The sequence below is a fragment of the Pseudomonas sp. Leaf59 genome (assembly GCF_920984685.1).
In the GTDB taxonomy this organism is placed as follows: Bacteria; Pseudomonadota; Gammaproteobacteria; order Pseudomonadales; family Pseudomonadaceae; genus Aquipseudomonas.
On the sequence record NZ_CAKLBR010000016.1, the window covers coordinates 1 to 56737 of the forward strand.

At 58.8% G+C, this 56737-nt stretch carries 56 protein-coding genes and 1 pseudogene (1 of these 57 cut by a window edge); 23 read left to right on the plus strand and 34 right to left on the minus strand.

What is annotated here, in order from left to right:
- Window positions 1-142: 142 nt before the first annotated feature.
- Together LUB09_RS16885 and earP are read right to left on the minus strand one after the other, a co-directional pair.
- On the minus strand, window positions 143-715 hold the full coding sequence (locus LUB09_RS16885) for an elongation factor P (protein WP_209980494.1): 573 nt from the start codon (window positions 713-715) through the stop codon (window positions 143-145).
- Between the two features lie 49 nt (window positions 716-764).
- A complete protein-coding gene (gene earP, locus LUB09_RS16890) occupies window positions 765-1898 on the minus strand; it encodes an elongation factor P maturation arginine rhamnosyltransferase EarP (protein ID WP_231423103.1) in 1134 nt (377 codons plus the stop codon).
- 132 nt (window positions 1899-2030) lie between these two features.
- Here earP and LUB09_RS16895 point away from each other — a divergent pair, with 132 nt between their 5' ends.
- Together LUB09_RS16895 and LUB09_RS16900 are read left to right on the plus strand one after the other, a co-directional pair.
- A complete protein-coding gene (locus LUB09_RS16895) occupies window positions 2031-2399 on the plus strand; it encodes a hypothetical protein (RefSeq protein ID WP_231423104.1) in 369 nt (122 codons plus the stop codon).
- 5 nt (window positions 2400-2404) lie between these two features.
- Window positions 2405-2887, plus strand: a complete 483-nt coding sequence (locus tag LUB09_RS16900) for a GreA/GreB family elongation factor (protein WP_209980487.1) — start codon at window positions 2405-2407, stop codon at window positions 2885-2887.
- A gap of 5 nt (window positions 2888-2892) precedes the next feature.
- On the opposite strand, the gene cysB is transcribed toward LUB09_RS16900, so the two are convergent.
- From cysB to LUB09_RS16925, 5 genes are all read right to left on the minus strand, one after another.
- Window positions 2893-3867, minus strand: a complete 975-nt coding sequence (gene cysB / locus LUB09_RS16905) for an HTH-type transcriptional regulator CysB (protein ID WP_209980485.1) — start codon at window positions 3865-3867, stop codon at window positions 2893-2895.
- 103 nt (window positions 3868-3970) lie between these two features.
- Window positions 3971-4471, minus strand: a complete 501-nt coding sequence (locus LUB09_RS16910; RefSeq protein ID WP_209980483.1) for a universal stress protein — start codon at window positions 4469-4471, stop codon at window positions 3971-3973.
- Between the two features lie 70 nt (window positions 4472-4541).
- The gene (locus tag LUB09_RS16915) at window positions 4542-5447 is read right to left on the minus strand and encodes a 5'-nucleotidase (protein ID WP_209980481.1); all 906 of its coding nucleotides are present in this window, start codon (window positions 5445-5447) and stop codon (window positions 4542-4544) included.
- A gap of 17 nt (window positions 5448-5464) precedes the next feature.
- Window positions 5465-6418: a putative 2-dehydropantoate 2-reductase gene (locus LUB09_RS16920; protein ID WP_231423105.1), complete on the minus strand. Its 954-nt coding sequence runs from the start codon at window positions 6416-6418 to the stop codon at window positions 5465-5467.
- A complete protein-coding gene (locus LUB09_RS16925) occupies window positions 6415-6750 on the minus strand; it encodes a thioredoxin (RefSeq protein WP_231423106.1) in 336 nt (111 codons plus the stop codon). Before LUB09_RS16925 ends, LUB09_RS16920 begins: the two co-directional genes overlap by 4 nt.
- 188 nt (window positions 6751-6938) lie before the next feature.
- Here LUB09_RS16925 and LUB09_RS16930 point away from each other — a divergent pair, with 188 nt between their 5' ends.
- Entirely contained in the window at window positions 6939-8015 is a 1077-nt protein-coding gene (locus LUB09_RS16930) for a 3-deoxy-7-phosphoheptulonate synthase (protein WP_231423107.1), read from the plus strand.
- 59 nt (window positions 8016-8074) lie between these two features.
- Here LUB09_RS16930 and LUB09_RS16935 read toward each other — a convergent pair whose 3' ends face one another.
- Window positions 8075-8356 (minus strand): GNAT family N-acetyltransferase, encoded by a 282-nt coding sequence (locus LUB09_RS16935; RefSeq protein ID WP_003233387.1) that lies wholly within the window; start codon window positions 8354-8356, stop codon window positions 8075-8077.
- A 609-nt stretch (window positions 8357-8965) separates the two neighbouring features.
- Between LUB09_RS16935 and oprI the strand changes: the two genes are divergently transcribed.
- Window positions 8966-9217, plus strand: coding sequence for an outer membrane lipoprotei OprI (oprI, locus tag LUB09_RS16940; RefSeq protein WP_003172710.1), 252 nt, complete (start codon window positions 8966-8968; stop codon window positions 9215-9217).
- 111 nt (window positions 9218-9328) lie between these two features.
- Here oprI and LUB09_RS16945 read toward each other — a convergent pair whose 3' ends face one another.
- The 3 genes from LUB09_RS16945 to LUB09_RS16955 form a co-directional block, all read right to left on the minus strand.
- Window positions 9329-10297 carry a L,D-transpeptidase family protein gene (locus tag LUB09_RS16945; protein WP_231423108.1) on the minus strand — a complete coding sequence of 323 codons (969 nt, stop codon included), beginning with the start codon at window positions 10295-10297 and terminating at the stop codon, window positions 9329-9331.
- Between the two features lie 86 nt (window positions 10298-10383).
- The gene (locus LUB09_RS16950; RefSeq protein WP_209980471.1) at window positions 10384-10677 is read right to left on the minus strand and encodes a hypothetical protein; all 294 of its coding nucleotides are present in this window, start codon (window positions 10675-10677) and stop codon (window positions 10384-10386) included.
- A gap of 58 nt (window positions 10678-10735) precedes the next feature.
- Window positions 10736-11341, minus strand: a complete 606-nt coding sequence (locus LUB09_RS16955; protein ID WP_209980468.1) for an arylesterase — start codon at window positions 11339-11341, stop codon at window positions 10736-10738.
- A gap of 10 nt (window positions 11342-11351) precedes the next feature.
- Here LUB09_RS16955 and LUB09_RS16960 point away from each other — a divergent pair, with 10 nt between their 5' ends.
- Both LUB09_RS16960 and LUB09_RS16965 read left to right on the plus strand, forming a co-directional pair.
- Window positions 11352-12035: an ABC transporter ATP-binding protein gene (locus LUB09_RS16960; RefSeq protein ID WP_003233397.1), complete on the plus strand. Its 684-nt coding sequence runs from the start codon at window positions 11352-11354 to the stop codon at window positions 12033-12035.
- On the plus strand, window positions 12035-14545 hold the full coding sequence (locus LUB09_RS16965) for an ABC transporter permease (protein ID WP_231423109.1): 2511 nt from the start codon (window positions 12035-12037) through the stop codon (window positions 14543-14545). Before LUB09_RS16960 ends, LUB09_RS16965 begins: the two co-directional genes overlap by 1 nt.
- 44 nt (window positions 14546-14589) lie before the next feature.
- Here LUB09_RS16965 and greB read toward each other — a convergent pair whose 3' ends face one another.
- The gene (gene greB / locus LUB09_RS16970; RefSeq protein WP_209980463.1) at window positions 14590-15063 is read right to left on the minus strand and encodes a transcription elongation factor GreB; all 474 of its coding nucleotides are present in this window, start codon (window positions 15061-15063) and stop codon (window positions 14590-14592) included.
- 127 nt (window positions 15064-15190) lie between these two features.
- Window positions 15191-16183 carry a hypothetical protein gene (locus LUB09_RS16975; RefSeq protein ID WP_209980461.1) on the minus strand — a complete coding sequence of 331 codons (993 nt, stop codon included), beginning with the start codon at window positions 16181-16183 and terminating at the stop codon, window positions 15191-15193.
- Between the two features lie 246 nt (window positions 16184-16429).
- Between LUB09_RS16975 and LUB09_RS16980 the strand changes: the two genes are divergently transcribed.
- Genes LUB09_RS16980 through LUB09_RS16990 form a run of 3 tightly spaced genes read left to right on the plus strand, consistent with a single transcriptional unit; the run spans window position 16430 to window position 19836 of the window.
- Complete coding sequence (locus tag LUB09_RS16980; RefSeq protein ID WP_209980459.1) at window positions 16430-17356, plus strand: ABC transporter ATP-binding protein; 927 nt, start codon at window positions 16430-16432, stop codon at window positions 17354-17356.
- The gene (locus tag LUB09_RS16985) at window positions 17353-18078 is read left to right on the plus strand and encodes an ABC transporter permease (protein WP_231423110.1); all 726 of its coding nucleotides are present in this window, start codon (window positions 17353-17355) and stop codon (window positions 18076-18078) included. The genes LUB09_RS16980 and LUB09_RS16985 overlap by 4 nt, the downstream gene beginning before the upstream one ends.
- 15 nt (window positions 18079-18093) lie before the next feature.
- Window positions 18094-19836, plus strand: a complete 1743-nt coding sequence (locus LUB09_RS16990) for a GldG family protein (RefSeq protein ID WP_231423111.1) — start codon at window positions 18094-18096, stop codon at window positions 19834-19836.
- Between the two features lie 4 nt (window positions 19837-19840).
- On the opposite strand, the gene LUB09_RS16995 is transcribed toward LUB09_RS16990, so the two are convergent.
- From LUB09_RS16995 to LUB09_RS17005, 3 genes are all read right to left on the minus strand, one after another.
- Window positions 19841-20149 carry a class I SAM-dependent methyltransferase gene (locus LUB09_RS16995; protein ID WP_209980452.1) on the minus strand — a complete coding sequence of 103 codons (309 nt, stop codon included), beginning with the start codon at window positions 20147-20149 and terminating at the stop codon, window positions 19841-19843.
- Window positions 20150-20408: 259 nt separating this feature from the next.
- The gene (locus LUB09_RS17000; protein ID WP_209980450.1) at window positions 20409-20843 is read right to left on the minus strand and encodes a DoxX family protein; all 435 of its coding nucleotides are present in this window, start codon (window positions 20841-20843) and stop codon (window positions 20409-20411) included.
- Window positions 20844-20947: 104 nt separating this feature from the next.
- Window positions 20948-22369 (minus strand): transglycosylase SLT domain-containing protein, encoded by a 1422-nt coding sequence (locus tag LUB09_RS17005; RefSeq protein WP_231423112.1) that lies wholly within the window; start codon window positions 22367-22369, stop codon window positions 20948-20950.
- A gap of 236 nt (window positions 22370-22605) precedes the next feature.
- On the opposite strand from LUB09_RS17005, the gene LUB09_RS17010 reads away from it, so the two are divergent.
- The 3 genes and pseudogenes from LUB09_RS17010 to LUB09_RS17020 form a co-directional block, all read left to right on the plus strand.
- Window positions 22606-23412: a TatD family hydrolase gene (locus LUB09_RS17010; RefSeq protein ID WP_209980446.1), complete on the plus strand. Its 807-nt coding sequence runs from the start codon at window positions 22606-22608 to the stop codon at window positions 23410-23412.
- Window positions 23413-23509: 97 nt separating this feature from the next.
- Window positions 23510-24979: a methyl-accepting chemotaxis protein gene (locus LUB09_RS17015; RefSeq protein WP_231423113.1), complete on the plus strand. Its 1470-nt coding sequence runs from the start codon at window positions 23510-23512 to the stop codon at window positions 24977-24979.
- A gap of 320 nt (window positions 24980-25299) precedes the next feature.
- Window positions 25300-25509: pseudogene (locus LUB09_RS17020) on the plus strand (terminase); the annotation flags it as partial.
- Window positions 25510-25518: 9 nt separating this feature from the next.
- Here the strand turns inward: LUB09_RS17020 and LUB09_RS17025 are convergent.
- The 3 genes from LUB09_RS17025 to LUB09_RS17035 all read right to left on the minus strand — a co-directional run bounded on the left by LUB09_RS17025 (window position 25519) and on the right by LUB09_RS17035 (window position 27505).
- Entirely contained in the window at window positions 25519-26316 is a 798-nt protein-coding gene (locus LUB09_RS17025) for an acyl-CoA thioesterase (protein ID WP_231423114.1), read from the minus strand.
- 110 nt (window positions 26317-26426) lie between these two features.
- Window positions 26427-27188 (minus strand): CHAD domain-containing protein, encoded by a 762-nt coding sequence (locus LUB09_RS17030; RefSeq protein ID WP_231423115.1) that lies wholly within the window; start codon window positions 27186-27188, stop codon window positions 26427-26429.
- Between the two features lie 38 nt (window positions 27189-27226).
- Entirely contained in the window at window positions 27227-27505 is a 279-nt protein-coding gene (locus LUB09_RS17035) for a hypothetical protein (RefSeq protein WP_003238638.1), read from the minus strand.
- Between the two features lie 218 nt (window positions 27506-27723).
- Here LUB09_RS17035 and LUB09_RS17040 point away from each other — a divergent pair, with 218 nt between their 5' ends.
- Window positions 27724-28761, plus strand: coding sequence for a patatin-like phospholipase family protein (locus tag LUB09_RS17040; RefSeq protein ID WP_057009638.1), 1038 nt, complete (start codon window positions 27724-27726; stop codon window positions 28759-28761).
- A gap of 46 nt (window positions 28762-28807) precedes the next feature.
- Here LUB09_RS17040 and LUB09_RS17045 read toward each other — a convergent pair whose 3' ends face one another.
- The 6 genes from LUB09_RS17045 to kdpF form a co-directional block, all read right to left on the minus strand.
- Window positions 28808-29497: a response regulator gene (locus tag LUB09_RS17045; protein WP_231423116.1), complete on the minus strand. Its 690-nt coding sequence runs from the start codon at window positions 29495-29497 to the stop codon at window positions 28808-28810.
- Between the two features lie 37 nt (window positions 29498-29534).
- On the minus strand, window positions 29535-32186 hold the full coding sequence (locus LUB09_RS17050; RefSeq protein WP_231423118.1) for a sensor histidine kinase: 2652 nt from the start codon (window positions 32184-32186) through the stop codon (window positions 29535-29537).
- A gap of 289 nt (window positions 32187-32475) precedes the next feature.
- Window positions 32476-33021, minus strand: a complete 546-nt coding sequence (gene kdpC, locus LUB09_RS17055; RefSeq protein WP_057009635.1) for a potassium-transporting ATPase subunit KdpC — start codon at window positions 33019-33021, stop codon at window positions 32476-32478.
- A 33-nt stretch (window positions 33022-33054) separates the two neighbouring features.
- Complete coding sequence (gene kdpB / locus LUB09_RS17060; RefSeq protein ID WP_209980427.1) at window positions 33055-35112, minus strand: potassium-transporting ATPase subunit KdpB; 2058 nt, start codon at window positions 35110-35112, stop codon at window positions 33055-33057.
- A gap of 11 nt (window positions 35113-35123) precedes the next feature.
- Window positions 35124-36818 (minus strand): potassium-transporting ATPase subunit KdpA, encoded by a 1695-nt coding sequence (gene kdpA / locus LUB09_RS17065; protein ID WP_231423120.1) that lies wholly within the window; start codon window positions 36816-36818, stop codon window positions 35124-35126.
- Between the two features lie 9 nt (window positions 36819-36827).
- Window positions 36828-36917, minus strand: coding sequence for a K(+)-transporting ATPase subunit F (gene kdpF / locus LUB09_RS17070; protein ID WP_003218754.1), 90 nt, complete (start codon window positions 36915-36917; stop codon window positions 36828-36830).
- Window positions 36918-37313: 396 nt separating this feature from the next.
- Between kdpF and eat the strand changes: the two genes are divergently transcribed.
- Entirely contained in the window at window positions 37314-38678 is a 1365-nt protein-coding gene (gene eat / locus LUB09_RS17075; protein ID WP_209980423.1) for an ethanolamine permease, read from the plus strand.
- A 111-nt stretch (window positions 38679-38789) separates the two neighbouring features.
- A complete protein-coding gene (locus tag LUB09_RS17080) occupies window positions 38790-38957 on the plus strand; it encodes a DUF2897 family protein (RefSeq protein WP_069665401.1) in 168 nt (55 codons plus the stop codon).
- A gap of 7 nt (window positions 38958-38964) precedes the next feature.
- Here the strand turns inward: LUB09_RS17080 and LUB09_RS17085 are convergent, their stop codons facing one another.
- The gene (locus tag LUB09_RS17085) at window positions 38965-39813 is read right to left on the minus strand and encodes an urea carboxylase-associated family protein (protein WP_231423123.1); all 849 of its coding nucleotides are present in this window, start codon (window positions 39811-39813) and stop codon (window positions 38965-38967) included.
- Between the two features lie 443 nt (window positions 39814-40256).
- Here LUB09_RS17085 and LUB09_RS17090 point away from each other — a divergent pair, with 443 nt between their 5' ends.
- Genes LUB09_RS17090 through LUB09_RS17125 form a run of 8 tightly spaced genes read left to right on the plus strand, consistent with a single transcriptional unit; the run spans window position 40257 to window position 47638 of the window.
- On the plus strand, window positions 40257-40673 hold the full coding sequence (locus LUB09_RS17090) for a sugar 3,4-ketoisomerase (RefSeq protein ID WP_209980418.1): 417 nt from the start codon (window positions 40257-40259) through the stop codon (window positions 40671-40673).
- On the plus strand, window positions 40658-41326 hold the full coding sequence (locus LUB09_RS17095; protein ID WP_231423126.1) for an acetyltransferase: 669 nt from the start codon (window positions 40658-40660) through the stop codon (window positions 41324-41326). Before LUB09_RS17090 ends, LUB09_RS17095 begins: the two co-directional genes overlap by 16 nt.
- 9 nt (window positions 41327-41335) lie before the next feature.
- Window positions 41336-42256 carry a hypothetical protein gene (locus LUB09_RS17100; RefSeq protein ID WP_231423128.1) on the plus strand — a complete coding sequence of 307 codons (921 nt, stop codon included), beginning with the start codon at window positions 41336-41338 and terminating at the stop codon, window positions 42254-42256.
- A complete protein-coding gene (locus LUB09_RS17105) occupies window positions 42250-43191 on the plus strand; it encodes a GNAT family N-acetyltransferase (protein WP_209980412.1) in 942 nt (313 codons plus the stop codon). Before LUB09_RS17100 ends, LUB09_RS17105 begins: the two co-directional genes overlap by 7 nt.
- Window positions 43184-44290, plus strand: coding sequence for a DegT/DnrJ/EryC1/StrS family aminotransferase (locus LUB09_RS17110; RefSeq protein ID WP_209980411.1), 1107 nt, complete (start codon window positions 43184-43186; stop codon window positions 44288-44290). The genes LUB09_RS17105 and LUB09_RS17110 overlap by 8 nt, the downstream gene beginning before the upstream one ends.
- Window positions 44287-45531, plus strand: a complete 1245-nt coding sequence (locus LUB09_RS17115; RefSeq protein ID WP_231423129.1) for an O-antigen translocase — start codon at window positions 44287-44289, stop codon at window positions 45529-45531. The genes LUB09_RS17110 and LUB09_RS17115 overlap by 4 nt, the downstream gene beginning before the upstream one ends.
- Complete coding sequence (locus LUB09_RS17120) at window positions 45528-46454, plus strand: glycosyltransferase family 2 protein (protein ID WP_231423131.1); 927 nt, start codon at window positions 45528-45530, stop codon at window positions 46452-46454. Before LUB09_RS17115 ends, LUB09_RS17120 begins: the two co-directional genes overlap by 4 nt.
- On the plus strand, window positions 46451-47638 hold the full coding sequence (locus LUB09_RS17125) for a hypothetical protein (RefSeq protein ID WP_231423132.1): 1188 nt from the start codon (window positions 46451-46453) through the stop codon (window positions 47636-47638). Before LUB09_RS17120 ends, LUB09_RS17125 begins: the two co-directional genes overlap by 4 nt.
- A 40-nt stretch (window positions 47639-47678) precedes the next feature.
- Here the strand turns inward: LUB09_RS17125 and LUB09_RS17130 are convergent, their stop codons facing one another.
- The 8 genes from LUB09_RS17130 to asnB (LUB09_RS17165) all read right to left on the minus strand — a co-directional run.
- A complete protein-coding gene (locus LUB09_RS17130) occupies window positions 47679-48017 on the minus strand; it encodes a ComEA family DNA-binding protein (protein WP_231423133.1) in 339 nt (112 codons plus the stop codon).
- A gap of 110 nt (window positions 48018-48127) precedes the next feature.
- Entirely contained in the window at window positions 48128-50122 is a 1995-nt protein-coding gene (locus LUB09_RS17135) for a polysaccharide biosynthesis protein (RefSeq protein ID WP_231423134.1), read from the minus strand.
- Between the two features lie 86 nt (window positions 50123-50208).
- Window positions 50209-51243, minus strand: coding sequence for an MraY family glycosyltransferase (locus LUB09_RS17140; protein WP_209980398.1), 1035 nt, complete (start codon window positions 51241-51243; stop codon window positions 50209-50211).
- Between the two features lie 45 nt (window positions 51244-51288).
- The gene (locus tag LUB09_RS17145) at window positions 51289-52251 is read right to left on the minus strand and encodes a UDP-glucose 4-epimerase family protein (RefSeq protein WP_231423135.1); all 963 of its coding nucleotides are present in this window, start codon (window positions 52249-52251) and stop codon (window positions 51289-51291) included.
- The gene (locus LUB09_RS17150; RefSeq protein WP_209980394.1) at window positions 52248-53378 is read right to left on the minus strand and encodes a glycosyltransferase family 4 protein; all 1131 of its coding nucleotides are present in this window, start codon (window positions 53376-53378) and stop codon (window positions 52248-52250) included. Before LUB09_RS17150 ends, LUB09_RS17145 begins: the two co-directional genes overlap by 4 nt.
- Complete coding sequence (asnB, locus tag LUB09_RS17155) at window positions 53378-55333, minus strand: asparagine synthase (glutamine-hydrolyzing) (RefSeq protein WP_209980392.1); 1956 nt, start codon at window positions 55331-55333, stop codon at window positions 53378-53380. Before asnB (LUB09_RS17155) ends, LUB09_RS17150 begins: the two co-directional genes overlap by 1 nt.
- A complete protein-coding gene (locus LUB09_RS17160; protein ID WP_209980389.1) occupies window positions 55334-56476 on the minus strand; it encodes a glycosyltransferase family 4 protein in 1143 nt (380 codons plus the stop codon). It abuts the gene before it with no gap.
- On the minus strand, window positions 56473-56737 hold the final stretch of the coding sequence (gene asnB / locus LUB09_RS17165) for an asparagine synthase (glutamine-hydrolyzing) (protein ID WP_231423138.1). Its footprint extends 1622 nt past the window's final position; 265 of the gene's 1887 nt are visible here — the last part of the coding sequence; its start codon lies beyond the right edge, outside the window; the stop codon is at window positions 56473-56475. Before asnB (LUB09_RS17165) ends, LUB09_RS17160 begins: the two co-directional genes overlap by 4 nt.

Consider the following 56737-nt stretch of genomic DNA (forward strand, 5'->3'; position numbering starts at 1 on the left):
GTGGATGAGTCGGTGCTGATCTACAACGGGGAGCGGCCGCACTTATCCCTGAAATACAAAACGCCCGATGCGGTGCATCAGGCGTTTTGAGACTGAAACAGGTGTAAACCTATTTCAGGACTAGACATCGGCAGGGCCAGAATTACTTCTTGGCGCGACCTTTGTACGAACCACCTTCACGGGTGTCGATCTCGATCAGGTCGTCGATTTCGATGAAATCGGCCACTTGCAGCTCGGTACCGTTAGCCAGTTTGGCAGGCTTCATCACCTTGCCGGAAGTGTCGCCGCGAGCGGAACCTTCGGTGTAGGCAACTTTACGCACGATGGTGGTCGGCAGCTCTACGGAAACCAGGCGCTCTTCGAAGAAGATCGCTTCGCAGACGTCTTCCATGCCTTCTTCGATGAACGGCAGAACGGCTTCGATATCTTCAGCGTTCAGCTCGTACATGGTGTAGTCGGTGGTGTCCATGAACGTGTAGGTGTCGCCGCTGATGAAGGACAGGGTCGCTTCTTTGCGGTCGAGGATCACGTCGTCCAGTTTGTCATCGGCGCTGTAGACGATCTCGGTCTTGTAGCCGGTCAGCAGGTTCTTCAGCTTGGTCTTCATGATTGCGCTGTTACGACCAGACTTGGTGAACTCAGCTTTCTGAACCAACCAAGGGTCGTTTTCGAGCTTGATGACGGTACCGGGTTTCAGCTCTTTACCAGTTTTCATTGCGTATATCCGAAATTTGGATGGGATTTACAAAAATCAAGGTGGCGTATCATATCCAACTTTCATAAAACTGTACCAGCGCCGTCGCAAGATCGGCCTGCAAGCCTTGTTCCAGACACCAGGATTCAGCGTGTCGACTGACTTCAGGCCAGTGTTCCAGCAGTTTTTTCCACGCCTGGGCCATATCGCCCCCGGCGTTCCAGACTTGCCACATCTCGATCAGCGCAGTCCTTGCGGCCGGTGACAACGCGGCGGTGTACAGCGCCAGGAAGGCATCGAGCTTGTCGAGGTGAATGTCTTCATCCTGGCGGTAGATGTGCCACAACAATGGCCGCCCGGCCCATTGGGCACGCACGAACGAGTCTTCGCCGCGCACCGCATTGAAGTCGCAGCACCACAGCAGTCGGTCGTAGTGCGCCTGGGGCACGAACGGCAGCACTTGCACGGTCAGCGCGCCGCGCTGATGCACAGCCCCCGCCGCCAGCCCCTGCACGCCGAGCCAGCGCTGCACGTCGCCGAGGATGCGCCCTTCAGGCACCAACAGATGGGTGGCACGCCCGTCCGTCGACAACACGTCGAGCCAAGCGGCCAGCCCGGCGTTTTCGTAGGCGAACAGCGAGATCAGTTGCGCATCGGTGGCGGGAAATACGCCCATATCCCGCAGGAAAGTTTCCCGTGCCACGGCATCCCGCTGAAACGCCTGACGCTGGTCCAGCAATCCAGCCTCACGCAACAGGCCCCCGGTGCCCGGACGAAAGCCCGGGAAAAAGAAATACTTCTGCACGCCCTTGAACTTCACCGATGGCAGCCGATGACACCCCACCACCCAGTCTTCGGCGCTCAGGTAATCCAGGTTCATCCACAACGGCGTGCGTGCGCAGGCAGCCATGGCTTCCATATAGTCCGGTGGCAACTGGCAGGCGAACGCGGCAATCACCACATCGGCTGCCGACGTTGCCGGCCACTCGGCCGGCCAGTGGCGCACGTCAACGCCCGCTTGCCATTGCTGACTCAACTGCACATCGATCTCGGGGCACATGCGCTCGAACGCGCGCAAGTCGTCGACCCACAGGCGCACATCACACGCGTGTTCGGCCACCAATTGCCGGGCCAGGCGCCAGGTCACGCCGATGTCGCCGTAGTTGTCGACGACACTGCAAAATATATCCCAGCGGGCTTTCATTCCGGGCTCCAACGCTCAAAGGCTCGATTGTCCGCATAAATGCCCGGATGCAGAAGGCTTGATCGCGATTATTCTGCACAGTGGCTGTGCGACAATCGCCGCTACGCCGTCAATGCCCGCCGGGAGGCCACCATGACTGATCGTCCGTTGTCGCTGCTCAAGCTCTGCATCGCCATCGCCCTGGGCATGTGGCTGGGGTTCATCGCCATTGCGCTGACCACCTGGCTGGCGTCCCGCTACCTCTTCGCGCAGAGCCTCGCGCCTGTGACCCAGGCGGTCCAACAGTTGGGCAAACCGGCGGCCGCTGCGCCGGAGCCGCCCAACCGCATGTTCGAGCAGTACCAGCAGAACCTGCAGAGACAGGAACAGCAACAGACCCTGGAGCAGGCGCGCAGCAACCCGCGCAACCTGTCCAACCCCAAATGCCAGTTCTGGCTGCAACAGGACCAGAATGCACCGACTGAAAAGACCCGCGCCAATGTGCTGCAACTCTGCGACTGATCACCATGAATAAACACGCCGTGCTCCAGCTGATTCTGGACAAGCTCGCCGTCGACCTGGACATCGCCCAGCGCGCCGCGCAGACCGCCTACGAAACCGCAACCCACGAAGAAAACATCGCCGAGAACAAGTACGACACCCTGGGCCTGGAGGCGTCCTACCTGGCGGCCGGGCAGGCCCGGCGGGTCGAGGAAATCAAACAATCGCTGGCGCTGTGCCAGAACCTGCCACTGCGAGCCTACGATGATCGACGTGGGGTGGAGGTCGGCGCGCTGCTGGGCCTGGAAGACGAGAACGGACGCCAGCAATGGCTGTTCCTCGCACCGGATGCGGCGGGCCTGAAGGTGGATGTGGTCGGGCAACCGGTGACCGTCATCACCCCGCGCTCGCCCTTGGGCAAAAGCCTGCTGGGCAAATTCGAAGGGGATGAGGTGGAGATTCTGGTGGCAGGCGCCCGGCAACACTTTACGGTTACCGAGGCCAGATAAACGCTTTAATGAACGGGCAATTCAACGCCGGCGAACAGCTCTTCCAGTTCCTGCTTGTTGTGGCACTGAATGGCCTTGGCCATGACTTCGCGGGTCAGGTGCGGCGCAAACTTCTCGATGAAGTCGCACATGAAACCGCGCAGGAAGGTGCCACGGCGGAAACCGATCTTGGTCACGCTGGACTCGAACAACTCGCTGGCATCAAGCACCACAAGGTCTTTGTCGAGCTGGGTGTCGACCGCCATTTTTGCCACGATCCCCACGCCCAGGCCAAGGCGCACGTAAGTTTTGATCACGTCGGCATCGGCGGCGGTGAAGACCACTTTCGGCGTCAGGCCGCGATGGCTGAACGCCTCGTCGAGCTTGGAGCGGCCGGTGAAGCCGAACACGTAAGTCACGATCGGGTATTCGGCCAGGGCCTCAAGGGTCAATTTCGGCAGCTTGGCCAACGGATGGCCCTGAGGCACTACCACGCAGCGGTTCCAGCGGTAGCACGGCATCATCACCAGGTCGCCGAACAGTTCCAGCGCCTCAGTGGCAATCGCGAAATCAACGGTCCCGTCCGCGGCCATCTCGGCGATCTGCATCGGCGAGCCCTGGTGCATGTGCAGCGCGACGTCCGGGTACTGCTTGATGAAGTCGCGGATCACCGGCGGCAAGGCATAGCGTGCCTGGGTATGGGTGGTGGCGATGGACAGCGTGCCCTTCTTCTCGTTGGAGAACTCCTGGGCGATCTGCTTGATGCTTTCGACTTTGCGCAGGATCTCGCCGGCAGTGGTGATAATGCGCTCACCGGCGGGAGTGACGCGGGTCAGGTGCTTGCCACTGCGTGCGAACACTTCCACGCCCAGCTCGTCTTCGAGCAGGCGGATCTGCTTGCTGATACCCGGTTGCGAGGTGTAAAGGCTTTGAGCGGTAGCGGAAACGTTGAGGTCGTGGTGCGCCACTTCCCAGATGTAGCGCAGTTGTTGGAGCTTCATATGTGTCCCTCAAAGCAGATAGACGCCACGGGTATCAGCGACGGTATATAACTATATTAAAGGTCAGACAGATAAATCTAGAACTTTTTATGTATTCCAGCGATCATATTTCTTCACTGCGTCGACGCCGCAGCGACGGCACCATGTAAACGGGAACCGTCGACAGCTGCAATACCCGCGTGGCGGTGCGACCCAAAGGCGTCGCCGCCGTCGTTGCATGGCTGTGACTGCCGAGGATAAGCAGGTCGACGGACAGTTTGCGCAACTGGTCGAGTATCACGTCGCAAGGATCGCCCTGGATCACCTTTACCGAGCGGATCACCTTCAGGTCCTGTTCCCCATCCCCCAACTCCTCGCGAAAACTGTCCTGCACGCGCTGTTCGATGGTCGCTATCACAGTGGTCAGCCCCTGGTTCTGCCATTCACTTAAAGCCTGCTCGTCAAGGTAGCTTTGCAGCACCGACTCGGCGAACAGCCCGATGGGCTCGACCACATGAATCACATACAAGTCAGCCTTGAACGTGCGCGCCAGTGCCAACGCATGTTGCATCACGTAAGGCGCATACAGGCCGAGGTCCGTGGCGTACAGCATCGAACGAATCATAGAACCCCCTGGGCTGCCAGGATGGCGAAGATTGACTCAGCTTAGCAGCGCCGCACAGAGTTCGGCCGACTCACACCTTGACCTCGTTGCTGATGCCGTGGGGCACGTGCCCGGTGGCCACCACCTCCCTGGCCTTCTCGCAATGACCGGCCTGGTCATCGAAAAACACATCGGCGGCAAACGCTTCGAGAAACGCGGCTTTTTCCAGGCCGCCGAGGAACAGCGACTCGTCCAGGCGGATGTCCCATTCACGCAGGGTGCGAATCACCCGCTCATGGGACGGCGCCGAACGCGCGGTGACCAGCGCAGTGCGGATCGGACAGGCTTCGTCAGGAAACTCGCGTTGCAATAAATTGAGTGCCGCCAGAAAGCCCTTGAACGGCCCGCCATGCAACGGCTGGCGCGCCGACTCGCGCTCATTGGCCTGGAACGCCGCCAACCCACCGCTCTGGTAAACCCGCTCGGACTCATCGGAAAACAGCACCGCGTCGCCGTCGAACGCGATGCGCAGCTCCTCGCTCATGGCCCGACGCGGGCCGCCGGACAGGATCGTCGCCGCAGCGAACCCGGCATCGAGGGCACTGCGCACATCTTCAGCATGGGTGGAAAGAAACAGATGGCAACCAAAGGCGGCCAGATAAGGATAGGGGCTACGCCCGCCTGCGAAAGCGGCGCGGGAAATATCCAGACCGTAATGCTGGATCGAGTTGAACACGCGCAGGCCGGTGTCGGCGCTGTTGCGCGACACCAGCACCACTTCAACCCGAGCCCGGCCCAAGCGGGCATTGAGGCTGAGCAACTTGTTCACCAGCGGGAAGGCATCGCCGGGTTCGAGGATTTCCTCCTCGTGCTCGATCTGGTACTTGCGGTACGGCTCGACCCCTTCGGCGAGGTAGACCTTGTGGCTCTCGCTCAGGTCGAACAGTGCCCGCGATGAAATCGCCAGCACCAGTTTGTCGCCCAATCCCTTCGCCATCTGCTCTCCCCCCCCAATCAGCGGTTATGCCGATCAATAAAACTCAAGGCCTGGTACAGCGCCTGCATGCGCGGCAGCTCGCAGCCGGCTGCCTTGGCGGCCGCCAGTGGCCGGGCGTAGATCGCCGCCAGTTCCAGCGGGCGCTTGTGCAGGTGGTCGTGATACATGCTGGGCAGGTAATCGTCCATGGTTTCGGTCATGGCGAACATCTGCCCGGCATAGCTGGCCGGGATATCGTGGCCGCAGGCATGCGCGCCCTTGATCACTTCGACCATCAGGGCCTGAATCAACTCGCGGCTGGACTCATCCGCCATCAGCGCCGTGGTCCCCGTGCCCAGCAACACCGAAAGACCATTGAACGGCACGTTCCACACCAGCTTGTGCCAACGCGCCAGGTGCACACTGGCCATGGCCTGGGACTCGATGCCTGCCTGATGGAACAGCGCCGCGCCCTCTTCCACGATCATTTGCTGAAGGGCCTCGTCGTTGGCGGCCGTACCGCTGTGATAGCCCAGATTGACCCGGCCCAATGCCTGATGCTCGATCACCCCGGGCGCGGAGCGGTACACGCCGATATAACACAGGCCGCCGAGCAGATGCAGTGAGGCCGGCAAATGTTCGCGCAGGCTGTCTTCCACATCCAGGCCGTTTTGCAGCAGCACCACCTTGGCACCCGGCGCGGCCACCTGGGCCAGCGTGGGCGCCAGTTCGACATTGCCGGTGGACTTGGTGCCCACCAGCAGCCAGTCGCACGGCGGCATGTCGGCGGCATTGGCGTAGGCCTGCACCGGATGCAGTTTCAATGCTCCATGGATGCTGCTGTTGACGTGCAGGCCACGGTCTCTGACGGCGGCGTATTCACTGCGCAACAGGAAGTGCACGTCGAATCCGGCGCGGGCCAGCATCAGGCCATAAAAACCGCCGATGGCACCGGTGCCGATAATGCCTATACGTGGCGACTGTGCTGTCATGGCAAATCCTCCGGAGTGCGACTGAGCGCTGTCGTGATGGCTTCGCTGATGTCGACGGGCGCAAGACGTGTATGAATCTGCCCAAGGAACTGACCCTCGCACACCACGAACAGCGCGGGCAAATGAAAGATCTGGTAGCGCTCGACCGCGCCGCCATTGTGCCCGGCATCGACCCAGCACAACCGCGCCACCGGCAGATTCCAGCCTGGCAACTGCTGGCGCGCCCAGCGACAACTGGAGCAGCCGTCGCCAGTGAATATCAGCAGCGATGCCCCCGGCAGCGCCAGCAATTGACGATCAATATCAAAATCGGACAGCTGCAACTCTTCCACGCGATCTCCTGTGGGGGGCCTCAAGCAGGCCATACACTAGCAGGCCGGCCCGCGCGGCGCACAATTGCCCATTGTCGCGCAGCCCGGTTACGCGCTAAGGTTCCTCCCCCCTTGCATCCAAATCATGCTGTGCTCCGCCGCACGGGGATGGCTGGCGGCCGGCACCCGTGACCCTGACGAGTAACACGATGGCTGATTTACCGATCAACGACCTGAACGTCGAATCCAACGAGACCCTGATCACGCCCGATCAGCTCAAGCGCGAAATCCCCCTGAGCGACGCTGCCCTGCAGACCGTCACCAAGGGTCGCGAAGTCATCCGTGACATTCTCGACGGCACCGACCACCGCCTCTTCGTGGTGATCGGCCCCTGCTCGATCCACGACCTCAAGGCTGCCCACGAATACGCCGAGCGTCTCAAGGTACTGGCGGCGGAAGTGTCCGACACCCTGTACCTGGTCATGCGCGTGTATTTCGAGAAGCCGCGTACCACCGTCGGCTGGAAAGGCTTGATCAACGACCCGTACCTGGACGACTCGTTCAAGATCCAGGACGGCTTGCACATCGGTCGCAAGTTGCTGCTGGACCTGGCCGAAATGGGCCTGCCGACCGCGACCGAAGCGCTGGACCCGATCTCCCCGCAGTACCTGCAGGACCTGATCAGTTGGTCGGCCATTGGCGCGCGTACCACCGAATCCCAGACCCACCGGGAAATGGCGTCCGGCCTGTCCTCGGCCGTGGGCTTCAAGAACGGCACCGACGGCGGTCTGACCGTGGCGATCAACGCGCTGCAGTCGGTGTCCAGCCCGCACCGTTTCCTGGGCATCAACCAGGAAGGTGGCGTGTCCATCGTCACCACCAAGGGCAATGCCTACGGCCATGTGGTGCTGCGCGGCGGCAACGGCAAGCCCAACTATGATTCGGTCAGCGTTGCCCTGTGCGAGCAGGCGCTGAACAAGGCCAGCATCAAGCCGAACATCATGGTCGATTGCAGCCACGCCAACTCCAACAAGGACCCGGCCCTGCAACCATTGGTGATGGAGAACGTCGCCAACCAGATCCTCGAAGGCAATCAGTCGATCATCGGCCTGATGGTCGAAAGCCATCTGAACTGGGGTTGCCAGGCGATTCCAAAAAATCTGGCCGACCTGCAATACGGCGTGTCGATCACCGACGCCTGCATCGACTGGTCTGCCACCGAGACCACTCTGCGCAGCATGCATGCCAAGCTCAAGGATGTATTGCCCAAGCGCAAACGCACCTGAAGCTGAACTGCGCACACAAAAACGCCGGGGTTTACCCGGCGTTTTTTATGGCGGCTCGCTCAGAGCTTGGCGGCATGGCGCTGGTGACGCTCCATGTAGCGCTCCACATAGGAGCAAGACGGAATTACTGTATAGCCGGACTCTTCGGCGAACTTCAACGCCTCTTCGGTCAACGCCGCGGCGATGCCACGACCGCGCAGCGCGTTGGGCACGAAGGTGCGATAGATATCCAGGGTCTGCTTCCCGAGGTCCATGTAGGTCAGGTAGGCACGATGACCGTCCACATTGGTCTCGAACTGATGACCAGCCTGGTCATGGTGGATGGACAACGCCTCGCTCATCACTACTCCTCGCGGGTCTTTGATTCTGACCCCTACCTTACCGATGTTTTTCCGGCGAAGAAACATCTACGCCACCCCGTGCCGGTTTCGACAACGAGAAAACCTCTGGCGCTCACACCCTGCACGTGGAAATAGTAGGCACCAAACCTGCCATTGCTCAAGGTGCACTCGTCATTCCCTGCCATGGGCGGATATAGACTGGGCTTCGATACCTGTGACCGAAAGCCTGAACAACGCCGGCAGTTGAACCTTAAGACGAACTGCCGCTCTTAAAGTCACCTCTAGAGGCGTGAAAGATGCCGCCGGCGGTAAAGGCACACGGCACGAAAGTACCGAGCTGGATATATAAAATTTCATCTACATACACGGTTTGAAGCATACGGGCCGGCCCTTTCAGGCTGGATCCAATGTTAGGCAGACTGTAAGGCAGCGGACGTTTGTTATACGAACCGCCATACGACCAGCCAGCACAGATTCCGCGCAAGAATTTTTTCTGCTTCTTGCGCAACGTCAGTTTACTTACTACAAGTAATGGGTAGTATGTACGCCGGCTATTAGCTCACTCTGAGACAATAGTCATTTAATAGAAAGTCCTTGAAGGGGAACACGATGAACAACGTTCTGAAATTCTCTGCTCTGGCTCTGGCCGCAGTTCTGGCTACCGGTTGCAGCAGCGTCTCCAAAGAAACCGAAGCTCGTCTGACTGCAACTGAAGACGCAGCAGCTCGCTCCCAGGCTCGTGCAGACGAAGCCTACCGTAAAGCTGATGAAGCGCTGGCTGCTGCTCAAAAAGCACAACAGACTGCTGACGAAGCTAACGAGCGCGCTCTGCGCATGCTTGAAAAAGCAAGCCGCAAGTAATAATCCTTCGGGGTTGTTATCAAGCCGATCCCTGTTTGGATCGGCTTTTTTATTGCCCGGATTTCCTGTGTAAGGTTCCGGACTTGCACCGGTCCCCTCCCACAGGTTTTTTTATTGCTGCAGATCGATCGGCGTACTCGACGCCATCGGCGCCCCACCCGGTACACCGATTTCAGTCGGCAGGCCATCCTCTGCGGCAACCACGTCACGCACCTGATCCCAGTTCACCCGCAACGTGTTGGCCAGGTCTTCGCGCTTGAGCAGGGCATTGATCACCGCCGTGTGCTTGTCGACCACCGATGGCGTGCCGTCGTCGTTCAGCGGCGTATGCGCCTCGAGATAGACCTTGCCGCCGCTGCTGCCGAACTTGTAGGCATCATTGATGATGCGCACTGAAGTGCCCACCGGCACCATGTCCGCCATTTCCAGCACATTGTTATTGAACATGCGGAAGCAACCGTGGCTGGTGCGGGTGCCGATGCCGAACTTCATGTTGGACCCGTGGATCAGGTAACCCGGTGTGCCGAGGGTGAACTTGAACGGCCCCAAAGGGTTGTCCGGCCCCGCAGGCACCACGTTGGGCAACGGATCACCGTTGGCGGCGTGCTCGGCCTTGATCGACGCGGGCGGCGTCCAGGTCGGGTTCGGCGTCTTGGCGATGATGCTGGTGTGAGCAATCGGTGAGCCCCAGCCTTCACGTCCAATCCCCAGCGGGAAGGTGTAGACCACGTTCTGGCCCTTGGGGAAATAGTAGAGACGGTACTCAGCCAGGTTGATCACAATGCCTTCGCGCGGGCCCGGCGGCAGGATGAATCGGGTCGGCAGCACGATTTCGGTGCCCGCTCCCGGCAACCACGCATCCACCCCCGGGTTGGCGGCGACCATCTCCGAGTAACCCAGGTCGTAGGTGGTGCCCAGGTCGGCGAAGGTGTCTTCATACTTGGCCTTGATCACCTGGACCTGGCCGACAATGTCTTCGCCCGGCGGCGGCAAGGGCAACTGCAACGCCGCTGCGGAACCGGCCGCGCAGAGGGCAGCAAGAGACAGGCAGCAGGTGACGACGGAGAGGCGCGACAACATCCGGAAAATCCTTCGCAGAACGACGGGGAGGTAAAGTTCGATTGTATACGTGAAGCGGGCGCCTAGCTGCAAGCCTGTGGCAGCGCCTACAACTCAAAACGCAGCTCGGGCCAGATCGGCGGCGTGCCGCGCTTCTGCGATTCGAGGATCGCCCGGCACAAGGGGCACAGGCGCTGGTCCTGGAAAACCATCCGATCCACCGCCGACCAGCGCGGCTGGGCAGGCAGCAGCGTGCCGCACAGCGTGCGATCGATCGAGCCGCCCAGTTCCAGTTGACGCGCCACCAGATGCACCCGCACTTCCTGGCAGGCGAACAGGTCCAACTGCTCGTCCGGCTCGATCAGTTGGTAATTAAACAGGGACCAGGCAGGACGCGACATCGGGGGCTCCAGATCGGGGGGGCGCCACCTTAGCCGAAAGCCTGCCGGTAGAAAAGCGTCAAAGCAGCGGTTTTAGCGTCGGCCAGACATTTTCCAGCAACTTGCCCTGGGCGCCGACCGCCGGGTGCAGTTGGTCCGCCTGCATCAGCTCGGGATGCCCGCCCACGCCTTCAAGGAAAAACGGCACCAGCGGGATGTCTTTTTCCTTGGCCAGCGTGCCATAGACTTCGGCAAACGCCGTGGTGTATCGCGGGCCGTAATTGGGCGGCAACTGCATGCCCAGCAGCAGCACTTTCGCACCGCCGGCCCTGGACTGGTCAATCATCGACGCAAGATTTTGTTTCAATTGCGCTGGCGGCTGCCCGCGCAGGCCATCGTTGCCACCAAGCTCGATCACCACCACGTCCGGCTTATGCTCTGCAAGCGCCGCCGGCAGCCGCGCCAGGCCTCCGGCACTGGTGTCGCCACTGATCGAGGCGTTGACCACTTTATCGTCGAAACCCTCCTGCTTGAGCCGCTGCTCGAGCAGGGCCACCCACCCTTTGCGGGTATCCAGCCCGAAACCGGCACTGATACTATCGCCAACGATCAGGACTGTACCCGCCGCTGCGTTCTGGGCCATGCACATCAAGGCCAGGCCAGCACTCAAAAACCACATTCGCATCGGATTCTCCATGGGCGCAAGCATTCTCACCGCGCGGAACCTCAGCAAAGTGGTTCCCAGCGCGGAAGGTGATCTGACTATCCTGCACGAACTGAGCCTGGAACTGAACAAGGGCGATAGCCTGGCTATCGTCGGCAGCTCCGGTTCCGGCAAATCCACCCTGCTCGGTCTGCTGGCCGGCCTCGACCTGCCCAGCAGTGGCGAAGTCACCCTCGCCGGGCAAGCCCTGAGCACACTCGACGAAGACCAGCGCGCGCGCATCCGCGCCGAGCACGTGGGCTTCGTATTCCAGTCATTCCAATTGCTCGACAGCCTCAATGCGCTGGAAAACGTCATGCTGCCGCTGGAGCTGGACGGCCGCAAGGACGCCCGCGAGCGCGCCAGGCATTTGCTCGAGCGGGTCGGCCTGGGCCAGCGACTGACTCACTCGCCGCGCCAGTTGTCCGGTGGCGAGCAGCAACGCGTGGCGATTGCCCGCGCATTCGCCGCCGAACCGGACGTGCTGTTTGCCGACGAGCCCACCGGCAACCTCGACAGCCACACCGGCGAGCGCATCAGCGACCTGCTGTTCGAACTCAATAAAGAGAGCGGCACGACCCTGGTGCTGGTCACCCATGACGAACGCCTGGCGCACCGTTGCCGGCGCCTGATCCGCCTTGAAGCCGGCCTGATGGTCGCGCCCCTGGAGCCTTGATGGCACGTTTGCCGCTGTTGCGTCTGTTCAGCCTTGCCATGCGTCAATTACTGCGCGATGCCCGCGCCGGTGAATTGCGCGTGTTGTTCTTCGCCCTGCTGGTGGCCGTGGCGGCGAGTACCGCCATCGGCTACTTCGGCGCACGCCTGAATGGCGCGATGCTGCTGCGTGCCACCGAGTTCCTCGGCGCCGATCTGGTGCTCGAGGGCAGCTCACCCGCCCGCGAGGAGCAAATCCGTTCCGGCACCGAGCTGGGCCTGGATCACGCGCGAATCGTGGAGTTCTCCAGCGTCATCGCCACCGACAACGGTATCCAGCTCTCCAGCATCAAGGCGGTCAACGAGCAGTACCCGTTGCGCGGCCAACTCAAAAGCGCTGCGGTGCCCTTCGGTGATGAAACCTCCGGCGGCGAACCGAAGCCTGGTGAAGCCTGGGTGGAGGCGCGGCTGCTGACCGCGCTGGACCTGAAAGTAGGCGACAGCATCGACGTGGGCATGAAAACCCTGCGCCTGAGCCGCATCCTGACCTACGAGCCGGACCGCGCCGGCAATTTCTACAGCCTCACGCCGCGAGTCATGATCAACCTGGCCGATCTGGACGCCACGGGCGTGGTGCAGCCCGGCAGCCGCGTGAGCTACCGCGAACTGTGGCGCGCACCGCAAGGCAGCACGGCGCTGCAAACCTACCGCGACCTGATCAAGCCGGGCCTTGCGGCCAACCAGCGCCTGCAGGATTCACGGGACGGTAACCAGCAGATCGGCGGCGCCCTGGGCAAGGCCGAGCGCTACCTGAACATGGCCAGCCTGGTCGCGGTACTGCTGGCAGGCGTGGCGGTGGCGCTGTCGGCCAACCGCTTTGCCAGTCGCCGTTTCGATGCCAGCGCGCTGCTGCGCTGTCTCGGGCTGTCACGTCGCGAGGCGATGTTGCTGTTCAGCCTGCAACTGAGCGTACTGGGCCTATTGGCCAGCCTGACCGGCGCCTTGCTGGGCTGGTTGGCGCAGTTTGGCCTGTTCTACTTCCTGCACGACCTGCTGCCGGCCGATGTGCCGCCCGGCGGGCTGCTGCCGGCCGTGGCCGGTATCGGCACCGGGCTGGTCGCCCTCGCCGGCTTCGCCCTGCCTCCCCTGGCGGCGCTGGGCCGCGTGCCACCGCTGCGGGTATTGCGGCGCGACCTGCTGCCGATTCCTTCCAGCACCTGGATGGTGTACGGCGCCGCCCTGTTTGCCCTTGGCCTGATCATGTGGCGCCTGAGCCTGGACCTGGTACTCACCTTCGCCCTGCTCGGCGGCGGTGTCGTCGCTGCGCTGATCCTCGGCGGTCTGCTCCTGCTGTTACTGCAAAGCCTGCGTCGCCTGCTGGCCCGCGCCTCCCTGCCCTGGCGCCTGGGCCTGGGCCAATTGTTGCGCCACCCGCTGGCGGCGGCGGGCCAGTCGCTGGCGTTCGGGTTGATCCTGCTGTCCATGGGTTTGATCGCCCTGTTGCGCGGCGAACTGCTCGACACCTGGCAAAATCAGTTGCCCAAGGACGCGCCCAATTATTTTGCGTTGAACATTCTGCCCGCCGACAAGGACGCCTTCAGCGCCCGCCTCATGGAGGTGCAGGCGCACTCGGCGCCACTGTATCCGGTGGTGCCCGGCCGCTTGATCAGCATCAATGGCGAGGCAGTGCAGGATATTGTCAGCAAGGACTCCAGTGGCGACCGCGCCGTGCAGCGTGACCTCAGCCTGACCTGGGCTGCCGACCTCCCGCCGGGCAATGCCCTGACGGCAGGCGCCTGGTGGTCGTCGCAACCCACGGATGAAGTGCCGGGGGTATCGGTGGAAGCCAAAGTCGCTGAAAGCCTGAAGCTCAAGCTCGATGACCATCTGGTGTTTACCATTGCCGGGGAAAACCGTGAAGCGCGGGTTACCAGCCTGCGCACCATCAACTGGGATAATTTCCAGCCCAACTTCTTCATGATTTTCCAGCCTGGCACGCTGAAGGACCTGCCTGCTACCTACCTGACCAGCTTCTACCTGGCGCCCGGCCACGACCAGCAGGTCGTCGACCTGTCGCGGGCCTTCCCGGCCGTCTCTATCCTGCAGGTCGAAGCCCTGCTGGAACAGCTGCGCAGCATCCTCGCCCAGGTCACCCTGGCCGTCGAATACGTATTGCTGTTTGTGTTGGCGGCGGGAATGGCCGTGCTGTTTTCCGGCTTGCAGGCCACCCTCGATGAGCGGATTCGCCAGGGGGCGTTGCTGCGTGCGCTGGGGGCGGAACGCAGGTTGCTGGTGAAGGCGCGGCGCATCGAGTTCGGTTTGCTGGGGGCGGTCAGCGGGGTGCTGGCAGCGTTGGGCACCGAACTGGTTACCTGGGCGCTGTATCGCTACGCTTTTGACCTGGCCTGGCAACCGCACCCATGGTTGTTGCTGCTGCCGGTGATTGGCGCGGTTCTGATCGGCGGCGCCGGCGTATTCGGTACCCGCCGGGCGCTGAACGCCAGCTCGTTGACGGTATTGCGCGAAGGCTGAAACTCAATGGCCCGCCGTCAGGACAGACGGCGGGCCATGCATGCCTACTTCACGTATTCAATAGCGGTAATCCACCAGCAGACTTCGCCGCCCGGGGTTTGCACTATAGCCTCGTCATCGACTTGCTTGCGCAACAATGCACGGGCCATGGGGGAGTCGATGGAGATATAGTCCATCCGCTCATAAATCTCGTCATAGCCCACGATACGAAAGCGCTTGGTCTCGCCCTGCTCGTTCTCGATATCGACCCACGCGCCGAAAAATACCCGCCCTTCCTGTTCAGGCATGTACTCGACCACGCGCATGTCTTCCAGACGTTTGCGCAAATAGCGCACGCGTCGGTCAATCTCACGCAGCAGCTTCTTGTTGTACTGGTAATCCGCGTTCTCGCTGCGATCCCCCAAGGAAGCAGCCCAGGTCACCTTGCGCGTGGTGTCCGGGCGCTTTTCCCGCCAGAGGTAATCCAGCTCTTTCTTCAGCGCTTCGTGGCCTTCTTTGGTAATCAGCTTGGTGCTCAAACCCTTGCATCCCCAGGCAATGTCCAATGGTGCCGATATGCCCCAGCTTCATGCCCTGGCATCGACCGGCAAGGGCAGATGATAAATGAACCGTGGAAAACACGTGAGGGAACATCCTGACCCCGGGCTAGCTCTCCAGTGACCGGTCCAGCTCAAGGAGCACATCCTGCAGGTGCTGTCGCATGTCCGACACCTGTGCTGTCGCCTGCGAGAGTCGTCCGGCCTTCTGGTCGACCTGCAGATTTCGCTGGTGCAATTGCGTTTCGCGCTGCTCCAGGTCAAGGCTTTTTTCATCATGGGCGGCCTGCGCCTGCTGCAATCGAGCTTCCCATTGCTCAAGCATCTGTTCTCGTTCGACAACTGCAAGCTGCTTTTGCGCCAGCTCCTGAGCGACCTTGGCCAGATTGGTCAGCGTATTGTCCACCTCAACCAGCGTGGCATGTTCCGTCTGTGCCGCAGGGTGGCGCGATGCCGACTCATCTGGCTCAAATTGAGTGACCGCTGTGGGCTCAACCCGGGTCGGAACTTTCGCCACTGCGAGTGGAGCCTGCAACGACGCGTTAACAGCCGGCTCGCTCACCTGCTCTGCTGCTTGCCTTGACGGCTTGGCGATTCTGGGAGGCGAGACCATTTGCGACGAGAAGCGAATGGACGGCACGATCAACGTAGCACTTTCGATCGCCGGCAACACGGGTGCAGAGATGCCCAAGGTAATGACCTTCATCACCAGAGCCTTCTTGATGATCATCGAGTGATGATCCTCGGGCCTGGCGGGAGGCAACTTGCAACCTTTCATATCAATGAAATGATACGGGACCGCAGCCTCGGCAGAGCCCGTCCTGCTAGAGGAAGCCGCTGCCGCCATCAGAATTTGTTTGAACGCCTGCATAGCCACTTGCAGGTCTTCACTGGACTCGACGCCACTCAGAAAGTGACGATCGGCTTTTTTACGTAAAGCTGCGATATAGACTCTGGAATTACCGGGTTCCACTTCCTCATCCAGGCTATAGACCAGAAAGTTGGATTGGATCTGCGCCACGGCAAATCCACACAGGAGCGCACCGTTGACCGGAGCTCCCTGATCGCCATGTTCAAGAACAAGCGTACGTAACAGCATCATGATAATCAGGCCTCACTGAAAAAGAGCAAACCTTATATAAATAAAACACCAGACAGACATCCGGCCATTGACAAGCCAACGTCAATTTATTGTTTCAGTTAGCCAGGCAGCCGAGCGTAGGACTTATCTTATTGATCCACCCCTACGTTCCCAAGCATCAGGTTTAAACGTACCCTTTTTCAGGCGCTGAACGATGCCTGCACGGCATTACCTACATTAGGTTCTGTAAAAATACTCGGTAAGAAAATGCTCGAGATAGACGGTATTACAAAGTACTTGGGCAAAAGAAAACTTATCCATAATCTCTCGTTTTCCGCTCAACGCCAGGAATGCATTGGCCTGTTCGGGAGCAGCGGTGCGGGAAAGACGACACTGTTGAATTTGATCGCCGGCTTATCGAATCTGTCGGGCGGACGAATCAGCGTTGCAGGTTTCAATACTCAAACCCACCCGTATCAAGCTCAGGAAGCCCTCGGCTATCAACTCCAGGGTGGCCTCAATCATCACCGTATGTCAGTCAAAAGCGTCCTCAACTTCATTGCTGCCCTTCGAGGGTTCAGCGGCTCCGAAAAGCGCGAGCGGATAAATAATACCGCCACGCGCCTGGAATTATTCCCGGTGATGGACGCTCCCCTGGCCGTGCTGTCCACGCAATGGAAGCGCAAGGTCGCAATCGCCCAGGCCATCCTGCACACACCTCGCCTTTTGCTGCTGGACGAGCCGACTGAGGGCATGTCACCAGACCAACTGCTCCCATTCAAAATGCTCATCAAATCCTTGAGCGACGAGATGACCATCATCATTGCCTCTCGCCGCTGCGACGAACTGTCCACCCTCTGCGCGCGCGCGCTGGTTATGGCAGACGGCCAACTGGTGGCTGACACGCCGCTGCCCGAGTTGCAGCGCAACTCCCGGCATCACCATGCGGTAACCCTGGCTGCGCAAGCACCGCTGGATTTACTGGCGCTCGCCGTTTTACCCGGTGTTGCGGGCATCGAAGAGGACCTCCATGCGCCCGGTACGGTGACCGTTCTCGCCCTGCCGGGGCAAACCATTTATCCCCATATCAACGCCCTCATTGTCAGCCGCGGCTGGAATATAACCTCGCTAAGCCTGGAGCAGGGTCGCCTGAATGATGTCATTCACAACCTTAGTCAGGAGGTGCGTCCTTGAAACGGCTTCCGGTTATTTTTACGCATCAGCTCACCCGGTATGCCTGCTCGCCCAGCACTTACCTGAGTGCAGCGGTTTTTTTGGTGCTGTGCGCGGGACTGGGGTTGCAGTTGGGTCAGTGGCTTGAGCGGGACAGCAGCGACTTGCAGGTTTTTTTCCAGTTTCATCCCTGGCTGTACCTGCTGCTGATTCCAGCGTTATCGATCCAGCTATGGTCGGATGAGCACGACGTGGGCTTTCGCACGCTGATAAAAACCCTGCCCATTACCCCATTCGAGTGTGTGTTCGGCAAATTCCTGGCCGCCTGGCTCGTCTGCGCGATTGTCCTGATGCTGATGCTGCCCATCGTGCTCATCGCCAATCACCTGGGCGAGGCGGACAACAGCGTTATCCGCTCACAATTTCTGTCGAGCTGGTTACTGGCCGGAAGTTATTTATCCGCAGCGTGTTTCATCTGTACGTTGATCCGCCAACAGGTCGTTATTTTCCTGTTAACCATAGGCTTACTGCTCACTGTCAGCGGACTGTATTCGGTCATTGAGGCGCTTGACCATCAAATGCCGATTTGGGTCATTGACAGTTTAATCTCCCTAGATCCGCTCTCACGCTTTGACACTATTGATAATGGGAAACTGACACTGAGTGACAGTTTATTCTTCATTAGCATGATCCTTGCCTTTCTATCGGCATCTACGGTCACGCTCAATTATAAAAGCCGTTGAGAAGCGAAATACCGTATGCGATCCGCTCTTCTTCCGGGTATGACGCTAATCGTCATATCATTGCTGTTCCTGGCATTTAACCTGGCGTGGATCAAACACATCCCCGACATCCGCTGGGACGCCTCTCAACAAAAAGTCCACACCTTATCGCTACCCGCACGGCAGTTACTCGCCACACTGGAAAGCCCGCTCGACCTGTATTATTTCAACTCAAGAAATGACCCGAGAAGAAGCCAGGTGTTGAACCGTTATGGCGAACGTGTGGAGGACCTGCTCAAGCAGTACGAAAAGGCGGCGAAAGGCATGCTCAACCTGCACATCATCGACCCGGCGCCCTATTCGGAAGACGCCTACAAAGCCGCGCTGTACGGCCTTGACGACCAACACGGTTTTCTCGGCCTCATAGGCGCCCGCGCAGGCATCGGCACTCAGCGTATCAGTGCATTCAACCCTGATCATGAAGCATTGCTTGAATATGAGATCGGCCATTTGATCCACACATTGACGCGTTCCGAGCCGCCGACCGTTGGTGTGCTGTCAGGGTTTAAACTTCAAACCGCTGCCGGACAGTTGCTGGAGCAGATGCACAAGCATTTCAAGCTGGTGGAGTTGTCGCCGACTACCGTCCAGATTCCCTCCTCCATCGAGACGATGATGGTGGTGCACCCCCGTTTGCTGCCCGAGCGCGCGCTCTACGCGATTGAACAATTTGTCCTGCGGGGCGGCAAGCTGATGATTTTTGTCGATCCGTTGAGCGAGACGACACCGAGCCCGGCACCGGCAGATTCCGCACTGGACGGAATCCTTGCGGCCTGGGGCCTCCAGATGCCGAGCGAGCAGATGCTGATCGATAACGTGTCTGCCTCGTCCACCTTGTCAGGCCCGGGAACAACCACGGTACAACAGGCCGCCCGCTTGAACGTGCTCCGCCAGGGCATGAACACCCATGACATAAGCAGCTGGAATCTCAGCTCAGTGACGGTGTCGAGCAGCGGCGCGCTGTCCCTTATCCGCAAAAGCCATACGACGTTGACACCGCTGCTGCAGAGCTCCAGGCGCTCAATAATGCTGGATACCAGGCGCTTCGCTGCAACGCTTGCGCTGGAATTACTCAATGACGCGAATGCCCCCATGCAGTCCCATGTGATCGCTGCCCGCATCGAAGGGCCCGCCTACTCGGCATTCCCCGACGGCATCAAGGGCCTGCCCGCGGGCCTGCAGGACGCGACGCGGATCCAGGTCACGGTGATCGCGGACACCGATATGCTCACAGATACCGTCGTCAGCTCAACCGGCAACAGCAACGTGCGGTTTGTCTTGAATACGCTGGACAACCTGGCTGCACCCGCTGCACTTGCGAACATTCGCCCCCGCGCAATGAAGAGCCCGACGCCACATCTGCTGGAGCAAATGCGTGAGGTCGCCGCACAAAGCTATTCCCGGAATGCCGGCGAACTCGAGCGAAGGTTTGCGCGCACGGAGCAGGCATGGCAACAGCTGAGTCCGCGCAACACGGGTGTTGTCACCCAAGCGGTGGACACCAGTGTCCAACTGCAGGCACTCAATAAAGAACGCCTGCGCCTGCCCATTGAAATGCACGCTTTGAAAGTCGAGGCCTACGCGAAGGTCCTGCGATTGAAGCGAGAGTTGGTATTGCTCATGGTCCTGGCGATACCGTTGCCGCTATGCCTGATTGCCTGGGTACTCGCGCTGCACCAGCGCCGACGCCGTTCAGCGCACGCGGCCGCCGCTTACTGATCAGTCAACGACGCGCAATCAACCCTTGCCGGGCAATACGCGTCAATTGGCGAATCACTTCAGGGGCGTCGTCGGCACTGGGTGCCTGGATAACCGCCAGGTCAAAGCTGTTGTTCGCAAAACGCGAGAGGGGATCGCCGTCTTCCACAAACTGGATAAGGAACGCCGAAGGCCGCCCCGTGCGACGCGGCCAGCCGTCCAGGTAACGAAGGAGTGTTGGCTGGTGCTTGCCGCCGAGGAGAATTTTCGGATTGCGCTGGGTCAGGTCCGCAGTGATGGGAGCCAGATGTATCAGGGGGCGTAGTGCATTCATCGTGTCGTGTCTCTGCCTCAAAAGTCTGCGGGCAGGTGAGAGGCAACACCGAACCAGCGCTTTAGCGGTATTTCGAACCCTGCCTGCTGACGAGCGCAAAGTTCTGTCGGACTGCATTCAGTCCCGTGGCGCCCCGCAATTAGCTGTTTAAATCGGCGCATGAGCAGCATCCTAGAGAAGCCGGTGGGGCAGTGTCAAGAATCCCGAGCAACGAAAAAGCCCGCACGTGGCGGGCCTTTTGAAAGGGCTAAAGCAAGCCTCAGCGGATGATGGCGCGGTCAGCGGACAGCCTGCCCGCTCCTTCCAGCAACACCGCCAACGCGCCGCCAAGCAAGGCCAGGGCAAACTCATAACCGTTGTTGGCCATGAACAGGCCGTTATGGATGTGCACCGAGAAGATCGCCACCAGCGTCAGCACGCTCAGGCCCAAGGCTGCAGGACGTGCCAGCAGGCCGATGATCAGCGCCAGGCCGCCAAAAAACTCGGTGCCGCCCGACAGCAGGGCCATCAGCGTGCCGGGTGCCAGGCCGACGCTTTCCATGAACTGCGCGGTACCCGCCAGGCCACCGCCGCCAAACCAGCCGAAGAGTTTCTGCGAACCATGCGCCGCGAAGATGACGCCGACAAAGATGCGCAGAATCGTCAGGCCGTAGCCGGCGCGAGTGGACAGAATGCGTGTGATCAATGGGCTCATGGGTGTGAATCCTTTTGTGGGTAGAAGAGGGTTGGCCGCTATATTAATCAGATTAACCAATGATAAAAGCCGAAAAAATGCTTTACCAACATCTATAAAATCGATTATTTCCGCGAGGCGACTTTCGGCGTCCGCGGCTCCAGCGACGCTCTCTCCCGATCGAACGCCAGGTAATACTTGTTGACGCTATTCACATAGCTCACGCCGCCCATCCCCACTTGCTCCATGGCAATGCGTTCAACCTGAAAAAACCACTGGTTGGGGTTTAGTCCACGGCGTTTCGCCTCGGTGCGCATGCCCTGCACCCGCTCCGGGCCCATGTTGTAGGCCGCCAGCACAAAGGCCATGCGCTCACGCTCGTTGAGCTTGGGGCTGGAGAAAAACTTGCGGCGGATCATCGCCAGGTAACGCGCGCCCGCCTGCACATTGCTATCCAGGCTCTCGATATTATTCACGCCCACCCGCTGCGCAGCCGACGGTGTGATCTGCATCAGGCCGGTAGGGCCACCGCTGTTGCGCGCGCCCGGATCCAGCGCCGACTCCTTGAACGCCAGCGCGGCAAGGTTCAACCAGTCCATGCCTTGCTCGCGCGCATGCTTTTGCAGGACCGGACGCAGTTTCTCCAGCCGTTGGCGGTCGGCACGCGCCAGTGGATTACGCACCTGGTAGAGCCGACGATAGATGCGCTGGAACGCCACGTCCTGGTCGGCCGGGGTTCGGTAGGTCTTGAGAAAGCGGTCAATGCTGGCGCGCAGCATGGATGCATCCTGACGGACGAACCAGTACTCGTCACCGGGCTCACTGATCACCACCTGCCTGTCGAAACGCAACCGAGGCAGGATCTTCGACCAGCGTTCGGCAATCGGTTTTTCCACGATGGTCAGGTGGAAGATCCCGGCCTGAACCATCTCCAGTACATCCTCCACGGCCAGGCTCGGATCGACCCATTCCACCTTGATCGGCGCCTGCTTGTGCAGGGCCAGCTTCTGGTTGACCTGGCTGATCGCGTCCGCCGCAGCGCTGCCGGTGGTGAGCGTCAAGGTGCGGCCGGACAACTGCTCAAGCCGGGTAAAGCGTCGTTCGCCCTTGACCCCGACCAGCCACAACGGCACATCACTGGCAATCGGGTCGCTGGTACTGATCTTGTGTGCGGCCTTCATGTCCAGCAGCTCGCCGGGCGCCACCAGATCGCCTTCGCCACGGGCCAGCGCGCCGAGCAGTTGGTCCTTGGCCTTGGGAATGATCTTGAGGTTGATTTCCTGGCCATCACGGGCGTGGCCATTGAGGTATTGCTCGAAGGCACGCAGGCGATGATATTCGACGCCAATGGCCTGCCCCTGTACCTCGCCGGAGCTGTTACGACTCTGATTGACCAGCACGCGCAGGGTGCGACTGGAACGAATTTGCGCGAGGTCTCGCACCTTGCCGGGCTTGACCACTTCCACCGGCCCGTCCAGACGCGCCACCGCCGCCAGGGGCAGCAGCAGCGTCAGGCACATCACAAGCATTGCCGAGGGTCGGATCATCCGCTCTCCGGAAAGAATACTGGCCAGCGGCCGTGCGAAAAACGCGGTGCTGGAGGTCAGAAACAGAGCGCTTTATGCGCAGGCTTTGCACGCAATGGCGGCAGCATGAAAGGCGCCCGGCCTATCACAATGTCGCGAGTGACGTTCAAAGACAGCTATAACCTTTTGTAGTTCTTAGATTTTCTTATAAATCTACAGCTCTGATATGCTTTCCGGCCGAAGGCGGAGATAGCACCATGCAACTCATTGATATCGGCGTCAACCTGACCAACCCCAGTTTCGACGGGAAGCATCAGGCCGTTCTCGAGCGTGCCTACGCCGCAGGCGTGCAGCAACTGGTGCTGACGGGCACCAGCGTCGACGGCAGCGAACAGGCGCTGGACCTGTGCGAGAAACTCGACGAAAGCGGACAATGCCTGTTCAGCACTGCTGGCCTGCACCCTCACTCTGCCAACGACTGGAACGGCGACAGCGCCCAGCGTTTGCGCGGGTTGCTCGGCCAACCACGCGTGCGCGCCGTGGGAGAATGCGGGCTCGACTTCAACCGGGACTTCTCCCCTCGCCCACAGCAGGAAAAAGTTCTCGAGGAACACCTGGCCCTGGCCATAGAGCTGAAACTGCCAGTGTTCCTGCACGAGCGCGACGCCAACGTACGCCTGCTGGAGATCCTCAAGGATTACCGTGATCACCTGACTGCTGCCGTGGTGCATTGTTTCACCGGCGAACAGGCAGCGCTGTTCAGCTACCTGGACCTCGACTTGCACATTGGCATCACCGGCTGGATCTGCGACGAACGCCGTGGGACGCACCTGCATCCGCTGGTCAGGGAAATTCCCCGTGGACGTCTGATGCTGGAAAGCGACGCGCCCTACCTGCTGCCGCGCAGCCTGCGCCCCAAGCCAAAAAACGGGCGCAATGAACCGGCCTATCTGCCAGAGGTGCTGCGCGAAGTCGCCCTGCACCGCAACGAAAGCGCCGAAGACCTGGCCCGACACAGCACCGCCTGCGCCCGCGCCTTTTTCGGATTACCTGTCGTGGCGTGATACGGCGCATTGACCCATATCAACAAAGACGTTCCTGAGTAGCGGCACAATAATGGCACCTTGCCAATGCTGTTTCCGCTATCAGAGAAAACCTTCCATGGGTGCCTGGCTTAGCAATATCTCGCTGAAATACAAATTCTGGGCGGTCAACGCGGTCGCCTTCATCACCACCCTGCTGCTGGTGCTGTATGCCGTGCAGGTGGAGCAACAGGCGCGCACCCAAGCGTCCCAGGCTTCGGCGCAGGCGCAAGGACGCCTGCTCAGCGCCTGGCCTGCCGATAAGCCGCTGCCTTCCGGCGAGTCATGGCTGACGTTTACCGACGATCAAATCCCACAGGATCTGTCAGCCTTGAAAGGCGCCAGCGGCTGGGTCGAACTGAAACACGAACCGTTGTTCGGCGAAAATCCGCTGACAGGCGCTGAAGTGATCAACCGCGCCAATGGCCAACACATAGCCATTTTGGCGTATGCACCCAGCCTGAGTCAGGTGCTGGGCGAACGCTTCACCCGCTACGCGGCGGCCGTGGCGATTCTGATGCTGGCCATGCTCGGCGCCTCGCAACTGTTGATCCGCTTCCTGCTCAGCCAGCTCAACACCCTCAAGGACATCATGTTGCACGTGGAGAAAACCGGCGACCTGTCGGCCCGTGTGCCGCTGGCGTGCAAGGACGAAGTCGGGCAGATGGCCAGTGCCTTTAACGCCATGCAGGCGGGCTATCAACGGGTGGTGAACACCGTCGCGCAGACTGCTCGGCAACTGGACGAAGGCGCCGCGCAACTGGCCAGCAGCATGAATGAAGTGCAGCAAGGCATGCTCGGTCAGCAAAGCGAAACCGACCAGGCCGCCACCGCGATCAATGAAATGACGGCCACCGTTCACCATATCGCCCAGCACGCCGGCGCCACCCGCGACCTCTCGCAGACTGCCGACACCCTGGCCGGCAGCGGCCAGGCCGTGGTCACCCGCGTGCAGCATTCGATTGCAGGGCTGTCCACCGGCGTACAACAGACCGCCGAAATGATCCAGAAACTTGCCGAAGACAGTCACAAGATCAACAGCGTGGTCGGCGTCATTCACAGCATCGCCGAACAAACCAACCTGCTGGCGCTGAATGCCGCCATCGAAGCCGCCCGCGCCGGAGAAATGGGCCGTGGCTTTGCCGTGGTCGCCGACGAAGTGCGCCACCTGGCCAAACGCGTGCAAAGCTCCACAGACGAAATCACCCGCATGGTATCAGCCCTGCAAGCCGGCACCCGCGACGCGGTGGACTTCATGCAGGAAAGCTCGTTCAAGGCCGACGACTGCGTACAGCAAGCCCAGGAAGCCGGTGCCGCACTGGCCGACATCACCCGCGCCGTGGCGCAGATGCGCGAGAGCAACACCCAGATCGCCGTCGCCGCCGAGCAGCAAAGCCACGTCGCCGAAGAAATGAACCGTGCAGTGGTGAGCATTCGCGATGTGACCGAAAACACCGTACGGCAGACGGTGGGTTCGGCCACGACCAGCAGTGAGCTGGCGACGCTGGCGGGAGAGCTGAGCATGGCGATTGGGCAACTGAAGCTGTAGGGCTGTTCACCCCGTAATCCGGTTCCTACAACCGGGCCCATTAATTGAATTTAGAACTAAATATCCTTCTCTTAGTGGGCCATCCGTATACCTGAATGATCCAGACTCAGCTTGCTATTGAACAAGGTTATCCATTCTGAGTGACCGATGGCAACCTCACGTTCCTGGTACACATGAACGACCATGACTGCGTCATTTGGGCCTGAAGACAGCTTACTCATGTCGTCTATGACCCCCATAGCCAACCCCAATTCGCCGCGCCCGCCCTGCCCCACCTAAACTCTGCCCATGTTGTTTAAACGGACAGAGGATTTACCATCATGGGCAAACGTCATCCTGATTTCCCCGCCTGGCAATGGCGCAACGACCCGCAAAACCAGCAACATGCCACTCACCAGGCGCTGCAGTTGATCGCTGTGCCGCTGTTTATCACCGGCTTTCTACTGATCGCTTCGGGTGTGTTCAGCACCAGCCTGGCCAGTGTTGCCGTGGGTGTGGTCGGGATTCTGGCAGGTATGGGGTTGCAGCGTCGCTGAGGGTCAGGCGAACACGGTCACTGTCTGGCGGCTGATGGCGATCAGTGCGCCGTTCGGACTCCAAAAGGCGGCGGCGGTGTGGCCGTAGCCGTCGCGGGCATGTTCGATGGTGACGTGGTACTGGCACCAATCGAGGGTGGTGAGGTCCTGCAGGGGTTGAATGAACTCGATGGTCCAGGTGAGTGAACTGCCCGGTGCCGGTTGGCTCAGGTGCGGGAGCAAGGCCGGCGGCCAGGCGTCGACCAGTGCGAGGATATGCGCTTCGGTCAGGGGCTCCTCTTTCACGTCGCCACGCAAACGAATCCAGCCGCCCATGGTGCGGGATTTCTGACCGCTGAACGGCAGGCCGCCCACGGTCCAGCGCATCGACATGTGCCGCATGAACTCGGGGGTGACGCCCTTGATGTAGGGTAAATCCTCGCCTTCATCCCAATGTTTGAACACCGGTGCCGGTTCGCTGGCCACGTCAATTTCCGATACGCGGGAAGCGCCGAAACTGGCCTGCACCAAGGTCGCGACGTCGCCGTTCTGCACCACGCGACCGAGCAATTGGCTGACGGCCTTGCCTTCACGCAACACTTCGACTTGATAGCTGGCCGACACATCCGGCGCCACTGGCCCCACAAAGGTGATGGCCAGGGAGCGCAACGGCCGTCCGGCCGGCACCTGGGCAATCATCGCTTCGTATAGCAGCGCGGCAACCAGGCCACCGAAGCTGGCGCGGCCCTGGCCCCACTCGGCGGGGATGGTGACATCCAGCGGGTTGCGACGAACTGCGTCGATTAAATCACTAAAGCGCATGGCAGCCTCATATCAGGAAAATCGATCGACGCATCTTAACTATCACGCCTTTAAGGTACAGCGCCTGTTACTGCCAAAAACCGGACCTGCAGACGCGGGCGAAACGCGGCTCAGAAACAATCGGCGCGCAGTTTATCCAGCACGCGATCAGCCTGCGCCTCGGCCTTTGTCATGGTGGTATGCCAGACCGGCACGCAGGGAAGCAGGTCAACCTGCTGTTCGGCCTGGGCCAGCCACTGCCAGCAATCATGCCAATCACCCAGGGCGCCCTGGGCTTTTTTCAGACGCGATAAGGCATTCGCCGGTAGCTTGTCCAACTCGGGGTAAGCCTCGGCCGCATAACGCACGCGCTTGATCAACAGCCGCAGGCGGTGGCGATCGTGGCTCGGATCGTTCAGCGCATCGCCCAGCTTGCGCCACTGCCTGACCAGGCGCTTCTCGATAAGCGAACGCAGGCCCTTGAGCAATTTCTGACGCTGGGCGGCACGAATAAACCGTGGGAATGCATCGAGAATCTGCAGCAGGTGCGCGAGCTCCTGGCTTTGCGCCACCTGACGATAGGCGTCCGGCTGCAGACGCAGCCGACGCTCTGCAGCCGCTTGATACCCTTGCTGATGCAAATACGCCGCCAGCACCTCGCGGTCGCGTAGCGGCGTGGTCAAGCGGCCCACCGTGCCGGCCGCCAGCTCAAGCTGCTCGACACCCGGCAACTCACGCAACGGGCGCAACAGACTGCGCAGGCGGCGCACGGTGGTGCGCAGGTCGTGCAGGGCTTCATCGTCGGTGACGGCGGCAAGGCGAGCCTGGCAGCTCAGCAACCCTACTTCCAGGCTTATGACCTGGGCGACTAACTGATCAACCAACGCTGGCATCCTGTCCTCCCTTTTCGATGAAAACCCTGTTTAACCGATCAACGTCCGGCGCGTGACTCACGAATATAGAACCGCGCTTTTTCGGCTTTATTGGAGCAGCCCTCGAACGCTTCGAATTGCTGCTGGGTCTTGGCGCCCGTCAACAGCGACAAAGCCTTGGAGTAACTGACAGTGCCGGCAAAACCTTCGGCCTTGGCCAGATCCAGCTCTTTCCAGGCGGCATCTAATTGCGACCCGCAGCTGTCGCGGTAAGCGGTTTTACCAGCGCAACCGGCCAGGGCCAACAGGATCACGGGCACACACATCCAGGCTTTCATCAATGACACCTCAAAATAAGAAAAACAGTCGTACGCTGTAGACGGTGCCTACGAAGAAAAGTGCCTTGTAGGACGGCCTGTAACGTGAAGCGCTGATTGCCAAAGCATACCCTAGCCCCGTCGCTATTCTGGAGAACTATTGTGAAGCAGCCGCGACGATTGAAGCGGCCCCCTCAATGGGTGCATTGTGGGCACCTGTTTTGTGTAGGACAGGGACTATGAAGAAACGTGTTGCCTTGGTGTTGGGGTCCGGCGGGGCCCGGGGTTACGCCCATATCGGTGTGATCGAGGAAATCGAACGACGCGGCTATGACATCGCCTGTATCGCCGGTTGTTCCATGGGCGCGGTAGTGGGCGGGATCTACGCCGCCGGCAAGCTGGACGACTATCGCAACTGGATCGAAAGCCTCGACTACCTCGATGTGCTGCGCCTGGTGGACGTGAGCTTTCGCCTGGGGGCGATTCGTGGCGAGAAAGTGTTCGGGCAGATTCGCAAGATCGTCGGCGAGATCAATATCGAAGACCTGCGCATCCCCTACACCGCCGTCGCCACCGACCTGACCAACCAGCAGGAAATCTGGTTCCAGGAAGGCTGCCTGCACCAGGCCATGCGCGCCTCGGCGGCAATCCCCAGCCTGTTTACCCCGGTGATGCAGGGCAACCGCATGCTGGTGGACGGCGGCCTGCTCAACCCGTTGCCGATCGTGCCGGTGGTGTCGAGCCATTGCGACCTGATCATCGCGGTCAACCTCAACGCCACCAACCAGAAGCACTACCATTTGCCGGTGATCCAGCGCCCGCCGGCGTTCAAGAGCCGCTTCAACAGCCTGGCCAAATCGCTCGGTTCGCACTTGCCGTTTCGCCGCAAGCAGGCCGAGCAGTTGATGAAACTCGAGCAGGAAGCCCTGCAGGCCCATGCGGCGGAAATCAACCCGTGGCTGGAGTCGGCCGAGCCCGAATCCCAGCAGCCCGCCGCCGCGCCGGAAAAACCCGGCGCACCGAAGTCGGCCACCGGCTCGTTCATTATCGATAACGTCGGGCCAGCGTCGCTGCTGGACTTGATCAACCAGAGTTTCGAAGTGATGCAAACATCGCTGGCGCAGTACAAGATCGCCGGGTACCCGCCCGATGTGCTGATCAACGTGCCCAAGCGGGTGTGTCGTTTTTTCGAGTTTTACAAGGCGCCGGAGTTGATCGCGCTGGGGCGGGAGATTGCCAGCGATACGTTGGATCGGTATGAGAGTGAACAGGGTTGAGAGTGGCGGCTTGCCCGCGAAGAGGCCAGCCCAGACACAACGGCACTCAGTTGCTTAGCAACCGATACCCCACCCCCGGCTCCGTCAGGATAAATCGCGGCTGGGTCGGGTCATCCGCCAGTTTCTGCCGCAGGTGCCCCACCACGATACGCAGATAGTGGCTGTCCTCGGTATGGGTCGGGCCCCAGATGTCCTTGAGCAGTTGCTGCTGGGTGATCACCCGCCCCGGATGGCGCGCCAGTTGCGCCAGCACCGCGTATTCCTTGCGGGTCAACGCCACTTCGACGCCGTCGAGCAATACCCGGCGATAGGCGAGGTCCACGGTAAGCGGGCCGAAGCGCAACGCGGCCTCCTGAGCCTCGCCCGCCGGCGCCTGACGCAACAACGCGCGGATACGGGCAAGGAATTCCTGGATGCCGAACGGTTTGGTCACATAGTCGTTGGCGCCACCGTCCAGGGCTTCGACTTTCTGCCCTTCACTGGCGCGGACCGACAGCACCAGCACCGGCACCGTGGACCATTCGCGAAACTCGCGCAGCACCTGTTGGCCGTCCATGTCCGGCAGGCCGAGGTCGAGCACCAGCAAGTCCGGCTTGTTCAGCGCCGCCTGGGCCAGGCCCTCGGTGCCGGTGCCGGCCTCAATCACTTTGTAGCCCTGGGAAGCCAGGCTGATGCGCAGAAACTTGCGAATCTGCGGCTCGTCATCAATGACCAAAATCGTCGCGGTCTGGCTCATGGTGTCCAATCATAAATCGTCGAGAACACAGGGTATCTCACGCCTCACGCTCCAGGCCAGGCTGGGCCGGCAGAGGCAGAAACAAGGTGATGCAGGTACCGCGTCCGTCGATGCCATCGGCCACGCGGATATGCCCGCCGTGCGCGCCAACCATACCCTGACAGATCGCCAGACCGAGGCCCGTGCCCTGCCCGCCCCGATCACCGCGGGCGGCGGTATAGAACATGTCGAAAATCTTCGCGCGTTCATCTTCGGGAATCCCCGGCCCCTCATCAGCCACGGCGAAAAACAGCTGATCGTCCGCGACGCCGGCGCTCAACTGCAAGCGGCCTTGAACCGGTGAAAAGCGCGCGGCGTTTTCCAGCACGTTGACCAGCGCCTGTTCGATCAGCGCCGCGTGCACATACAGCAACGGCAGCTCCGCTGGCACCTCGGTGATCACCTGCAACGGCGCCAGCACCGCGCGCAGACGGCCGAGGGCGCTGCCGGCGATATCGCCGGGCGACACCCAGTCGCGCGCCAGCTTGAGTGCGCCGTGCCCCAGTCGGGTCATGTCGAGCAGGTTCTGGATATAGCGGTCCAGGCGCTCGGCTTCATCGCGGGTGCCTTCCAGCAGTTCGCGGCGATCGTCCAGGGGAATCGCTTCGCCGAGCGCCAGCAGGCTGTCGATGCTGCCGCGCATGGAGGTCAACGGCGTGCGCAAGTCGTGGGACACCGAGGCGAGCAAGGCGCTGCGCAGTTGTTCGGTTTCGCCATGCAACCGCGCCGATTCGAGCTCCTGCGCCAACTGCGCGCGGGCCAGGGCCTGCGCCAGCGGTTGGCTCAAGGCCGTGAGCAGGCGTCGACGCTGGCCGCTCAGCTCAAGGCCCGGCTTGGCACTCACGCCGAGCAAGCCCAACGGACCTTCTTCGCCCGACAACGGCCACCACCACCAGCGCCCAAACGGCAAGGTGCCAGTGCCCCGGCCTGCCGGCTGGTCATGTTGCCAGGCCCAGTCGGCGGCGGCGCGCTCGGCTTCGGTGAACGTCAGCGGGCCACCGGTTTCGACCGTCCAGCCGCCCTGCCCGTCGCGGTTGACCAGACACAGATCGAGGTCGCTCCAACCCTGCAGGTGCAGGGTCGCCGCGCTGATCACCGCCTGGCGATCGGTGGCGGCGGTCAGCTTGCGGGACAGGTCCAGCAGTTCGCTGGTTTCTTCCTGGGTATCGCGCAGCGCCTGCAATTGCTGGCGCTGCCGCGCGGCCAGGTTGCCGGTGAGCGCGGCCATCAACAGGAAGAACAACAGCGTCAGCACGTCTTCTTCACGCTGGATGGCGAAAGAGAAATTCGGCGGAATAAACAGAAAGTCGTAAGCCATGAAGGAGAGCGCGGCACACACCAGCGACGGCCCAAGGCTGCTGCGCACCGCCACCAGCAACACCGCGGCAAGAAACACCAGCGAGATGTTCGGCAACGGCATCACGCTGGACACCCCCCAGGCCACGGCGGCCGCCACCAAAGTGGCCACCACTGCCAGGGCGTAATCGAACCAGCGCAGCCCCATCACCTGCGGCAAGCGCGGCGGCGCGGGCAACTCGTCGCTGTCGAGCACGTTGATTTCCAGCCCCCGCGCCTGGCGCAACAGGCGTGCGGCCAGCCCCCCCCCCAGCAGCCGGCGGCGCCAGCGCATCCGCGACTGCCCCACCAGCAGCAGGCTGGCTCGACGTTCGGCGGCGTGCTGGATCAACGTCCTGGCCACCTCGCCGGCGCGCAACAACACCACCTCGCCGCCCAGGCGCTCGGCCAGTTGCTGCGCGTTTTGCAGACGCAGGCGCGACTGCTCATCCCGCGCCCGGCCTTTATCGATATGCACCAGGCTCCACGGCAAATGCCGGCGCTGGGCCACGCGACTGGCATGGCGCACCAGACGTTCGGCCTGCGCGTCGCCGTCCACGCCCACCAGCAAGCGGCCACGCACCGCCGGTGCGGCCTGGCCGAGTTGGCGATAGCCCTGGGCCAAGTCATCGTCGACATGGGCGGCGGCGGTTTGCATCGCCAACTCGCGCAGGGCCATCAGGTTGGTCTGGGTAAAAAACGCATCGATGGCGGCGCGGGCCTGTTCCGGCACATAGACCTTGCCGTCGCGCAGGCGCTCAAGCAATTCACGGGACGGCAGGTCGATCAGCAGCAGTTCGTCGGCTTCCTGCAGCACCCAGTCCGGCAGGGTTTCACGCACCTGCACGCCGGTGATGCCGCGCACTTGATCATTCAGGCTTTCCAGGTGCTGGACGTTGACTGTGGTGAACACGTCGATACCGGCCGCGAGCAACTCCTGAATATCCTGCCAGCGTTTTTCATGACGGCTGCCGGGCGCATTGCTGTGGGCCAGTTCATCCACCAGCACCAATGCGGGCCGGGCCGCGAGCAAGCCGTCGAGGTCCATTTCTTCGAGCATCACGCCGCGGTATTCGCTGCGCAGCAACGGTTGCTGCGGCAGGCCGCCGAGCAAGGCCTCGGTCTCGGCGCGGCCATGGGTTTCGACCACCCCGGCGATCAGTCGCACGCCCTGGCGCAGTTGGGTATGGGCGGCCTGGAGCATGGCGTAGGTCTTGCCCACACCGGGCGCGGCGCCGAGGAAAACTTTCAGTCGGCCACGGCCATCCCGGGGCAGATCGGCTAACAGGGCGTCGGCGCGGCCGGAGTCGCTCATGCTTCAGGGTTCCTTCAGGTGTTTATGGAGGGGCTTTTACGGCCTTATCGCGGGAAGCCCTAATGCCGTTCAGTTAAGCGCAGATTCCCTGTGGCGAGCAGGCTTGTCCTGCGTTGGGCTGCGCAGCAGCCCCAAAGCCAGGCGCTGAGCCGTATCAGGTACACCGCGTTTTGCTCGATTGGGGGCGCTTCGCACCCCAACGCGGGGCAAGCCCGCTCGCCACAATAAGCCCACACATTTTCCTTAACTGAACGGCATTAGGGCTTGCCCGCGATCACGGCGGCGCTGCCTACAACTTTTCCAGGGCCATGTTCAGGGCCAGGACGTTCACCACCGGCGGGCCCACCAACGGGCTTTCGATGTGTTCATCCAGCAAGCGCTGCAGGGTCGCCACCGGCACATTTCGCGCCGCGGCCACCCGCGCCAGTTGATAGGCAATCGCCGGCGGTGGCAAGTGCGGATCCAGGCCGCTGCCGGAGGTGGTCAACGAGGCCAGCGGCACCGGGCCCTGGCCTGGCACCTGCTGCTTGGTCGCGTCGTCGAACACACGCGTCGCCAGCGCCGGGTTGCTTGGGCCCAGGTTACTGGCACTGCTGGATACCGTGGCGAAAGCCCCGGCCGAAGGCCGTGGGTGGAACCAGCCATCGCCGGTAAAGTCCTGGGCGATCAGGCTGGAGCCGCGCACCTTGCCGCTGGCATCGCGCACCAGACTGCCGTTGGCCTGGGCGGGGAACGCCACCTGGGCCACACCGGTGACCACCAGCGGATAGGCGACGCCGGTGATCAGGGTCATCAGCACCAACAGGCTCAAAGCCGGGCGGATCATGTTAGTCATGGTCAAATCCTCATTAAGTCGGGAAGGCGAGCGTTACACCAGGTGCAACGCCGTCAGCAGCATGTCGATCGCCTTGATGCCCACGAACGGCACCAGCAGGCCGCCCAGGCCGTAGATCAGCAGGTTGCGCCGCAGCAACGCCGCCGCACTCGCCGCCTGCACGCGCACACCGCGCAGGGCCAGGGGAATCAGCACTACGATGATCAGCGCGTTGAACACAATCGCCGAAAGGATCGCGCTCTGCGGGCTCTGCAGGTGCATCACGTTGAGCACGCCCAACTGCGGGTAGATCGCGGCGAACAGCGCGGGCAGGATGGCGAAGTACTTGGCCACGTCGTTGGCGATGGAGAACGTCGTCAGCGCGCCTCGGGTCACCAGCAATTCCTTGCCGATCTGCACCACGTCCAGCAGCTTGGTGGGATCGCTGTCGAGGTCGACCATGTTGGCCGCTTCACGGGCGGCCTGGGTGCCATCGTTCATCGCCATGCCAACGTCTGCCTGGGCCAGCGCCGGAGCGTCGTTGGCGCCGTCGCCGCACATGGCAACCAGGCGCCCGTCATTTTGCTCGAGGCGGATGCGCGCGAGTTTTTTCTCCGGGGTGGCCTCGGCCAGCACGTCGTCCACGCCGGCTTCGGCGGCAATCGCGGCGGCCGTCAGCGGGTTGTCGCCGGTGACCATCACAGTGCGGATGCCCAGCTTGCGCAGCTCGGCGAAGCGCTCGCGGATACCAGGTTTGACCACATCTTTGAGGTGGATCGCGCCGAGCAGTTTGCCGTCGGCACACACCAGCAACGGCGTGCCACCGCTCTGGGCGATCTTGTCGATTTCCCGCGAGAGCGCCGGTAACAGGTCACTGCGTTGCAAACCGATAAACGCCAGCAACGAATCCACCGCGCCTTTGCGAAATACGCGGCCCTGGTAGTCGACACCGGACAGGCGGGTTTCGGCACTGAACGGTACGGCGGTCAATTCATCCAGCGACGGTTCGGCCTGGGGGTGCAAGGCGCGCAGGTATTCGACGATGGATTTGCCCTCCGCCGTGTCATCCGCCAGGGACGCGAACAAGGCACCTTCGGCCACCTCGCGGCCACTGACGCCTGGCGCGGCGACCACCGCCGAGCACCGGCGGTTGCCGAACGTGATGGTGCCGGTCTTGTCCAGCAACAGCACATGCACGTCCCCCGCCGCTTCCACGGCGCGGCCGGACTTGGCGATCACATTGAGGCGCACCAGACGGTCCATGCCGGCGATACCGATGGCCGACAACAAACCGCCAATGGTGGTAGGAATCAGCGTCACCAGCAGTGCGACGAGGAACACCAGGGGCAAGCTGCCATTGGCAAAGTGGGCAAACGGCTGCAGGGTGACCACGACCATCAGGAAGATCAGGGTCAGCCCGATCAGCAGGATGTCCAGTGCCACCTCGTTAGGGGTTTTCTGGCGCTTGGCGCCTTCCACGAGGGCAATCATGCGGTCCAGGGTGGATTCGCCGGGGTTGGCGGTGATGCGCACCAGCAGCCAGTCGGACACCAGCCGCGTATTGCCGGTGACGGCCGAACGGTCGCCGCCGGATTCGCGGATGACCGGGGCGGATTCGCCAGTGATCGCGGCTTCGTTGACTGCGGCGATCCCTTCGATGACTTCACCGTCGCCGGGGATCATTTCGCCGACGACCACGCGCACCACGTCGCCCTTGCGCAGGCTGGCAGCGGGTACCATCTTGAAGGTGCCATCGGCCTCTTTGCGCCGTGCGCCGAGGCCTTCACTGCCGGCCTTGAGGCTGTCGGCGCGGGCCTTGCCACGCCCTTCAGCCAGCGCTTCGGCGAAGTTGGCGAACAGCACGGTGAACCACAGCCACAGCGCAATCTGCGCGGCGACAAAGGTGGGCACAGCGGTGTCGGGCACGAAGCACAGCACGGTGGTGAGGATGGCCGTCAATTCGACCACCAGCATCACCGGCGAGCGTTGCAGTTGCCGTGGGTCGAGCTTGACGAAGGCCTGGACCAGCGCCGGGCGCCACAGCGCGGAGATTGCGGTTTTGGCGGGTTCCTGGGGTTTGACCGGGGCCGCGTTGTTTGCAGGCATATTCATTTTCATATCCCTCAGAAGCCCATGCTCAGGTGTTCAGCGATAGGGCCCAATGCCAGCGTCGGCAGGAACGTCAGGCCGCCCACCAGCAAAATGGTCACAGTCAACAGGGTCACGAACAGCGGGCCGTGGGTGGGAAAGCTGTTCTGGCCAATCGGCGCGGTCTTCTTCATCGCCAGGCTGCCGGCCAGGGCCAGTACCGGGAGGATGTAGCCGAAGCGGCCGATCAACATGCCCAGGCTCAGCATCAGGTTATGGAATGGCGTGTTGCCACTGAAGCCGCCGAACGCCGAGCCGTTGTTGGCACTGGCCGAGGTGTAGGCGTAGAGCAACTGGCTGAAACCATGGGGTCCGGGGTTGCTGATTGCACCGGCTGGGCCTGGCAGGCTGGCGGCGATGGCGCCCAGCACCAGTACGCCAACCGGCATCACCAGCAGGGTCACCACGAGCAGTTGCACTTCCTTGGCCTGGAGTTTCTTGCCCAGGTATTCAGGCGTGCGGCCGATCATCAGGCCGGCGAGGAAGACTGCGATCAGCACGTTGAGCAGCATGCCGTACATACCGGCGCCGACGCCGCCGAAGATCACTTCGCCGACCATCATGTTGACCAGCGCCACCATGCCGCTCAACGGATTGAGGCTGTCCTGCATACCGTTGACCGAACCGTTGGACGCCGCCGTAGTCGTCACCGACCAGAGCACGGTGCCGGTGGTGCCGAAGCGCGCTTCCTTGCCTTCCAGCGGTGCGGTCTGCTCCACGGCGGGGTTGTTCAAGGTGGGGTTGGGCTGGTATTCGGCCCACAGCGAGGTCGCGCCACCGATCAGGAACAGCGCGAGCATGCAGCCGAGGATCGCGCGGCTCTGGCGCAGGTCCTTGACGTAGTGGCCGAAGGTGAACACCAGCGCCACCGGAATCAGGATGATCGCCGCCAGCTCGAACAGATTGGCCCAGGCGGTCGGGTCCTCGAACGGGTGCGCCGAGTTGACGCCGAAGAAACCGCCGCCGTTGGTGCCCAGTTGCTTGATCGCAATCTGGCTGGCCGCAGGACCGAGCGGAATCACTTGATCCACGCCTTGCATTGTCACGGCATCGACGTAGTGGGCGAAGGTTTGCGGCACGCCCTGCCACACCAGGAACAGCGCCAGCACCAGGCACAACGGCAGTAGGCCGTAGAGGGTGGCGCGGGTCATGTCGACCCAGAAGTTACCCAATGTCGCGGTGGATTTGCGACCGATCCCACGGCAAAGAGCGACGAGGACTGCCAGCCCCGTGGCCGCACTGACGAAGTTCTGCACGGTCAGGCCGGCCATCTGGCTGAGGTAGCTCAGGGACGCCTCACCGCTGTAGGACTGCCAGTTGGTGTTGGTCATGAAACTGACCGCCGTGTTGAGGGCCAGCGTCCACTCCTGACCCGGCAGTTTCTGCGGATTGAGCGGCAGGTAATCCTGAAACAGCAGGATCGCGAACAACAGCAGGAAACCCGCGAGGTTGAACGCGAGCAAGGCCAGCGTGTATTTCTGCCAGCTCTGTTCCTGTTGGTCATCCACGCCGGACAGGCGATAGCAGGCTTTTTCCACCGGCCCCAGCACAGGGGTCAGCCAGGTGCGCTGGCCTTCCATCACCTTGTAGTAAAAACGCCCGAGCAAGGGTGCCGGTACCAACACCACGGCAAAGAAGGCAATGATCAGCCAATAGTCATAACTGTGCATGCCCAACTCCTAGTTCCGATCCGCGCGTAACAGCGCAACCAGCAGATAAATGAACAGCGCCACGGCCAATAGCAGTGACACCCCGTCCAGAACGCTCATGGAAGTCTCTCCGTTGTGCGGCGAGTGCCGCGTGTGGGGCAATTGTCCGCAGGAGTGGTGTAAAGGAACGAGAGCGAGGGCGTGGGCGGGGCGTAAAGACGGCGTAAAGAGTGGGTTTATGCGGGGTTTACACCGCAGGTTTGCATTGCTTGAACGGGCCTCATCGCGGGCAAGCCCGACTCCCACATTGGAATGCGGTTGACTGTGGGAGCCGGGCTTGCCCGCGATGGCGCCAGCCAAGGCACCACTGCACCTGCCTGGTGCAGTGGTGAGTATGTTCAAACACCAAACCGTCCCCGATACGACGGATGCGCCACTTTACGACCATGATTTTCATGCTGGCATGCCCGCTGCAACACCTTGAATCATTCCAAACCGTTCAAGGAGCGCAGCACAATGAACACACACCTCAAACCCACCTTGGGCACCCTGCATTTATGGGGTATTGCCGTCGGGCTGGTGATCTCCGGGGAATACTTCGGCTGGAGCTACGGCTGGGGCGTGGCCGGCACCCTCGGGTTCCTGGTGACGTCATTGATGGTCGCCGCGATGTACACCTGCTTCATCTTCAGTTTCACCGAACTCACTACCGCGATTCCTCACGCTGGCGGCCCCTTTGCCTACAGCCGCCGCGCCTTTGGTGAAAAAGGTGGTTTGATCGCCGGCCTCGCGACCCTGATCGAATTCGTATTCGCGCCACCTGCCATCGCCCTGGCCATCGGCGCCTACCTGAACGTGCAGTTCCCGGCCCTGGACCCGAAACACGCGGCCGTCGGTGCCTACATCGTGTTCATGGGCCTGAACATCCTTGGCGTGAAACTCGCCGCCACCTTCGAACTGGTGGTGTGCGTACTCGCCGTCGCCGAGCTGCTGGTGTTCATGGGCGTGGTCGCCCCCGCATTCAGCTTCAGCAACTTCGCCCTCAATGGCTGGGCCGGGTCCGATACGTTTGGCGCACCGGCGATTGCCGGGATGTTTGCGGCGATCCCCTTCGCCATCTGGTTCTTCCTCGCCATCGAAGGTGCGGCCATGGCGGCCGAGGAAGCGAAAGACCCCAAGCGCACCATTCCAAAGGCCTACATCAGTGGCATCCTCACCCTGGTGATTCTGGCCATGGGCGTGATGTTCTTCGCCGGCGGTGTGGGTGACTGGCGCACCCTGGCGAACATCAACGACCCGCTGCCCCAAGCCATGAAAACCGTAGTGGGCGACCACTCCGGCTGGCTGCACATGCTGGTGTGGATCGGCCTGTTCGGCCTGGTGGCAAGCTTCCACGGCATCATCCTCGGCTACTCGCGGCAGTTCTTCGCCTTGGCGCGCGCCGGTTACCTGCCCTCCTTCCTCGCCAAACTGTCGCGTTTTCAGACACCGCACCGCGCAATCATCGCCGGCGGCGTAGTCGGCATCGCGGCCATCTACAGTGATGGCCTGATCAACCTCGGCGGCATGACCCTGACCGCCGCGATGATCACCATGGCCGTGTTCGGCGCCATCGTCATGTACATCATGAGCATGCTCAGCCTGTTCAAACTGCGCAAGACCGAACCGCTGCTGGAGCGCACCTTCCGCGCGCCGGGCTATCCACTGGTGCCCGGCATCGCACTGGTGCTGGCCGTGGTATGCCTGGTCGCGATGGCCTGGTTCAACACGTTGATCGGGCTTATCTTCCTCGGCTTCATGGCCGTCGGCTTTGTGTACTTCCAATTGACCGCACAAGACCGCGCCGATGCGCCGGCGGACGCAATGCTGACCGGCCTATAAGACGTGGGAGGCAGAACGGGCCTACACTGAACTACTCAGAAAGCCCGTCACTCAAAGCAGTTATTACCGTGGGAAAATTCTCCCACGGCGATCTGCCTCAAGGAGAGCGTTATGCCGTGGTATGCGTGGTTGATTATGGTAGTAGCGATCGGGTCGATCGTCGGTGGCCTGATGATGCTGCGTGACAGCGCCAACAAGGTGGAACTCACCGACGAACAACGCAAGCGCGTGGCCCAGCGCAATGCGCAAGCGGATGCCAAGGACGCGCAGGACCGCTGAACCGGGTTTACTCCCACTCCGCCCTGGCAATATGCAAACCGTGCTGACCTTTATAGGCAGCACGTTCCGGCTGGCTCCAGCCGCTCAGCAGCTCATCCTCCAGCCTGTAGATCTCGACACCCAACGGACGACACACCGTCAGCGGGTCCTGCGCCTGCGGGCCCCACATCGGCAACGACAAATCTCCACCCGGGCACGTCGATAGCGCGCACAACAGGTCAATCTCGGCGAAAAACTCAAGGTAGTCGCCCTTCTGCGCCGGGCAGGCTTTCATGAAATACAGGTCATCGTGATTAAGCCCGGTGCACTGGAAAATATTCAGCACGTCGTGCACGTCGAATTCTGTCAGGCCGTGGGGCAATATTGCACGGGTCAGGTTCGAGTGGCAGTGATGATGGAAATCCTCGCCGGTCAGCATGCGGTTTACATAGGGATCGCAACGCGTGCCGAGCAGATCGTGCAGGCGGCCACCGTGTTCATCGATACCGTAGCCGGCCAGGCTGTCGTCGGTGATGGTGACCAGAGGCCTTAGAAAGGGCAGGTTCGACCATAGCCGGTCGTGGGTGCTGACGTGGGCGCCCTGCAATTGACGGGTGCGTGCCGCCCACAGGCGCTCGCGCGGGTCGTGGGCGTTCCAGAAGTTGAAGTCGCCTACTTGCGGGCCTACCGGAGTGGTGACACGGAAGACGTGACCGGCGGGGACGTTCCATGCGCGTCCTGTGCGGATTGGGACTTCGAAGTGGTTGATCAGGGTGCGCAGGTCGGCACGATTGCGGATTCGTTCGTAGAAGGCGATGTCGACCTGCAGCGCGGAGCCTTTGCTGACCTGGTAAGCGGGTGGGTAGTTTTTGTACATGATGGACGCCTCGACTTGGGAATTTTCTGCATAAGAGATAATCACCATTCATGCCAGCGCTGTGCGCAGTATCAGGACTGAAGGGTTTTAAAGTGAGATCGGCAACCGCTTTTGTATGGGTATTTACCATACCCCGTGACATAATCGACCTTTTTCAAGCTATGGCTTGGGTTGCCAATCCAGAGCCACTTTGTGTCGAGTTACGCAGATGCACGGTGAACCAGAGAGCCCCCTTTCGATGAGAGACGCTGAAACCGAACGGACCTGACTCTTTGCAACTACACAGGTGGCGTGCTGCCTACGGTGACCCTGTCGCGGCAGTAAAGGGGTCGACGTTGGTAACGGAAGTGACATGTATGGGTATGAAATTGAATTTATTTGCCTAACTATCATGGCTCGTCAGTGCGGGTAAACAGCATAAATTATGAGGCATGGAGGGTGAAATGGAATTGATCAGATGGCTGGATTTTGAGCGACTGGGCGATAACCGAGGGGAGCTGATTGCCATTGAAGTTGGCGTCGACAAGATCATCCCTTTTGAAATAAAACGTGTTTATTACATCTACGCTACAGCCCCCGGCATCAGCAGGGGTTTTCATGCCCATCGAAATTTAAAGCAAATTGCGATCTGCGTATCCGGCACCTGCAAGATGGTGTTGGACAATGGAACTGTTCGCGAAGAAACCATTATGCACAGCGCTACACGCGGGCTGGTTATCGAGAGTATGGTATGGCGGGAAATGCATGACTTCAGCCCTGACTGCGTATTGCTGGTGCTGGCAAGTGAACATTATGAAGAATCCGACTATATAAGATCTTATGAGACTTTTCTTGAGGAGCAAGCATGTCTAAAAAGCTGATAATCGTTGGGGCGGGTGAGTTCGCCATGATTGCTTATGAGTACTTTACACATGACTCTGATTTTCAGGTCTGCGCTTTTTCCGTCGAGAAGGAATACCTCGAAAATACCACGCTGTACGATCTCCCCATTGTAGCGCTGGAATCAATCGAAACCACATATCCGCCCGCCGACTATGAAGTCTTCGTCGCGATACCGGCCTCACAACTCAATCGACTGAGAACCCGTCTCTATGAGATGGTCAAGTCCAAAGGTTATACGTGCGCCAGCTACATAAGTTCGCGTGCGTTCGTGTGGCACAATGCTGAAATCGGTGAAAACTGCTTTATCTTCGAGAACAATACAGTTCAACCTTTCGTATCGATTGGGAATAACGTGATTCTCTGGAGCGGCAATCATATAGGGCATCGTTCACGTATCAATGACAACTGCTTTCTCTCTTCACATGTCGTGGTGTCAGGCTATTGCGATATCGGCGAATCCTGTTTCCTCGGTGTCAATTCGACACTGAATGATCGCATCAGCATCCCCAAAGACTGCGTGATTGCCTCCGGCACCCTGGTTAATAAAAACCTGCCGGAGCCAGAGCGAATTTATTATGGCTCGCCCGCGCAGATGCTGCCGAAAAAAAGCAGTCTTAAAGTTAAATTGTAGGGTATTGACATGCTTTGGAAAAAGATAGGCCAGATCTTCGATGCTCGAACCCAGCTTCCTGATTGGGCAGAGAACTCAGCGCTTACACCAACACCTTTTTTATTGAACCCGGACGTCATCAGAATTTATGCCGGGTTTCGAGACAAGGCCGGCGTCAGCCGCATAGGTTATGTAGATGTGTCATCACATGACCCACGCAAGGTGCTGGGTGTTAGCAAAGAGCCAGTATTGACTGAGGGTGGCCCCGGATGTTTCGACGATAACGGCGTCATCATGGGCGATGTGGTGCGCGATGGCGACACCATCAGAATGTACTACGTTGGTTTCCAGATCGTCAAAAAAGCGAAGTTCCTTGCCTTCACTGGCCTGGCAACCAGCCAGGACGGACTTCGATTCGACCGGGTTTCTGAAGCGCCTGTACTTGATCGCGTACACCAAGGTCGCACGATCCGCGCAATACATACTGCGATCTACGACGAAGGGCGTTGGAAGGTTTGGTATGCATTGGGAGATGGCTGGTGTGATATAAACGGCGTTCAATACCCTCGTTACAACATCTGGTACACAGAGTCGCCTGACGGTATCTCCTTTCCAGGGCCCCATCATCTTTGCATCGACAATGAAGGTGATGAATATAGAATAGGCAGGCCCTCCGTTTACAAGATAAACGGTCGCTATATGATGTTCTATACAAAAGGCGGAATTACCGGCAAGGATTACTTCCCAGGCGTTGCCTACTCCGAAGACGGCATCAACTGGACGCGCAAGGATGACGAATTAGGCATGTCACTTTCAGAGCACGCAGGATTTGACGACCAGCACCTGTGCTATCCGCGCCTGTGTGTCACGGCGGATAAAGTCTATGCTTTTTACAATGGCAACAATATGGGCGTTGAAGGTATTGGCCTGATGGAGTTGGTTCAATGGTGATTTGCGAGCTTTATCAGCAAGACGCCGAGAGCCAATGGAATGAGTTCGTCAGAACCAGCAAGACACCGCTGTTTATCTTCGAACGCCCCTTCATGGACTACCACGCCGATCGCTTTAATGACTTCTCTCTGCTGTTCAAAGAAGAAGATCAACTTCTTGCTGTGTTGCCCGCCAACATTGTGGACAATGTTGTGTATTCACATGGAGGTTTGACGTTCGGCGGCTTGATACTTTCGCACAAGGTCAAAGCAGAGAAGGTTCTTGAGATACTGCAGACGCTCAAAGTCTTCCTGAAAGAAAAGACTGTCAGCCGCCTTGAATACAAGTCAATTCCTTACATATTCGCCACTCACCCGGCTCAAGAAGACTTGTATGCGCTGAATATCGTTGGCGCCACCTTATTCCGGCGAGATATATCCAGCGTCATTGATATGGAGCGAGAGCCCAAGTTTTCAAAAGGCCGAAAATGGTTGATTGCAAGAGCGAAGAAGAACGGTCTGTGCGTAGAGGAGTCCACGGACTGGTCGGCCTATCACGCACTGCTTTCCAGCGTGCTATCGAAGCACAGTGCCACACCTACTCACTCGATCGATGAAATGGCTCTGCTCCACGAGCGCTTTCCTGAAAACATCCGTCTGAGGGTCGTGCGCAAGGATGGAGAGTTGATATGTGGTGTGCTGCTATTTGCTTATGAGCAGGTCTTGCATACTCAATACATCGCGGCAAACGAAGTCGGCAGGGAATCGGGGGCACTCGATCTGACCCTGGCAAGCTGCATTGATGAAGCCAAGCGCTCGGACAAAGCGTATTTCAGCTTCGGCATCTCGACTGAGCGTGGCGGGCTTTACTTGAACACCGGGTTGATCGCACAAAAAGAGAGCTTCAGCGCCCGGGCTATCGTGCATGATTTTTACAGGCTGGAATTGAATGATTAAGTTTTTGGATTTGAAGCAAGTCAACGATCAATACCAGGCAGAAATTCTGGCCGCCGCCGAGCGCGTGATAAAGTCCGGCTGGTATATCAAGGGCGAAGAACTCGAACAGTTTGAACAGGCATTTGCAGCGTACTGTGGTACCCAGTACTGCATCGGTGTGGGCAATGGCCTGGACGCACTCACCCTTTCCCTGCGCGCCTGGAAAGAGCAAGGCCGGGTTAACGATGGCGATGAAGTCATCGTCCCAGCCAATACCTACATTGCTAGCATTCTGGCCATCATTGAAAGTGGGTTGACACCCGTTCTAGTGGAGCCATGCCTGGACACCTACAATATCGATCACCGACAAATTCAAAACAGGATCAGTGAAAAAACCAAGGTCTTGTTACCTGTCCATCTGTACGGTCAACTGGCCGAAATGGACAAAATCAATGACATCGCCAAGGCTCATAGTCTGCTGGTTCTGGAAGATGCCGCGCAGGCACACGGCGCAGAGGCTTTCGGAAGGAAGGCAGGAGCCTTCGGAGACGCTGCAGGCTTCAGTTTCTACCCCGGGAAAAACCTGGGTGCGCTGGGCGACGGCGGCGGGATCACTACCAATGATGCTGAGTTTGCCGACATTGTTCGATCCTTGGGCAACTACGGCAGCGAGGCGAAATATCAACATCGTTATGCGGGGATCAATAGCCGACTGGACGAACTGCAGGCGGCGATACTCTCTGTCAAGCTCAAGCACCTCGATAACGAAAACGCCCGCCGGCGAGCGATTGCAGCGAACTACGTTGCTAACATCGATAATCGATTGATCACGCTGCCGAACCTGGCTGATGGCAAAAGCCAGGCCTGGCACTTGTTCGTCATCCGATGTGACGACCGCAACGGGTTCATGTCTCATCTTTCCGATAACGGTGTGCAAGCACAAATCCATTACCCCACCGCTCCGCACAAACAAGTGGCGTTGCGCGGTATGACGACTGAAAGCTTCCCGATCACCGAGAACATCCACGACACAGTGGTGAGTCTGCCGTTGAATCCCACAATCAGTGATGATGAAGTTTCGCACGTCATCGAAGTGTGCAACGCCTACGTATCGTCATGAAGCTGATAAAAACAAGCCTGTTGAGTGGTATAGCGTCGCTGGTAAAAATATTTACGCTGCTCGGCATAAATAAGGTGCTCGCGATCTATACCGGTCCTTCGGGCTACGCACTCATAGGCCAGCTTCAAAATGCGGTACAGATTTTCTCGACATTCGCGAGTGGCGCGGTCAGCACCGGCGTTACCAAATACACCGCGGAGTATGGAGAGGATTCTTTAAAGCAGGAGAAGGTCTGGCGCACGGCTTTCAGCATCGCGTTATCGGGCAGTCTCATCAGTGCGATATTTATTATTGTGTTTGATAAAGAGCTCGCAGAGTTTTTTCTCGGGGACAGGGCCTACAGCAACCTTTTCATTGTGTTCGCCATCGGGCTGTTGCCGATGGTAGTGAACACGTTGCTCCTGGCCATACTCAACGGCAAGAAGGAGATCAAGGGCTATGTGATCGCAAATATTCTGGGCAGCCTGTTTTCGTTGCTCTTTACTGCGGTCCTGGCTTATTGCTTCGACTTTCTTGGCGCACTCATTGCTCTGGTGTCTTATCAGTCAATAGCCTGTTTGTTCACATTGGGCGTTTGCTTGAAAACCAGTTGGTTCAGGCTCGGTATATTTGCCTTCGAGTTTGATCGCAGTGCGCTGAGGAAACTCACCGGTTTTACATTTATGGCGCTGTGCTCTGCCATATGCGTTCCGTTGAGCTCCCTGTTTATCAGGACCTATCTGAATGACTCCTTGAGCGCCGAAGCCGCTGGCTATTGGGAGGCGATGACTCGGCTAAGCGGTGCATACATGATGGTGGTCACAATGACACTGAGCGTGTATTACCTGCCCAAGCTGTCGGAACTGACTTCGGCCAGCCAGATCAAACACGAAGTTATGTCCGGCTATAAAATAATTCTGCCTGCGGCCGCGCTGCTGTCGCTGGGCGTTTTTGTTTTTCGCGACCTTATTATCTGGATATTGTTTACCAAGGAATTCGCACCCATGCGCCCGTTGTTTACGTGGCAACTGGTTGGCGACACCATGAAAATAGGCAGCTGGATTTTATCCTACTTGATGGTTAGCCGAGCGATGATCAAAGAGTTCATCATCTCTGAAATCATTTTCTCCATAACACTATGCCTACTGGTCGTGGCATTCTCCAACGCCTACGGTCTGATCGGGGCGACAATGGGCTACTGCGTAAACTACATGGCCTACTGGGTATTTTTGTATTTCTTCGTATGGCGGAAAATTAATTGAGCCTTAAGTCAAGCGTGATGTTGCCCTTATCTGAACAACCACTCGTCAGCGTTGTGGTCATCGTTTACAACCAATCGAACTATATCAAAGAGTGCATTCAATCAATCTTATCGCAAGATTACAAAAATATTGAAATTATCATCAGTGATGACGCTTCCAAAGATGGTACCGACGCGCTCCTCCAAGAGATGCATGCCGCCAACCCTGAAAAAATAATACTTAACCTTGCTTCCGCTAACCAAGGGATAACGGGTAATTGCAATGCGGGCTTGCGTCTTGCAAAAGGCAAATATGTCGCCATGTTTGCGGGCGATGATTTGATGCTGCCTGGACGAATTAGCCAACAGGTCGAGTTCCTGGAGCAACATCCTGAGTTCTCCATCTGCGGGTCCTATGTGCAGGTTATTGACGGACAGGGACGTGCGGTAAAAATACAGAAAGACAAATTCAATAAACACAACCCTGTTTACAGGCTCGATGAGTTGATCGCCTCCAATAACTCCCTGGTGCCCGTGCCGGGCTTTATGGTGAGGGCTGATCGAATTCCAGCCTCTGGCTACGACTATCGCTTGCCTAAAGCATCAGACAGCCTGTTCTACTACCATATCGCCAGCAAAGGCGATATCTACATATTAAAAACACCGCTGACGCAATACCGCGTGCATCAGAGCCATGCGTCAAATATGGGCTACCTGGATGACAGCCTGGTTTCACTGGCACTGTGCGAGTTTTATTTCCCCGAACTGTACAGTGCTATAAAAAAAGGCAAAAGCAACCTGTACTATTCATACGCCCGGCACCTGCACAAGGTAAAGAAGGATTATAGCGGCGCATTGAAATATATTACTCGATCGCTTCTGGGCGACTTGAGCTTCAAAAAGTTGCTGGCATTGGCGCTGATTATATGTCGGGTTGATCGATGATTGAAATTTCAGAAACGCGTCTCACGCTGCAAAAAAAAACCTATCTCTGGGCGATGGCAACCTGGATCGTCATTGCATTGAACCCTTTCTATATCTGGGGGTATACACCTCAATTTCAGGCCCTGATCGCGGGTGTGTGCCTGGTGCTTTTTTTCCTCAAGAAAGATATTGCGCTACGCGAATACTTTTCTGGCCTGCTTTTCTCCGTAATGGTTTTCCTGTTTTACTATTTTTACGGCGCCAGTATTCTAGGCTGCTTATATTTCATGGCCGGCTATTTTGTTTTTTATTGCATACCTTCAAACGAAATCTTGAATATTTTTCGTAAATCAAAACGGCTGATCGCCATTCTTCTGCTTCCCGGTATATGCATCTGGTTTTTGCATCACCTGACCGGTGACAATAAATTATTCTTACTGGGCCCTCTGCCTGAGTACAAAATTCCCGATCAACTCAAAGCCCAAAATGGCGTAGGCTATTTTGTTTACCCTATGACCGTGGTTTTGGACTATATGCTGGACAATCCATTTTATCGGTTTTTTGGTTTTTTCGATGAGCCTGGTGCGCTGGGTACCTTCGCTGCCCTGCTGCTGGCGGCAGACAGGTTCAACCTGAGATCACGCAGCAACTTCATCATATTCATTTCCGGAATTCTAAGTTTGTCCATGGCTTTTTTCATATTAAGCCTGGCTTACTTCGCCATCGAAGCGGTGCGCGGTAACAAACGTAACATAGTGCTATTAAGCGTTATGGTGGCACTCGTCATTCTGTCTGCACAAAATGATTATTTGAAGACCGTGATGTATGACCGCTTCGCCTATAAGTCGGAGGGGCTCGCAGGAGACAATCGCAATACCGATGGCTTCAACAAGCTATTTTCTGAGTGGGAATCGTCCGATGCGCGCTCACTCGTGTTTGGCAGCGAGAAGGAAGACGACAGCGGCTCCGCCAGCTTCAAGAAAATCATCTTTCACTCGGGCATTCTAGGCACAGCATTCTTCGTACTGACGCTGTTGGGCTTTGCGCTGAGGCATAGAGTGCTCTTGAACTTCAATGGCATGGCTTTTTCTCTGCTATTGATATTGTCGATTGTTCAGAGACCCCTGGTTATCGCACCTGCGTTCCTGCTTCTGATTGCGGCTGCGGGCTGTAGGGAAATGTCACTTAAAAAAGCTCCACTATAGTCGGGAACAGGCCGGTCGATGACCGGCCTGTTTGATTGGGTTATTTGATCTCCAATCTGTCGCGGTTTTTCTCCATCAGCGCTTTGCCTATTCCCTTCACCTCAAGCAGTTCATCTACAGCTGTGAAAGGCCCATTGGTTTCTCGATAAGCCACAATCGCTTTGGCTTTGGCTGCACCAATACCAAACAGGTTGAGTCGCAACGTTTGCGCGTCGGCAGCGTTGAGATTGACCTTGGCATTTTGCGCAGCGATTTCTACCTGAACAGCGACCGGGATTGGTGAAGCAACGTTGAGGGAAGGTGCCGGAGCAGCCGTTGCTGCGAGTGAAAAATTTGTAAGCAGGGTAAAGACGAGAGCGGAAATGTAGGCGTTTTGCATTGGTGACACTCCATGACATCTAAAAAGAGAAAGCAGCTTTCCGAAGCTGCTTTTTCAAATTAGAAGATCTTTGGAGAACGTCAAAAATGGCTGAGTAACAAGGTGTTTTCTCAGGGTTCCAAGCGGCGTTGCTGATAGATCCAATCGACAATTTCGCCGTCCGGGGAATACCCGCTCACGGTGTCCCTCAGGAGCTGACGCACGCGCGTGTAATCGTGCTGTTCAACGGCGGCAAGCAGTTGCGTCAGCATGTCCTTGAGCAGATCCCAGGAGAGGTGATCTTCGTTAGCACTCATGATCATCGGGTGCTGGGTGGCAACGACGTTGTCACCAATCAGTAACTCCTCGTAAAGCTTTTCACCAGGACGCAATCCCGTGAATTCAATCGCGATGTCACCGAGGGGATTTTTTTCGGACCGAACGCTAAGACCGGAGAGATGAATCATCTTTTCCGCCAGTTCGGTAATCTTTACCGGCTCCCCCATGTCAAGTACGAACACATCTCCGCCAAGCCCCATGGAGCCAGCCTGGATCACCAGTTGGGCGGCCTCGGGGATAGTCATGAAATAGCGCGTGATCTTTGGGTGAGTGACCGTCAGCGGCCCGCCGGATTTGATCTGCTTGTGGAACAACGGAATCACCGATCCCGACGACCCCAGAACATTACCAAAGCGAACCATGGTGAACCGGGTATTGTTGACGCGCGATACATTGGCACTGTCACCAAACAACACCGGCGCCAGTTCACGACTGAGGGCCTGCAGTGTCAGTTCGGCGAGGCGTTTGGTGCTGCCCATCACGTTAGTTGGGCGAACCGCCTTATCGGTTGAAATCAGTACGAAGTTCAACACGCCGGCCTGCAGAGCAGCCTGGGCAGTGTTCAAGGTACCGATCACATTATTAAGCACACCTTCGGCAATATTGTGCTCGACCATCGGTACGTGCTTGTAGGCGGCTGCGTGGTAAACCGTGTCCACGCTCCAGGTTTTCATGATGTCGAGCAACTTCGCCTCATTGCGTATTGACCCGAGTATGGGCAATACACGAACCGGTAACGATTCACGAACGATCCGTTGTTCGAGCTCCGACAAAATGCTGTAGAGGTTGAACTCACTATGCTCGAACAACAATAAGGTGGTGGGCTGCAGTGACAGGATCTGTCGGCAGAGTTCGGAACCGATCGAACCACCCGCCCCTGTGACCAGCACGGACTGCCCCTTGATGCAGTGTTCCAGAAGCTCCTCCTGGGCCGGCACGGCGTCGCGCCCCAGCAGGTCGGCAATATCCACTTCCTGAATGTCGTCTACCTTTACACGGCCGCTTGCGAGGTCCATGAAGCCGGGGACGCTGCGTACATGCAGTGGGAAACCTTCAAGGAAGCCGAGAATTTCGCGACGCCTGCCACGATTGGAAGACGGAATTGCCAGCAGGATTTCCTGCGCGCCCGTCGCGTCGATCATGCGTTGAATGTGCCGGGGTTTATACACTTGCAGCCCGGAGATGACACGATCAGAGATGCTGTCATCGTCGTCGATAAAAGCGACAGGACGCATGACTCGGCCCATGCGCAACGCAGCCACCAATTGGTTGCCCGCCGCGCCTGCACCGTAGATCGCGACCCGCGGCAAGCCGTCGTCACGGCTGGTGAACGGCACGTGCTGAGCCGCAGCGAACCAGTCGCCCAGAAAGTACTGCCGCATGGCCAGACGCAATCCGCCAACCATGATCAAGCTAAGCCACCAATAATTGAAGATGATGGAACGTGGCACCACGTTCTGGTGATTGCTGTACCAGTAAACCACTACACCTAGAATCAAAGATGAAAGACTGACGGCCTTGATGATCGCAATCAGGGCGTCGTTGCCAAAGTACCGCATGACAGCACGGTACATGCCAAAACGCACGAACAGTGGAATAGCGACAACCGGAGCGCAGAGGAACAACCATTGGTGAAGGGCCACCGGGTTGATCATGTCATCCACCCCTAGGCGCACGACAAACGCCATCCACAGGGCGAGCCAGACCAGGAGGATATCTGTGATGACCTGCAGGATGCGTTTGCGCCTGCGAGGAAGCGCCAGCAGGTAAGATCGAATTTTACTCATAACCCTTTAAACACCTCTAACGCTCCTGACCTGCTCTGCATGACCGGCATTGAACACTTGAATGGCCTTATTGTTCTGTACGCGAATTACGCCGAAGGTGAGACGGTTTTTTCCAACTCACCCGCACGGTATTTGATAGCCAGCAGCACCAGCGGTATATAGGCGATAAGCAAACCCGCCAAACCATTGAGACCCAATAAAGCCACAGAAAGTGCGATAGGTATCAACCATAATAAATTAATCGCGAGCACCGCCAGGGTGACAGGCAAATGTCGGCCAACCTGACGTGAGGCGAATTGATAGGCATGACTGCGATGAGCTTCATAAACCTTGTCGCCGCGCAGCAGGCGCCTGATAAGCGTGAAGGTGGCGTCTACAACGAATACGCCAAGCAGTATCAACCACACCCATAAAAATGCCATATCCTGCCACGCTGCCTGCAGCGAAAATATGCCCAGGATGATGCCGAGAAAGCCACTGCCAGCATCGCCCATGAAAATACGCGCCGGCGGAAAGTTCCAGTAAAGAAAGCCCAGGACTGCCATGCTCAACAATAATGGAGCCCAGATGAGCGCCTGATTCCCCGTCGCTGCATAGATCAGGCAGGCGCCCAGGCAGACGCACAACGCTTCGATACTGGCGAGCCCATCAATGCCGTCCATGAAGTTGTAGAGGTTGAGCAACCACACCAGGTAAAACGCAGCGAGTATGTGACCCAACCACCCGAGGTCAACGACCATGCCAGGCAAGCTGATGGGAGGGAGTCCGCCCAGCCAGAAAAGTGCCCAGATGGACGCCCCAAAATGGCCAAGTAGACGCCATCTTGCTGCGACATGCCCGTGATCATCGAGAAACCCAAGGATCGCAATGGCAGCGCCCGCCCCCATCAAAGCCCATGTAACCGAGCGTGAAATCTCGTCTCCCAGATACAGGATCGGCAGTGCGATCAGGAAGCTCAACACGATCGCCACACCGCCCCCGCGGGGGGTGGGAATGGAGTGGGAGCTACGGGCATTGGGTATATCGATCATGCTGTTTGCCAACGCATAGCGTCGCAGGATCCAGGTAAGCAGAAGTGCAAGGGCCGCCACAACGGGCGCAAGCCACAATAAGTGAATCATCCACAGCTCCAATTGGCGGTCCGGGGAACGGACCCTCCTTCTAAATCAAACTTCCTTGAAACTTGCCGCCGTCTTTTTCAGTGCTTCGGAAACAGACATGGGCGGCACCCACCCCAGCAGATCCCGTGCCTTTGTAATATCGACTTGTAAAGACCCGCACAGCCGCTGGCCGATAGACTTGCGACCAATCAATGCCGCCCCCCACTCCAGCAGCACGGCTGGCACCGGCAGCAGTCGTGCCGGCTTACCCAGCGCCGCCCCCATGCGCCTGAGCAACTGGGTGGTCGAGAGGTCTTCACCGTCACTGACCAGAAACGTCTGGCCAGCCGCAGCCGGATGGGTCATGCAAGTTACGATAAGGTCCACCAGGTTATCCAGTGCGACCAGGCTGCGCTGGTTGCCAATGGCGCCCAGAGGCAGCACGACACCTTTGTTCAGCCAACTCATCATGCTGCGAAAATTGGCCTTGACCCCTGGACCATAAACGAGCACCGGACGAATTATGACGACTTCCATGCCCGTGTTCTGCGCCAGTAACCGAAGTTGCTGCTCGGCTTCCATCTTGGAAACGCCATAAGGATCACCTGGAGCCGGGACGTCATCTGCGGTGTAAGGCTGCCCTGGACGCGTGCCCTCGCCGTTGACCTTTATCGAACTGATGAACACAAAGCGTTTCACACCCGCTTGCGCAGCTTGTTCAGCCAGCTTCAAGGTGCCCACCACGTTGACCTTGCGATATTCGGTCAGCGGATCGCTGGAAGCATCGGACATTACGTGAACGCGTGCAGCGCAGTGCACCAGAACGTCAACACCGCAAAGAGGAAGCGGTTCGCCAGCCAGATAATCCGGGCCGGCTCTCACCGGGGAGACCGTTGCCGGCAGTGCAACACCATCGCGACGAATCAGAGCCATCACCGTGCAGCCTGCCATCGAGGACAGCCGTTCGACCACTGCCGAACCTACGAAGCCGCTGGCACCCGTGACGAAGTATGTGTGTTGATGATTCAAGCCGTGTGCTCCAACTGACGATAGACCTCAAGATGTTGTTCCACGATTTTTTCGATCGCAAACGCCTGTACCGCCAGTTCTCGACCCGCAGCGCCCATCTGACGCCGCAGCGCCGGATCTTCAATGAGCAGTTGCAGTTGATCGGCCAACGCGTGTGCATCCCGTACCGGCACCAGCAGCCCGGTGACGCCGGGGTCAATTGCGTCACGACAGCCGGGAACATCGGTGGTAACCACAGCTCGACCACAGGCGGCAGCTTCAACCAGCACCTTCGGCAGCCCTTCACGGTAGGAGGGCAAGGTTACGATATTGGCGTCTGAAAACAGTTGCGCAATATCGTCGCGATATCCCAGCAACTCGACAATACCCTCCTGGCGCCACGCATCCAGTTCAGCCCTGGTGACTGTGGCAGGGTTACCAGGGTCGACATCGCCAATCAATTGAAAGCGGGCTTGTACCCCGCGCTTGGCCAATATCCTGGCAGCCTCAACATACTCCACCACGCCTTTATCGCGCAAAAGCCGCGCAGCGAGACAGACTACAGGTAGCCCCTGAGGTTCTGGAACGTGCGCATAAAGTGCCAGATCGACACCCGAGCCACGAATCATCACAACCTTGGCCTCGGTAAGCCCGCCCATCGCCAGCAACAGGTCTCGGTCGTCAGGGTTTTGAAAGATCGAGCGCAGATTACGCTTACCCAACGCCAGGCGATAAAAAGCACTGACCAGACGCCGAACCAGCGCAGCCTTGGTGCCCTTGGAAAGAAACACGAAACCCAACCCGGAGATGGCCGTGACGACGCCTTTAACGGGAGCGAAGCGCGCAGCAACGCCGCCATAAAGGACCGGCTTGATGGTCACCAGGTGAAGCACATCTGGCTTCAAGCGCCATAACAACTTCCAGATGGTGAACATCAGCCCCAGCTCCGCCAACGGATTACGGCCACTGCGCGATAGCGGCAGAGGATGAAACTCAAAACCCTGTGCCGTGATTGCAGCAACCGCAGCACCTGGCATGCAGGCGACATGAACCTTATAGCCAGCCGCCTGCGCACCTTTGGCAACAGCCAGACGATGGGACAGAAAAAATCCCGGATCATTGACTATAAACAACAACGTTTTAATCATCACTGCTCATCCAACCACGCCTGGAACATAAGGATGGTCCACAGGTGAGACTGCCAATTACCTCGCCCCTGAAGATGCTCGCTCCACATTTTCCTGATGGGCTCAGGCCGAAAGTAGCCATCCCGGACCAGGCGAGCTTCATCAAGGAGGGATTCGGCCCATTCGCGCAAAGAACCGCGCAACCACTCACCCAGCGGGATACCAAACCCTTGCTTGGGACGCTCGATCAGCTCTTTCGGGACGTGGCGATAAAGGACCTGACGCAACAGCCATTTCCCCTGACCATTACGGATTTTCAGATCAAGCGGCATACGCCACGCCAATTCGACCACTCGGTGGTCGAGCATGGGAACACGCCCTTCTATGCTCGCCGCCATGGAGGCCCGATCCAGCTTGACCATGATGTCATCCGACATATAGGTCTGAGCATCCATCGCCATCATCCAATGCTCGAAAGAATCGGTCTTCGGCCAGCGGGATGCGTCGGTAAACATTGTCGCAGGCTCTTCACCGCCGATGACAACGCTGGCCGGATCGCTCCAATGGCTGTTCAGTTGAAGGTAGAATTCATGCCCGTCCGCCAGCTTCAACACGTTGGCCAGTTTGTGCGCCTTGTCCCCAGGCCCGCTCACATGAAACCTGCTGGGAAGCAGCGGCTTTGCCAGGTTGAAAAGACTGTCCCACGTGGTGGGAGATACCGATCGTAAAAGGCTCGCGCTGGCCTGTCGCGCGAACGACGGCACATGCTGCATCTTCGACCATATCTTTTTTGCGCTCAGGTACCGGTTGTAGCCACCGAACAATTCGTCACCGCCGTCCCCACTGAGTACAACCTTCAATTGTTGGCTGGCCAGTTGACTGACAAGGAAGGTGGGAATCTGCGAGCTATCGCTGAAAGGTTCGCAATACATGGAAGACAGGCGCGGTATTACCGCTGCAGCGTCCTGAGGACGTACATACAGCTCAGTGTGCTGGGTGCCCAGGTGCCTGGACACAGCCTTGGCATGTACCGCCTCGTCGAACCCTCCCTCATCGAAGCCGATGGTGAACGTGCGTACCGGCTGGGTGCTCTGTGTTTGCATAAGGGCCACAACCGCGCTGCTGTCCACGCCCCCGCTCAGGAAAGCGCCCACCGGTACATCGGCCAGCATTTGCTGACCAATGCTCGACCGCAATTGAGCCTCGAGCAGATCAGTCGCCGCCTCGGGGCTGCCGGTGAACGGATCAGCAAGCCCCTTGGCCACCGCATCATTAAAGCGCCAGTAAGGCTGAGCAATGGCAGCTTTCGCAGCTGAGAGATCAGTAAGAGGCAGGACAACATAATGACCGCTCTGAAGCTTGGCGATGCCCTTGTAAATGCTGTAAGGGGCCGGAATGCAATTGTGACGAAGCAGCAGCGTCAACGCATTGCGGTCAATTTCCGCGCGAAACGCCGGAAACGCCTTGATGGCTTTGAGCTCCGAGCCGAAGAGCAAGATGTCATCCTGCCAGCCATAATAAAGCGGCTTCTCGCCCATACGATCACGGCCCAGCGTCAGGACCTGCTCTTGCCGATCCCACAGCGCGAACGCAAACATGCCCACCGACGCACTCAAAGTCTTTTCAACGCCCCAGCTTGCAAGCCCGGCCAGAAGCACTTCGGTGTCCGAATGGCCTTTCAGGCCCGTCGAGATAAGACCATCGTCGTGCAACGCTTGCCGCAGTTCGGCATGGTTATAGATCTCGCCGTTGAAGACGATGACAAATCGTCCGCAACTGGAATGCATCGGTTGATGGCCAGCTTCAGAAAGGTCAACAATTGCAAGACGCCGATGCCCCAAAGCGATTCCCACATTCCCGTCGATCCACACACCGGAGTCGTCCGGGCCTCGATGGGTGAGCGACGTGTTCATCAACCGAACAACAGCCTCGAGTTCGCCGTTACGCGAGCTGAAAATACCGCTCAAACCACACATTTACTGGGCACCCTGATTCGAAAGAAAGCGATGATATAGGTCTTTGTATTGATACTCGGTACATTTCATTGTGAAATTTTCGGCGATGCGCTTATAAACGCTCTGCCCCATCGCGGCACGCTCTGACGCTGTTGCAGAAAGTACCGAGACGAATGCTTCGGATAGCCGCCGAGCATTCTGTGCAGGCACTACCGGACCCAATCCACCCAACAGGAATGCTGCATCGCCCACATCGGTGGTGACGCAAGGCAATGCCATACTCATGGCTTCGCCAAGAACGTTGGGGAAGCCTTCGGTGAATGAATGCAGGCAAAAAATATCCATGGCTTTGAAACAGGCAGCAACGTCCTTACGCTCACCGAGCAGGACAAACCGATCTGCGTGACCGGTGGAAGCAATATCGGCCATCAGCGCTGCATTATTCTGATCAACATCGCGCCCTACCATCAGAAACCTGACGTTCGCAAACTGACCAGCAACCATGCCTGCGGCTTTTACAAAGTTGGCGTGGTCCTTGACCGCGTTGAAACGGCCGAGACTGCCGATCACAAGCTCATCACGCCCAATGCCATGAGCTTCTCGAATGGCGTCACGCTCCGAGGGTGTGGCTACCAGTCGCGCAAGATCAAAGCCATTAGGTATGACCGTCATTCGATCCGGCGCATAGCCGACTTCAACATGGGTTTTTCGCGATGCTTGTGCAGCGCAGACAATCACGTCAGGGATGGATCTGGAGAGCCACGCACACAGTTTTCGAATGATAATCGTGGCCTTGCCCCCGCCGCTGCTTACATCCGTAGTCCTGACGCCCCATATGACACCTCTCACTCCGACCAGACGCGCTGCTATGCCTCCAACGAGATCAGAGTGGTACATCCAGGTTTGCACGATATCGGGCTTCTGCCGACGAAGATCACTGACCAACTTGATAGTAACGCCCAGCAAGTCCCACTTGCCGCGCATATGCAGGGTTTCGACGGCAATGCCGCTGGCTCGAAGCCGCACCCCCACTTCACCCAGGTCGGTCAGGGAGATCACGCGATGCTCATCCTCACCACGCGCCTTGAATGATTCACACAGGCGCAGCAGCATCAACTCCGCACCGCCAATATGCAGACCAACGATGATATGGGCTACTTTCAACGTCCCTGCTCCTCCAGCCAAGCTTGAAACATCAATACACCCCACAGCTTGCTCGAATGGTCGGCCCGGCCGCTCAGATGTTGCTCCCACACCCTTCGGATCACCGATGGATGAAAAAATCCTTCTTGCTGTAGACGTTTTTCATTCAGCAACACTTCCGACCACTCTCTGAGAGGCCCGCGCAACCAGGCCGCAATCGGAATGGAAAACCCTTTTTTTGGTCGTTCTATCAACGCGCGTGGAACGTGGCGGTATAGAACC

Coding starts and splice junctions, on each gene's coding strand:
- oprI (WP_003172710.1), top strand. CDS start 8,966: ATGAACAACGTTCTGAAATTCTCTGCTCTGGCTCTGGCCGCAGTTCTG.
- LUB09_RS16885 (WP_209980494.1), bottom strand. CDS start 715: ATGAAAACTGGTAAAGAGCTGAAACCCGGTACCGTCATCAAGCTCGAA.
- LUB09_RS17140 (WP_209980398.1), bottom strand. CDS start 51,243: ATGATTCACTTATTGTGGCTTGCGCCCGTTGTGGCGGCCCTTGCACTT.
- LUB09_RS17100 (WP_231423128.1), top strand. CDS start 41,336: ATGCTTTGGAAAAAGATAGGCCAGATCTTCGATGCTCGAACCCAGCTT.
- LUB09_RS16915 (WP_209980481.1), bottom strand. CDS start 5,447: ATGGCGAAGGGATTGGGCGACAAACTGGTGCTGGCGATTTCATCGCGG.
- LUB09_RS17095 (WP_231423126.1), top strand. CDS start 40,658: ATGTCTAAAAAGCTGATAATCGTTGGGGCGGGTGAGTTCGCCATGATT.
- LUB09_RS17015 (WP_231423113.1), top strand. CDS start 23,510: ATGGGTGCCTGGCTTAGCAATATCTCGCTGAAATACAAATTCTGGGCG.
- LUB09_RS17125 (WP_231423132.1), top strand. CDS start 46,451: ATGATTGAAATTTCAGAAACGCGTCTCACGCTGCAAAAAAAAACCTAT.
- LUB09_RS17030 (WP_231423115.1), bottom strand. CDS start 27,188: ATGCCAGCGTTGGTTGATCAGTTAGTCGCCCAGGTCATAAGCCTGGAA.
- kdpA (WP_231423120.1), bottom strand. CDS start 36,818: ATGCACAGTTATGACTATTGGCTGATCATTGCCTTCTTTGCCGTGGTG.
- LUB09_RS17110 (WP_209980411.1), top strand. CDS start 43,184: ATGATTAAGTTTTTGGATTTGAAGCAAGTCAACGATCAATACCAGGCA.
- kdpB (WP_209980427.1), bottom strand. CDS start 35,112: ATGAATATGCCTGCAAACAACGCGGCCCCGGTCAAACCCCAGGAACCC.
- LUB09_RS17040 (WP_057009638.1), top strand. CDS start 27,724: ATGAAGAAACGTGTTGCCTTGGTGTTGGGGTCCGGCGGGGCCCGGGGT.
- LUB09_RS16990 (WP_231423111.1), top strand. CDS start 18,094: ATGCGATCCGCTCTTCTTCCGGGTATGACGCTAATCGTCATATCATTG.
- earP (WP_231423103.1), bottom strand. CDS start 1,898: ATGAAAGCCCGCTGGGATATATTTTGCAGTGTCGTCGACAACTACGGC.
- LUB09_RS16930 (WP_231423107.1), top strand. CDS start 6,939: ATGGCTGATTTACCGATCAACGACCTGAACGTCGAATCCAACGAGACC.
- LUB09_RS16910 (WP_209980483.1), bottom strand. CDS start 4,471: ATGATTCGTTCGATGCTGTACGCCACGGACCTCGGCCTGTATGCGCCT.
- LUB09_RS17150 (WP_209980394.1), bottom strand. CDS start 53,378: ATGATTAAAACGTTGTTGTTTATAGTCAATGATCCGGGATTTTTTCTG.
- LUB09_RS17050 (WP_231423118.1), bottom strand. CDS start 32,186: ATGAGCGACTCCGGCCGCGCCGACGCCCTGTTAGCCGATCTGCCCCGG.
- LUB09_RS17085 (WP_231423123.1), bottom strand. CDS start 39,813: ATGTACAAAAACTACCCACCCGCTTACCAGGTCAGCAAAGGCTCCGCG.
- LUB09_RS17135 (WP_231423134.1), bottom strand. CDS start 50,122: ATGAGTAAAATTCGATCTTACCTGCTGGCGCTTCCTCGCAGGCGCAAA.
- LUB09_RS17105 (WP_209980412.1), top strand. CDS start 42,250: ATGGTGATTTGCGAGCTTTATCAGCAAGACGCCGAGAGCCAATGGAAT.
- LUB09_RS16950 (WP_209980471.1), bottom strand. CDS start 10,677: ATGTCGCGTCCTGCCTGGTCCCTGTTTAATTACCAACTGATCGAGCCG.
- LUB09_RS16980 (WP_209980459.1), top strand. CDS start 16,430: ATGCTCGAGATAGACGGTATTACAAAGTACTTGGGCAAAAGAAAACTT.
- kdpF (WP_003218754.1), bottom strand. CDS start 36,917: ATGAGCGTTCTGGACGGGGTGTCACTGCTATTGGCCGTGGCGCTGTTC.
- LUB09_RS17045 (WP_231423116.1), bottom strand. CDS start 29,497: ATGAGCCAGACCGCGACGATTTTGGTCATTGATGACGAGCCGCAGATT.
- LUB09_RS17090 (WP_209980418.1), top strand. CDS start 40,257: ATGGAATTGATCAGATGGCTGGATTTTGAGCGACTGGGCGATAACCGA.
- LUB09_RS16900 (WP_209980487.1), top strand. CDS start 2,405: ATGAATAAACACGCCGTGCTCCAGCTGATTCTGGACAAGCTCGCCGTC.
- LUB09_RS16995 (WP_209980452.1), bottom strand. CDS start 20,149: ATGAATGCACTACGCCCCCTGATACATCTGGCTCCCATCACTGCGGAC.
- LUB09_RS17035 (WP_003238638.1), bottom strand. CDS start 27,505: ATGAAAGCCTGGATGTGTGTGCCCGTGATCCTGTTGGCCCTGGCCGGT.
- LUB09_RS17025 (WP_231423114.1), bottom strand. CDS start 26,316: ATGCGCTTTAGTGATTTAATCGACGCAGTTCGTCGCAACCCGCTGGAT.
- eat (WP_209980423.1), top strand. CDS start 37,314: ATGAACACACACCTCAAACCCACCTTGGGCACCCTGCATTTATGGGGT.
- LUB09_RS17115 (WP_231423129.1), top strand. CDS start 44,287: ATGAAGCTGATAAAAACAAGCCTGTTGAGTGGTATAGCGTCGCTGGTA.
- LUB09_RS16955 (WP_209980468.1), bottom strand. CDS start 11,341: ATGCGAATGTGGTTTTTGAGTGCTGGCCTGGCCTTGATGTGCATGGCC.
- LUB09_RS16895 (WP_231423104.1), top strand. CDS start 2,031: ATGACTGATCGTCCGTTGTCGCTGCTCAAGCTCTGCATCGCCATCGCC.
- LUB09_RS16965 (WP_231423109.1), top strand. CDS start 12,035: ATGGCACGTTTGCCGCTGTTGCGTCTGTTCAGCCTTGCCATGCGTCAA.
- LUB09_RS16975 (WP_209980461.1), bottom strand. CDS start 16,183: ATGATGCTGTTACGTACGCTTGTTCTTGAACATGGCGATCAGGGAGCT.
- cysB (WP_209980485.1), bottom strand. CDS start 3,867: ATGAAGCTCCAACAACTGCGCTACATCTGGGAAGTGGCGCACCACGAC.
- LUB09_RS17010 (WP_209980446.1), top strand. CDS start 22,606: ATGCAACTCATTGATATCGGCGTCAACCTGACCAACCCCAGTTTCGAC.
- LUB09_RS17000 (WP_209980450.1), bottom strand. CDS start 20,843: ATGAGCCCATTGATCACACGCATTCTGTCCACTCGCGCCGGCTACGGC.
- kdpC (WP_057009635.1), bottom strand. CDS start 33,021: ATGACTAACATGATCCGCCCGGCTTTGAGCCTGTTGGTGCTGATGACC.
- LUB09_RS17005 (WP_231423112.1), bottom strand. CDS start 22,369: ATGATCCGACCCTCGGCAATGCTTGTGATGTGCCTGACGCTGCTGCTG.
- LUB09_RS16920 (WP_231423105.1), bottom strand. CDS start 6,418: ATGACAGCACAGTCGCCACGTATAGGCATTATCGGCACCGGTGCCATC.
- LUB09_RS16935 (WP_003233387.1), bottom strand. CDS start 8,356: ATGAGCGAGGCGTTGTCCATCCACCATGACCAGGCTGGTCATCAGTTC.
- LUB09_RS17130 (WP_231423133.1), bottom strand. CDS start 48,017: ATGCAAAACGCCTACATTTCCGCTCTCGTCTTTACCCTGCTTACAAAT.
- LUB09_RS16960 (WP_003233397.1), top strand. CDS start 11,352: ATGGGCGCAAGCATTCTCACCGCGCGGAACCTCAGCAAAGTGGTTCCC.
- LUB09_RS17080 (WP_069665401.1), top strand. CDS start 38,790: ATGCCGTGGTATGCGTGGTTGATTATGGTAGTAGCGATCGGGTCGATC.
- LUB09_RS16945 (WP_231423108.1), bottom strand. CDS start 10,297: ATGTTGTCGCGCCTCTCCGTCGTCACCTGCTGCCTGTCTCTTGCTGCC.
- asnB (WP_209980392.1), bottom strand. CDS start 55,333: ATGTGTGGTTTGAGCGGTATTTTCAGCTCGCGTAACGGCGAACTCGAG.